The sequence below is a fragment of the Micromonospora sp. NPDC005171 genome, assembly GCF_040608575.1.
Lineage (GTDB): Bacteria > Actinomycetota > Actinomycetes > Mycobacteriales > Micromonosporaceae > Micromonospora.
The window spans coordinates 1-57,030 of the sequence record NZ_JBEXIM010000035.1 but is presented as its reverse complement, the minus strand read 5'-3'; the positions used below and the strand labels follow the sequence as shown (position 1 = coordinate 57,030).

The 57,030-nt window shown below is 69.9% G+C and carries 49 protein-coding genes and 3 pseudogenes (1 of these 52 only partly in view); 33 read left to right on the top strand and 19 right to left on the bottom strand.

Going from position 1 to position 57,030, the window contains the following annotated elements:
• Window positions 1-2,921: the 3' portion of a DUF87 domain-containing protein gene (locus tag ABZU74_RS27715; protein ID WP_355429681.1), read on the top strand. 316 nt of this gene lie to the left of the window's left edge; the window shows 2,921 of its 3,237 coding nt (coding positions 317-3,237); its start codon lies off the left edge, out of view; it ends in the stop codon at window positions 2,919-2,921.
• A 9-nt stretch (window positions 2,922-2,930) separates the two neighbouring features.
• Entirely contained in the window at window positions 2,931-3,263 is a 333-nt protein-coding gene (locus ABZU74_RS27710; RefSeq protein WP_355429678.1) for a putative quinol monooxygenase, read from the top strand.
• Between the two features lie 32 nt (window positions 3,264-3,295).
• Here the strand turns inward: ABZU74_RS27710 and pdxY are convergent, their stop codons facing one another.
• The 3 genes from pdxY to ABZU74_RS27695 form a co-directional block, all read right to left on the bottom strand.
• On the bottom strand, window positions 3,296-4,147 hold the full coding sequence (pdxY, locus tag ABZU74_RS27705; protein WP_355429676.1) for a pyridoxal kinase PdxY: 852 nt from the start codon (window positions 4,145-4,147) through the stop codon (window positions 3,296-3,298).
• A 174-nt stretch (window positions 4,148-4,321) separates the two neighbouring features.
• On the bottom strand, window positions 4,322-5,116 hold the full coding sequence (locus tag ABZU74_RS27700; protein ID WP_355429673.1) for a serine protease: 795 nt from the start codon (window positions 5,114-5,116) through the stop codon (window positions 4,322-4,324).
• A gap of 177 nt (window positions 5,117-5,293) precedes the next feature.
• Window positions 5,294-6,310 (bottom strand): LacI family DNA-binding transcriptional regulator, encoded by a 1,017-nt coding sequence (locus ABZU74_RS27695; RefSeq protein ID WP_355429671.1) that lies wholly within the window; start codon window positions 6,308-6,310, stop codon window positions 5,294-5,296.
• A gap of 255 nt (window positions 6,311-6,565) precedes the next feature.
• On the opposite strand from ABZU74_RS27695, the gene ABZU74_RS27690 reads away from it, so the two are divergent.
• The 13 genes from ABZU74_RS27690 to ABZU74_RS27630 all read left to right on the top strand — a co-directional run bounded on the left by ABZU74_RS27690 (window position 6,566) and on the right by ABZU74_RS27630 (window position 22,168).
• The gene (locus ABZU74_RS27690) at window positions 6,566-8,914 is read left to right on the top strand and encodes an AbfB domain-containing protein (protein ID WP_355429668.1); all 2,349 of its coding nucleotides are present in this window, start codon (window positions 6,566-6,568) and stop codon (window positions 8,912-8,914) included.
• A gap of 489 nt (window positions 8,915-9,403) precedes the next feature.
• Complete coding sequence (locus ABZU74_RS27685) at window positions 9,404-10,696, top strand: cytochrome P450 (RefSeq protein WP_355429665.1); 1,293 nt, start codon at window positions 9,404-9,406, stop codon at window positions 10,694-10,696.
• Window positions 10,697-10,947: 251 nt separating this feature from the next.
• Window positions 10,948-11,430 (top strand): helix-turn-helix transcriptional regulator, encoded by a 483-nt coding sequence (locus tag ABZU74_RS27680; RefSeq protein WP_355429662.1) that lies wholly within the window; start codon window positions 10,948-10,950, stop codon window positions 11,428-11,430.
• Between the two features lie 253 nt (window positions 11,431-11,683).
• Window positions 11,684-14,086 (top strand): nitrate- and nitrite sensing domain-containing protein, encoded by a 2,403-nt coding sequence (locus ABZU74_RS27675; RefSeq protein WP_355429659.1) that lies wholly within the window; start codon window positions 11,684-11,686, stop codon window positions 14,084-14,086.
• A gap of 16 nt (window positions 14,087-14,102) precedes the next feature.
• Complete coding sequence (locus ABZU74_RS27670) at window positions 14,103-14,507, top strand: roadblock/LC7 domain-containing protein (RefSeq protein WP_030490280.1); 405 nt, start codon at window positions 14,103-14,105, stop codon at window positions 14,505-14,507.
• A gap of 52 nt (window positions 14,508-14,559) precedes the next feature.
• Complete coding sequence (locus ABZU74_RS27665; protein ID WP_355429657.1) at window positions 14,560-15,753, top strand: ABC transporter substrate-binding protein; 1,194 nt, start codon at window positions 14,560-14,562, stop codon at window positions 15,751-15,753.
• The gene (locus tag ABZU74_RS27660; protein ID WP_355429655.1) at window positions 15,750-16,646 is read left to right on the top strand and encodes a branched-chain amino acid ABC transporter permease; all 897 of its coding nucleotides are present in this window, start codon (window positions 15,750-15,752) and stop codon (window positions 16,644-16,646) included. The genes ABZU74_RS27665 and ABZU74_RS27660 overlap by 4 nt, the downstream gene beginning before the upstream one ends.
• The gene (locus tag ABZU74_RS27655; protein ID WP_355429652.1) at window positions 16,643-17,653 is read left to right on the top strand and encodes a branched-chain amino acid ABC transporter permease; all 1,011 of its coding nucleotides are present in this window, start codon (window positions 16,643-16,645) and stop codon (window positions 17,651-17,653) included. The genes ABZU74_RS27660 and ABZU74_RS27655 overlap by 4 nt, the downstream gene beginning before the upstream one ends.
• On the top strand, window positions 17,650-18,393 hold the full coding sequence (locus tag ABZU74_RS27650; protein ID WP_355429649.1) for an ABC transporter ATP-binding protein: 744 nt from the start codon (window positions 17,650-17,652) through the stop codon (window positions 18,391-18,393). The genes ABZU74_RS27655 and ABZU74_RS27650 overlap by 4 nt, the downstream gene beginning before the upstream one ends.
• Complete coding sequence (locus ABZU74_RS27645) at window positions 18,393-19,163, top strand: ABC transporter ATP-binding protein (RefSeq protein ID WP_355429647.1); 771 nt, start codon at window positions 18,393-18,395, stop codon at window positions 19,161-19,163. The genes ABZU74_RS27650 and ABZU74_RS27645 overlap by 1 nt, the downstream gene beginning before the upstream one ends.
• Window positions 19,164-19,196: 33 nt before the next feature.
• Entirely contained in the window at window positions 19,197-20,000 is an 804-nt protein-coding gene (locus ABZU74_RS27640) for a methyltransferase domain-containing protein (protein WP_355429645.1), read from the top strand.
• A 363-nt stretch (window positions 20,001-20,363) separates the two neighbouring features.
• On the top strand, window positions 20,364-21,344 hold the full coding sequence (locus ABZU74_RS27635; protein WP_355429642.1) for an ATP-binding cassette domain-containing protein: 981 nt from the start codon (window positions 20,364-20,366) through the stop codon (window positions 21,342-21,344).
• A complete protein-coding gene (locus ABZU74_RS27630) occupies window positions 21,341-22,168 on the top strand; it encodes an ABC transporter permease (RefSeq protein WP_091406877.1) in 828 nt (275 codons plus the stop codon). The genes ABZU74_RS27635 and ABZU74_RS27630 overlap by 4 nt, the downstream gene beginning before the upstream one ends.
• Before the next feature lie 100 nt (window positions 22,169-22,268).
• Here ABZU74_RS27630 and ABZU74_RS27625 read toward each other — a convergent pair whose 3' ends face one another.
• Together ABZU74_RS27625 and ABZU74_RS27620 are read right to left on the bottom strand one after the other, a co-directional pair.
• Entirely contained in the window at window positions 22,269-22,913 is a 645-nt protein-coding gene (locus ABZU74_RS27625) for a dihydrofolate reductase family protein (RefSeq protein WP_355429639.1), read from the bottom strand.
• Between the two features lie 202 nt (window positions 22,914-23,115).
• Window positions 23,116-26,295, bottom strand: coding sequence for a BTAD domain-containing putative transcriptional regulator (locus tag ABZU74_RS27620; protein ID WP_355429636.1), 3,180 nt, complete (start codon window positions 26,293-26,295; stop codon window positions 23,116-23,118).
• A 113-nt stretch (window positions 26,296-26,408) separates the two neighbouring features.
• On the opposite strand from ABZU74_RS27620, the gene ABZU74_RS27615 reads away from it, so the two are divergent.
• The 6 genes from ABZU74_RS27615 to ABZU74_RS27590 all read left to right on the top strand — a co-directional run bounded on the left by ABZU74_RS27615 (window position 26,409) and on the right by ABZU74_RS27590 (window position 33,390).
• Window positions 26,409-27,242: an ABC transporter ATP-binding protein gene (locus ABZU74_RS27615; protein ID WP_355429634.1), complete on the top strand. Its 834-nt coding sequence runs from the start codon at window positions 26,409-26,411 to the stop codon at window positions 27,240-27,242.
• A gap of 35 nt (window positions 27,243-27,277) precedes the next feature.
• Window positions 27,278-28,261 carry an iron-siderophore ABC transporter substrate-binding protein gene (locus ABZU74_RS27610; RefSeq protein ID WP_355429631.1) on the top strand — a complete coding sequence of 328 codons (984 nt, stop codon included), beginning with the start codon at window positions 27,278-27,280 and terminating at the stop codon, window positions 28,259-28,261.
• Window positions 28,262-28,266: 5 nt separating this feature from the next.
• Window positions 28,267-30,366: an iron ABC transporter permease gene (locus tag ABZU74_RS27605; protein WP_355429695.1), complete on the top strand. Its 2,100-nt coding sequence runs from the start codon at window positions 28,267-28,269 to the stop codon at window positions 30,364-30,366.
• 27 nt (window positions 30,367-30,393) lie between these two features.
• Window positions 30,394-31,293, top strand: coding sequence for a siderophore-interacting protein (locus ABZU74_RS27600; RefSeq protein WP_355429629.1), 900 nt, complete (start codon window positions 30,394-30,396; stop codon window positions 31,291-31,293).
• A gap of 119 nt (window positions 31,294-31,412) precedes the next feature.
• Entirely contained in the window at window positions 31,413-32,873 is a 1,461-nt protein-coding gene (locus tag ABZU74_RS27595) for an SDR family NAD(P)-dependent oxidoreductase (RefSeq protein ID WP_355429626.1), read from the top strand.
• Window positions 32,874-32,913: 40 nt separating this feature from the next.
• On the top strand, window positions 32,914-33,390 hold the full coding sequence (locus tag ABZU74_RS27590; protein ID WP_355429624.1) for a heme-degrading domain-containing protein: 477 nt from the start codon (window positions 32,914-32,916) through the stop codon (window positions 33,388-33,390).
• Window positions 33,391-33,450: 60 nt separating this feature from the next.
• Here ABZU74_RS27590 and ABZU74_RS27585 read toward each other — a convergent pair whose 3' ends face one another.
• Window positions 33,451-34,827, bottom strand: a complete 1,377-nt coding sequence (locus ABZU74_RS27585; protein ID WP_355429621.1) for an FAD-dependent oxidoreductase — start codon at window positions 34,825-34,827, stop codon at window positions 33,451-33,453.
• Window positions 34,828-35,064: 237 nt separating this feature from the next.
• Here ABZU74_RS27585 and ABZU74_RS27580 point away from each other — a divergent pair, with 237 nt between their 5' ends.
• Both ABZU74_RS27580 and ABZU74_RS27575 read left to right on the top strand, forming a co-directional pair.
• Entirely contained in the window at window positions 35,065-36,447 is a 1,383-nt protein-coding gene (locus tag ABZU74_RS27580) for a serine hydrolase (protein WP_355429618.1), read from the top strand.
• 85 nt (window positions 36,448-36,532) lie between these two features.
• Window positions 36,533-37,861, top strand: coding sequence for an alpha/beta hydrolase (locus tag ABZU74_RS27575; protein ID WP_355429615.1), 1,329 nt, complete (start codon window positions 36,533-36,535; stop codon window positions 37,859-37,861).
• A 65-nt stretch (window positions 37,862-37,926) separates the two neighbouring features.
• Here ABZU74_RS27575 and ABZU74_RS27570 read toward each other — a convergent pair whose 3' ends face one another.
• The gene (locus ABZU74_RS27570) at window positions 37,927-39,147 is read right to left on the bottom strand and encodes an MFS transporter (RefSeq protein WP_355429612.1); all 1,221 of its coding nucleotides are present in this window, start codon (window positions 39,145-39,147) and stop codon (window positions 37,927-37,929) included.
• 161 nt (window positions 39,148-39,308) lie between these two features.
• Window positions 39,309-39,723, bottom strand: a pseudogene (gene tnpA, locus ABZU74_RS27565) (IS200/IS605 family transposase).
• Between tnpA and ABZU74_RS27560 the strand changes: the two are divergent.
• Together ABZU74_RS27560 and ABZU74_RS27555 are read left to right on the top strand one after the other, a co-directional pair.
• Window positions 39,722-40,948, top strand: coding sequence for a transposase (locus ABZU74_RS27560; protein WP_355429609.1), 1,227 nt, complete (start codon window positions 39,722-39,724; stop codon window positions 40,946-40,948). The pseudogene tnpA and the gene ABZU74_RS27560 overlap by 2 nt on opposite strands.
• A gap of 87 nt (window positions 40,949-41,035) precedes the next feature.
• Window positions 41,036-41,818 (top strand): ROK family protein, encoded by a 783-nt coding sequence (locus ABZU74_RS27555; RefSeq protein WP_355429606.1) that lies wholly within the window; start codon window positions 41,036-41,038, stop codon window positions 41,816-41,818.
• A 72-nt stretch (window positions 41,819-41,890) separates the two neighbouring features.
• On the opposite strand, the gene ABZU74_RS27550 is transcribed toward ABZU74_RS27555, so the two are convergent.
• Window positions 41,891-42,274 carry a MerR family transcriptional regulator gene (locus ABZU74_RS27550; protein ID WP_355429603.1) on the bottom strand — a complete coding sequence of 128 codons (384 nt, stop codon included), beginning with the start codon at window positions 42,272-42,274 and terminating at the stop codon, window positions 41,891-41,893.
• 112 nt (window positions 42,275-42,386) lie between these two features.
• Between ABZU74_RS27550 and ABZU74_RS27545 the strand changes: the two genes are divergently transcribed.
• Window positions 42,387-43,091: an SDR family oxidoreductase gene (locus ABZU74_RS27545; RefSeq protein ID WP_355429600.1), complete on the top strand. Its 705-nt coding sequence runs from the start codon at window positions 42,387-42,389 to the stop codon at window positions 43,089-43,091.
• A gap of 1 nt (window position 43,092) precedes the next feature.
• Here the strand turns inward: ABZU74_RS27545 and ABZU74_RS27540 are convergent, their stop codons facing one another.
• Together ABZU74_RS27540 and ABZU74_RS27535 are read right to left on the bottom strand one after the other, a co-directional pair.
• Entirely contained in the window at window positions 43,093-43,263 is a 171-nt protein-coding gene (locus ABZU74_RS27540; RefSeq protein WP_355429597.1) for a hypothetical protein, read from the bottom strand.
• Window positions 43,260-44,510: an Ig-like domain-containing protein gene (locus ABZU74_RS27535; RefSeq protein ID WP_355429594.1), complete on the bottom strand. Its 1,251-nt coding sequence runs from the start codon at window positions 44,508-44,510 to the stop codon at window positions 43,260-43,262. Before ABZU74_RS27535 ends, ABZU74_RS27540 begins: the two co-directional genes overlap by 4 nt.
• Window positions 44,511-44,973: 463 nt before the next feature.
• On the opposite strand from ABZU74_RS27535, the gene ABZU74_RS27530 reads away from it, so the two are divergent.
• Both ABZU74_RS27530 and ABZU74_RS27525 read left to right on the top strand, forming a co-directional pair.
• A complete protein-coding gene (locus tag ABZU74_RS27530) occupies window positions 44,974-45,252 on the top strand; it encodes a hypothetical protein (RefSeq protein ID WP_355429591.1) in 279 nt (92 codons plus the stop codon).
• A 287-nt stretch (window positions 45,253-45,539) separates the two neighbouring features.
• Window positions 45,540-46,612: pseudogene (locus ABZU74_RS27525) on the top strand (DUF1996 domain-containing protein).
• Between the two features lie 133 nt (window positions 46,613-46,745).
• Here ABZU74_RS27525 and ABZU74_RS27520 read toward each other — a convergent pair.
• From ABZU74_RS27520 to ABZU74_RS27505, 4 genes are read right to left on the bottom strand one after another with little or no spacing between them, the layout of a single operon-like run.
• The gene (locus tag ABZU74_RS27520) at window positions 46,746-46,919 is read right to left on the bottom strand and encodes a hypothetical protein (RefSeq protein WP_355429588.1); all 174 of its coding nucleotides are present in this window, start codon (window positions 46,917-46,919) and stop codon (window positions 46,746-46,748) included.
• Window positions 46,916-47,134 carry a hypothetical protein gene (locus ABZU74_RS27515; protein WP_355429586.1) on the bottom strand — a complete coding sequence of 73 codons (219 nt, stop codon included), beginning with the start codon at window positions 47,132-47,134 and terminating at the stop codon, window positions 46,916-46,918. The genes ABZU74_RS27520 and ABZU74_RS27515 overlap by 4 nt, the downstream gene beginning before the upstream one ends.
• On the bottom strand, window positions 47,131-47,310 hold the full coding sequence (locus ABZU74_RS27510; protein WP_355429583.1) for a hypothetical protein: 180 nt from the start codon (window positions 47,308-47,310) through the stop codon (window positions 47,131-47,133). Before ABZU74_RS27510 ends, ABZU74_RS27515 begins: the two co-directional genes overlap by 4 nt.
• On the bottom strand, window positions 47,307-47,483 hold the full coding sequence (locus ABZU74_RS27505) for a hypothetical protein (protein ID WP_355429580.1): 177 nt from the start codon (window positions 47,481-47,483) through the stop codon (window positions 47,307-47,309). The genes ABZU74_RS27510 and ABZU74_RS27505 overlap by 4 nt, the downstream gene beginning before the upstream one ends.
• Before the next feature lie 234 nt (window positions 47,484-47,717).
• On the opposite strand from ABZU74_RS27505, the gene ABZU74_RS27500 reads away from it, so the two are divergent.
• On the top strand, window positions 47,718-48,845 hold the full coding sequence (locus ABZU74_RS27500) for a helix-turn-helix transcriptional regulator (RefSeq protein ID WP_355429577.1): 1,128 nt from the start codon (window positions 47,718-47,720) through the stop codon (window positions 48,843-48,845).
• On the top strand, window positions 48,842-49,420 hold the full coding sequence (locus tag ABZU74_RS27495) for an HD domain-containing protein (protein ID WP_355429574.1): 579 nt from the start codon (window positions 48,842-48,844) through the stop codon (window positions 49,418-49,420). Before ABZU74_RS27500 ends, ABZU74_RS27495 begins: the two co-directional genes overlap by 4 nt.
• A 178-nt stretch (window positions 49,421-49,598) precedes the next feature.
• Here ABZU74_RS27495 and ABZU74_RS27490 read toward each other — a convergent pair whose 3' ends face one another.
• Entirely contained in the window at window positions 49,599-49,997 is a 399-nt protein-coding gene (locus ABZU74_RS27490) for a hypothetical protein (RefSeq protein ID WP_355429571.1), read from the bottom strand.
• 93 nt (window positions 49,998-50,090) lie between these two features.
• Between ABZU74_RS27490 and ABZU74_RS27485 the strand changes: the two genes are divergently transcribed.
• Window positions 50,091-50,417, top strand: a complete 327-nt coding sequence (locus tag ABZU74_RS27485) for a hypothetical protein (RefSeq protein WP_355429568.1) — start codon at window positions 50,091-50,093, stop codon at window positions 50,415-50,417.
• 939 nt (window positions 50,418-51,356) lie between these two features.
• Window positions 51,357-53,117: a hypothetical protein gene (locus ABZU74_RS27480; protein WP_355429565.1), complete on the top strand. Its 1,761-nt coding sequence runs from the start codon at window positions 51,357-51,359 to the stop codon at window positions 53,115-53,117.
• Window positions 53,118-53,131: 14 nt separating this feature from the next.
• Here ABZU74_RS27480 and ABZU74_RS27475 read toward each other — a convergent pair whose 3' ends face one another.
• A complete protein-coding gene (locus ABZU74_RS27475; protein ID WP_355429562.1) occupies window positions 53,132-53,752 on the bottom strand; it encodes a hypothetical protein in 621 nt (206 codons plus the stop codon).
• Entirely contained in the window at window positions 53,737-54,627 is an 891-nt protein-coding gene (locus ABZU74_RS27470) for a nucleotidyltransferase (RefSeq protein ID WP_355429559.1), read from the bottom strand. Before ABZU74_RS27470 ends, ABZU74_RS27475 begins: the two co-directional genes overlap by 16 nt.
• 76 nt (window positions 54,628-54,703) lie before the next feature.
• Here ABZU74_RS27470 and ABZU74_RS27465 point away from each other — a divergent pair, with 76 nt between their 5' ends.
• Window positions 54,704-55,213 (top strand): tyrosine-type recombinase/integrase, encoded by a 510-nt coding sequence (locus ABZU74_RS27465; protein WP_355429556.1) that lies wholly within the window; start codon window positions 54,704-54,706, stop codon window positions 55,211-55,213.
• A 1,033-nt stretch (window positions 55,214-56,246) separates the two neighbouring features.
• Here ABZU74_RS27465 and ABZU74_RS27460 read toward each other — a convergent pair.
• A pseudogene (locus ABZU74_RS27460) lies at window positions 56,247-57,030 on the bottom strand (hypothetical protein); the annotation flags it as partial.

Sequence of the window (57,030 nt, the reverse complement as noted above, 5' to 3'; positions counted from 1 at the left end):
TGGCCCTGGTGGAGGGGATGGGCCGCGCCCACGTCGGCTGGGGCACCCAGCTGAAGACCTTTCTGCGTCGGCTCACCCCCCAGCTGGGCCTGCCGATGGAGGTCCGCGACGCGGTCGCCGGCGCCCGCCCGGTGACCCGCGCGCAGCTGGACACCTTCATCCGGGCCCTGCGCGAGCGTGATCGGGAGGTCGGGCGGGACGCCCAGGACACCGCTCGGGCGCTCGTTCTGCACGGGGCCATCGACTTCGAGGCGCAGGACGTCGGTTACGCCCACCTGATCTCCGAACCGGGCGACCCGGCCGAGCGGGCGGCGTGGGGGTTGAGCGCCGCGATCCGCACCCCGCAGCAGGTGGTGCAGGACATCTCCCGGCTGATGGCGCTGACCCTGGATCCCACTGTCATCGCCGTGGACCAGCTCGACACACTGTTCGCACAGACCAGCACCTCACTGCTCAACCACCACCAGGGGCTGGAGGACGGCCAGGCCAAGGTGCTCGGCCCGATCGCCGACGGCCTGCTCAAGCTCCGCGACATCACCCGCCGCACGCTTGTCGTCGTCTCGTGCCTGCCGGACACGTGGGTGCTGATGACCCGCACCGCGCCCACTCCGGTCGCCGACCGTTTCCGTATGTCGACCCTGCCGGACCGGATACCCACCCCGGAGATCGGGCAGGCGATCGTGGCGAAGCGCCTCGCCGCCGCGTTCGCCGGTCCGCGCTTCGTGCCACCGCACCCCACCTGGCCGATCGCCCCCGCCGCCTTCGCCGACGCACCCACCCTGACGCCACGCGCCCTGCTCCGCCGGGTGGACCGCCACATCACCTGGTGCCGTGACAGCGACGAGGTGGTCGAGCTCGACCGGCTGATCGACGGCGCCGAGTCGACGCCGACGGTGAACACCGTCCGTGGCGCTGCCGCCGACCCGGCGACCGACGAGCGCCGCCTGCACGAGTTGGACGCACGCTTCGCCGAACTGGTCGAGGCCGCGGACGTGTCGGCCGCCGTCGACCCGGCGGGCGAGGACGAGCACATGCCGCCGCTGCTCGCCGCCGGCCTGGCCGCCTGGATCGCCGAGCAGGCGCCGACCGGCGCCACCTACAAGTACGATCCGCCGCCCGGGCGCAAGCCCGCGCTGCACGGGCGGCTGATCGAGGTGCTCGACGAGGCAACCGAGAACGAGGCGCACTGGTGCTTCCGGGCCATCGCGCACCCGAATGCCGTCGCCGTCACCGCCCGGGTCAAGGCCGCGTGCACCCTGGCCGGGCTGGACCGGGACCTGCCCCAACGGCGGCTGATCCTGCTGCGCAACGGTCCGTGGCCGACCGGGAAGCGTACGACCGAGGTGTTGACCGGCTTCGACGCGGCCGGCGGCCTGCGGTGTGCCGTGCCCGAGGCGGACCTGCGGGTCTTCGCGGCGCTGCGGGTGATGGCGGCCGAGCCGTCCACGGCCTTGCAGGAGTGGCTGGTGGCCCGCCGTCCGGCCAGCGGCACCGAACTGTTCCGCACGGTCCTGCCCGGGCCCGAGGGGACGCACGGCGGTGCTCCGCCGCCGACGCCCGACGACGACGAGCCACCGTCGGGTGGCCCCGGTCCCGACCCGACGACCGTGCCGGCCGTCGACGTTCCCGCTGACGCGTCGACCGGGCCGGTACCCGCTGACCCGGCCGACCTCGTGGTCGGCGAGGGCGCTCGGGTCGTCGGGCTGGGGCGGACCGTCGACGGCGGTCACCAGTTCACGGTTCCCCTGGAGTCGCTGCGCCGCCACGCCGTGGTGTTCGCCGGGTCCGGCTCGGGCAAGACCGTGCTCATCCGCCGGCTGGTCGAGGAGTGCGCCCGCGAGGGGGTCTCCGCGATCGTGCTCGACCCCAACAACGACCTCGCCCGGCTCGGCGACGCGTGGCCCGAACCACCGAGCGGCTGGGGCCCCGGTGACGCCGAACGCGCCACCGACTACCTCGCGCACACCGAGGTGGTGGTGTGGACGCCCCGGGTCACCGCCGGTCGGCCGCTGAGCTTCCAGCCGCTGCCCGACTTCACCTCCCTGCGGGACTGGCCCGACGAGTTCGACCAGGCCGTCCGCTCCGCTGTGGAGGCGCTCGCGCCCCGGGCCGGCGTGGACCGCTCAGGCCGACTCGCCCAGCAGGGCAAGGCGGTCCTCACCGAGGCCCTGCAGGCGTACGCGCGAAGCGGGATGGTGGGCCTGCCCGGCTTCACCGAGTTCCTCACCGACCTGCCCGAGGGGGTCAGTCGGCTGGCCCGCGCCGGGAAGCTCGCCGAGGAGTTGGCCGAGGCGCTCAAGGCGGCGATGGTCACCGATCCGCTCTTCGGCGGGGTCGGCGCGCCGGCCGACCCGGGGCTGCTGCTGACGCCGTCGGCGGGGCGGCGGGCCCGGGTGTCGGTGATCAGTTTCATCGGCCTCACCTCCGACCAGGAGCGGCAGAGCTTCGTCAACCAGTTGCAGATGGCGCTGTTCGCGTGGATCAAGCGGCACCCGGCCGGTGACCGGCCGCTGGGTGGGTTGTTCGTGATGGACGAGGCGCAGACGCTCGCGCCGTCGACCGGCACCACGGCCTGCACCGCCAGTTCGATAGCGCTGGCCTCGCAGGCCCGCAAGTACGGGCTCGGGTTGGTCTTCGCCACCCAGGCGCCGAAGGGTCTGCACAACCAGATCTCCGGCAACGCGACGACGCAGTTCTTCGGGCTGCTCAACGCGCCGGCGCAGATCGACGCGGCCCGGCAGCTCGCCGAGGCCAAGGGCGGTCGGCTGCCGGACATCGGCCTGCTCAACAGCGGTGAGTTCTACGCCGCCGGGGAGGGGTTCTCGTTCGTCAAGGTCCGCACGCCGCTGTGCCTGACGCACCACCCGAAGGCGCCGTTGACCCCCGAGGAGGTCGTCGCCCGCGCCCGCCCGGCTGGGTAGCCTGGTGCCATGATCTTCATTACCGCCAAGTTCCGGGTCCGCGCCGAGCACGCCGACCGGTGGCCGCAGATCGCCGCCGAGTTCACCGAGGCGACCCGGGCGGAGCCGGGCTGCCTGTGGTTCGACTGGTCCCGCAGCCTGGACGATCCCACTGAGTACGTGCTGGTCGAGGCGTTCCGCGACGACCAGGCGGGAGCGGCCCACGTCCAGTCCGCGCATTTCCGCGCCGCCCAGGAGACCCTGCCGCCGCACCTGGCCGAGACGCCGCGCATCGTGAACGCCACAGTGCCGCAGGAGGACTGGTCGCTGCTCGGCGAGATGGCCGTCCCCGAGGGCCGCTGACCGTCGCCGGTCTGCGGTCTCGCCGCCCGCCGTCAGCGCAGCCGGCGGGCGGTGAAACGGGCCGGCGGGTCGGCGATCACGTCCTGCGCCGCGATCAGCTGGATCTCCCGGGTGCCCGCCGCGAGAGTCGCCTCGAGCACGGCGTAGACGGAGGCGATGGTGCGTTCCAGCGCGGTCGCGGGTGAGCCGGTCGTGCACAGGTGCGCGAGGTACAGCGCCGCGGTGACGTCGCCCCCACCGTTCGGGTTGATCGGCAGCAGCGGCGTGGTCACCGCCCAGGCGCCATCGTCGGAGACCGCCAGCACCTCCAGCGAATCCGGCGGCAGGTCGCCGTGGAGCACGCTGGTCACCAGGACGTGCCGTGGCCCGGTCGCGCGCACCACGTCGACCGCGTCGAGCACCTCGGCCAGCGAGTTGGTCGTACGGCCGGCGAGGAAGTCCAGCTCGAAGTGGTTCGGCGTGATGATGTCCGCACGGGGGACCACGGTGTCCCGAAGGTACTCCGGGATTCCCGGCCGGACGAACATCCCCCGACCAGCGTCGCCCATGACCGGGTCGCAGCAGTACACGGCGGCCGGGTTGGCCGCCTTCACCGTCGCCACCGCGTCCAGGATCACCGCGCCCACGGCCGGGTCGCCCTGGTAGCCGGAGAGCACCGCGTCGGCGCTGCCGAGGACCCCACGGTCCCCGATGCCCGCGATCACCTCCGCCACGTCCGCCGCCGGGATCACCGGGCCCCGCCAGGCGCCGTACCCGGTGTGGTTGGAGAAGTGCACCGTCAGGACCGGCCAGACCTCGTGCCCGAGGCGTTGCAGCGGAAAGGCCGCCGCCGAGTTGCCGACGTGACCGTAGGCGACCGACGACTGGATGGACAGGATCTTCACCGGCCCATCATCGCCGCTGCCGCCGCCGCCGCAGGGACGGCCCGCCGTTTCTGTCGGGTGGCCCACTCGGCAGCCGCCGTCGCGGTCCGGTGGCCACCCCCGCCCGCCCTCGTCAAGACGGCACGAACGGGCGGCCCGGACCGTGTCGTCCGGGCCGCCCGAGCTGGCGTACGGTCAGCCGCCGAGGCTGGCCGCGGCGGAGGCGATGGACGAGGCGAAGTAGCTCACCTGGGTGTAGACGCCCGGGTAGTTGGGCCGGGCGCAGCCGTTGCCCCAGCTGACGATGCCGACCTGGATCCAGGCGTTGTTGGCGTCGCGGCGGAACATCGGGCCACCCGAGTCACCCTGGCAGGTGTCCGTGCCACCGCTGGCGTAGCCGGCGCAGATCTCCTCGGCCGGGATGAGGTCCCCGCCGTAGTTGGCGTTGCAGACGGAGTCGCTGACAAACGGCACTGTCGCCTTGAGCAGGTACCGCTGCTGGCCGCCGCCCTCACGCGCGGCGCCCCAGCCGGCGACGGTGAAGGTGCCGCTGTCGTACGCGGTGGTGGTGGTGATCGGCAGCGTGCTCAGCCCGGTGACCGGGCTGGCCAACCGGATCAGCGCCCAGTCCCGGCCGGCACCGTTGTAGCCGGGAGCACGGTAGACGTAGTTGGACCGGACGGTGATCCGGCTGGACGACTGGAGGTCGACCGTCCCGAGCGTCGCGGTGATGCTGGTGTTGGTGCCGGTCGAGCCCACGCAGTGTGCCGCGGTGAGCACCAGCCGGGGGCTGTACAGAGCCCCGCCGCAGCCCATCGAGAGGCGCACCATGAACGGGAACTCGCCCTGAGCGGCGCGGGTGCCGCCGACGACGGTCGGCGTCACGGGGCTGTCGGCCGCGGCGGCCGGCGCGGTGAGGGTGAGGCTGGCCGCGGTCACCGCGGTCAACGCGGTGGCCAGCAGGCCAGTGAGGGTACGCCAGCGAACCATGCATTCCTCCGCATCAGGATGGCACGCCTCGTGAGCGCACCGCAGTCGAGATAGCGGTCATCATATTGAGGTTTATGGATCTAGCGGGTCATCCTCTCTGGGTCGTACCACCGGCGTTATGGATCTCGCGCGGCGCGGCGCGACGCGGCGGCGCGACGCGGGCGGGGCGACAGGTGGTCAGACGTCCGGCGTGCCGGTGCTCTGCCGGCGGAGGAGCCGGAACGGTGTCTGCACGGTCAGCGGCCCGGCGACCTCCGCGCCCTCGATGCGAGCGATGAGACGCCGTACCGCGAGACGGCCGATCTCCCTCTTGTCCGGGGCGATCGTGGTGAGGGTCGGGGTGGTGAACCGCCCCTCCTCGATGTCGTCGATCCCGACCACCGCGACATCCTCGGGCACCCGGTGACCGGCCTCGGCCAGCGCTCGCAGCGCGCCGATGGCGACCAGGTCGTTGTATCCGAAGACCGCGTCCGGCGGGTCACCGAGGGCGAGCAGGTCACGCATGGCCCGCATGCCGTCGAGTCGACCGAACGCGTCGGTGCGGGCGACCAACCGCGGTCGGTACGGCAGGCCGGCCGCCGCCAGGGCCTCCCGGTAACCCCGGACCCGCAGGTGGGCCGACTGCCGGTCACCGCCCGGGGTGGCGCCGATGAACGCTATCCGGCGGCGACCGATCGCCACGAGATGCCGGATCGCGGCGTGGCTGGCGGCCACGTTGTCGATGGCGATGTGGTCGTGCGGCACGTCGTAGACCCCCTCGCCGATGAACACGAGCGGGCTACCGGCAGTCCGGGCCAGCACCTCCTCCCGGCCGATGCGCACCGGGCTGAGGATCAGGCCGTCGATGATTCGCTGCCGGGAGCCGTCGAGGAGCGCCAGTTCCGCCCCCCGGTCCGCGGCGGTGTTCTCCATGACGAGCGTGTAGCCGAGCGCGGCGGCCTCGGAGATGGCGATCTCGGCGAGTTCGGCGAAGTAGGGGTTGGTCAGTTCCGGGACGGCCAGGGCGATCAGGCCGGTACGGCCCCGACGGAGGTGCCGGGCGCCGAGGTTGGGGCTGTAGCCGAGTTCGTCGATCGCCTGCTGCACCCGCTGTCGGGTCCGCTCGCCCACCGGCCGGTATCCGTTCACCACGTTCGAGACCGTGGCCAGCGAGACACCGGCGCGCTTGGCGATGTCCTTCAGGTTGACGCCCATCCCCAACCTCTCGCGACGTGGACCGGCCGGCTGGCCGGGCATTGATGAACAAGCATTGACGGGACCCCCAGCGCGGCTCTATAACGTTAAACAGGTGCTGATGGATGTCAATATGCCGGTCACCGCCGGCGGGTGGAAGTCCCACCGACATCCGTCGCTGACGCCCGTCCCCCCTCGATGACCACCCGATGCCCACCACCCACGCGCTTCGGGCCTGGCTGCACCGCCCGCGGCAACTCGTCCCCCGGAGACGGCATGACACGTCACGTCCCCATCCGCCCCGCCCTGCCACTGCTACTCGTTCTGGCCCTGGTCGCCGGCGTGCTCGCCGCGCCCGCGGCGTACGCCGCACCGGCCAAGACGCCGCCACTGACCACCCCCTGGACCAGCCAGGCCCTGACCGGCACACCACTGCCCGAGTATCCGCGGCCCCAGATGACGCGGCCGGACTGGCTCAACCTCAACGGCGAGTGGCAGCTACGCCAGTCGACGACCGACGACGCCCCGCAGTTCGGCACCAACCTGCCCGAGCGGGTCAACGTGCCGTTCCCGGTGGAGAGCGCCCTGTCCGGCATCCAACGGGCCGCCAACGACAACCGCAACTACCTGTTCTACCGACGCACCGTCACCATCCCGGCGAACTGGTCGGGCCGGCGGACCCTGCTGCACTTCGGCGCCGTCGACTGGCAGAGCACCGTCTGGGTCAACGGTGTCCGGGTCGGCGCACACACCGGCGGCTACGACGCCTTCACCTTCGACGTGACTCCCCAACTCACCACCGGGACGAACGAGATCGTCGTCAAGGTCTGGGATCCCACCGACACCCGGCAGAACGGCAGCCTGCCCGCCATCGGCAAACAGACCAAGACGCCCGGGGGGATCTTCTACACCCCCAGCTCCGGCATCTGGCAGACGGTGTGGTTGGAGCCGGTGCCCGCAGCCTCGATCAGCAGCGTGGACGTCTACCCGAACCTGAGCAACAACACACTGCGGGTCCGGGTCTTCACCCGAGGTGACGTGAGCGGCCACAGCGTGCTCGCCGAGGCACTGAACGGCGCCACAGTGGTCGGCTCGGCCACCGGCGGCTTCACCGACTTCAGCGTGCCGGTGCCCAACGCCCGCCGCTGGTCACCCGACGACCCGTTCCTCTACAACCTGCGGGTCCACCTGCGCAACGCCAGCGGCGCCACAGTGGACCGGACCACGCACTACTTCGGCATGCGGGAGATCACCACCGGCCTGGTCAACGGGGTGCTGCGCCCCAAGCTCAACGGCCAGTTCGTGTTCCAGGTCGGCACCCTCGACCAGGGCTTCTGGCCGGACGGGCTGTACACCGCGCCGACCGACGCCGCCCTCGCCTTCGACCTGCAGAAGCACAAGGACCTGGGCTTCAACATGGTGCGCAAGCACATCAAGGTCGAGCCGCAACGCTGGTTCTACCACGCCGACCGGCTCGGCCTGCTGGTCTGGCAGGACATCCCGTCGCTGACCGCGCAGGACGTCGACCCCACCGACGCCCAGCAGGCGCAGTTCGAGGCGGAGGCGCGCGAGATCGTCGACGAACACCGCAGCTCACCCGCCGTGATCGCGTACACGCCCTACAACGAGGGCTGGGGCGAGCGGTCCCTGGCCGACACCCGGCGGGTCGCGCAGAACATCAAGAACCAGGACCCGACCCGTCTGGTCAACCCGCACAGCGGCCACAACTGCTGCCAGTCACTCGGCAACCCCGGCAACGGCGACATCGACGACTGGCACGTCTACCTCGGACCGGACTCCCCCGTGCCGTCGAGCAGCCGGATCGCGGTGCTCGGTGAATTCGGCGGACTGGGCCTGCACACCCCCGGCCACGAATACAGCCCCAACGGCCAGTTCTTCGCCTACGAGTGGCAGCCCAACTCGACAGTGCTCACCGACCGGTACGTGGGGCTGGTGCAGGGCACCCAGAACCTGATGCTCGGCAAGGGGCTCAGCGCCTCGATCTACACCGAGATCACCGACCTGGAGGGCGAGCTGAACGGCTTCCTCACCTACGACCGGCAGGTGATCAAAATGGACCAGGCGCGGGTACGCGCCGTCAACACCGCCCTGATCAACGCCTCGAAGACCATCGGTGGTTCGGCGCCCGTCGCCCTGCCGGTCAACACCCGGCGGTCGTTGCAGGTGACCACTCCCGGCTTCACCAACCGCTACCTCCGCCACCAGGACGGTCTGGCCTACACGGAGGTGGTCGACGCCGCGAGCTCAAGCCTGCTCAAGGCCGACGCCACGTACACCATCCGGCCGGGTCTGGCCGGTGCCGGTTGCTACTCGTTCGAGTCGGTCAACTTTCCCGGGCAGTACCTGCGCCACCAGAACTCCCGGGTCCGCAACTCGCCGGACGACGGCTCCGCGCTGCTGCGCGCCGACGCCACCTGGTGCGCCCGTACCGGGCTGACCGGCACCGGCGTGTCGCTGGAGTCGTACAACTTCCGAGGTAAGTACCTGCGGCACTACAACTCGGAGGTCTGGCTCAGCAACGGCACCGGCGGCGACGCGTACAACACGCCGACCTTGTGGACCGCCGACAGCACCTGGAACATCGCCGCGCCGTGGGCGCCGTGACCGCCGCGCGCTGACCGCGCCGTCACCACACGACGCGCGGGGGGTTCCGGCCTGGGCTGGAACCCCCCGCGCCGTTGTCACCGGGCCGGCTCCTTCCGTCAGCGCCGACTCGTTCCGTCGGCGTCGGCTGCTTCCGTCAGCGCCCGCTGCTTCCGTCGGCGTCGGTGACCGGGCTGCGGCGTCACTCGTCGTGCCGGAGGTCGTTTCCCCGGTCATGAGGGAGAAGCGGCGAGTCGATTCCACCGTCCAACCGGGTCGACTTTCACGGCAAGGGCCGAGCCGCAACTTGCATTCAGCCAGGCTCGCTCGGCTGTTGCAGCACGCAATTAAGCGACCAATAAATAGATGAAACCCAATCTTGACTTTGTGTGGCCGGCCAGCGCACCGTAAAGAGCCAGAGGCGAATGCGCGCCATTATCGGCCCGGCTGAAGTGGATCGCCAAATGGGGGCGCTGCCGGTTTCTCGCCGCGTGCATCAGGAGGCTTTTCATGCGGTTAAGTCCGTACGCCGGGGTCTATCTCACCGATCCGGCAAGCATGTGGCGGCGCATTCTCGACGACCCGGCAGGGGTGCACTACGCCGAGGATCTGGGCCTGTGGTTGATCAGCCGGCACACACACGTCCGGCGGGCTCTCGCCGACGCCACGACATTCGCCAACGCCCTCACCCTCGCCCCGGTGTACGAGGTGTGTCCACCGGCACTGAACGTGATCATGCAGATCGACGCGCCTCCCACGACGGCCGCTGCGGACCCACCCACGCACCCGCGCACCCGCCGGGCCCTCCGCGCCACCTTCGCGAACACCGCCGAGCGGGTCGAGGCTGAGTACGGGGCGATCGTCCGGCGCCGGGTCGACCAGTTGGTGTCCCGCCTCGCCGCCCGCCAGGGCGACCAGGTCGACCTGATCCCGGAGTTCGCCACCGAGCTTCCCCTGCTGGTGGTCCTGGACATCCTCGGGGTGCCCGACGCCGACATCAGCCGGATCCGGAGTTGGGCGGACGGCCAGATCGCCCTCATCTGGGGGCAGCCGGACCCGGCCGAGCAGGTACGCCTGGCGCAGGGCCTGCTGGAGTTCTGGCACTACTGCGAAGATCTGGTCCGCCAGCGGGTGGACAGTGGACATCGGGGAGACGACTTCATCAGCCGCGCGCTGGCCTTCCGGGACGACGACGACACCGTGCTGACGGTGCCCGAGGTGGCGAGCCTGGCCTTCAATCTCCTGGTCGCGGGCCACGAGACCACCGCCGGGTTACTCGCGCACGCCCTCGACCAGGCCCTGTCCGCTCCCCGGCGTTGGCCGGCGATCACCGCGGACCCGGGGCTCGTCCCCGCCTTCGTGAGCGAGACGCTCCGGTTCGCGCCCGCCATCGACGGCTGGCTCCGAGTGACCACCCGGGACGTCACGGTGGGGGCGGTGACGATCCCCGCCGGGGCGCGTTGCCTGCTGTTGATCGGGGCGGCGAACCGGGACCCCGAGGCGTTCCATGACCCGGACCGGTTCGACCCGCACCGGGCCGACGTGAGCAATCACCTGTCGTTCGGCCACGGTCCGCATTTCTGCATCGGTGCGGGATTGGCGCGACTTGAGGCCGGGATCGCTCTCAGCCGGCTCGCCGAAGCCATTCCCGGCCTACGGTTGTCACCGGAGCAACATCGCTCGTACAAGCCCAATGTCGCGTTTCGTGCGCACCGCACACTCCTCGCGATAATCGATGTCCCGGCGTCCACGGACGTGCCGGCGGCACGCGGTGGGGCGACGGCCGAAGTGCACGCCGCCTGAGAGAACGCGAGCGCCAGCTGTGCTGACCTGCGGACGGGCGGAGGGTGGGGTGGGGCTGCGTGACCCGGCGCACCTGGGTGCCGGCACCGGGCGGCGCGCACCTTTTCCGCTTTCCCCGACGATCCATGCCGGTGAACGTCTTCACACCCATCCCGTCCTGGGTTAAGAATTGCCCTCTGTGAATGTTCGGCTCATCGGCAGATCTCGATCTGGCGTCCGCCGCTGAATGTCCGTTCCACGAAGGTGAGCGCATGGAGCACACGTCCCCGTCGAGCTCGGCTCACTCTGCGGCAAGTCACCGGTTCCGATGGGAGTTGCGCAACTGTCGCGTCCAACGGGGCCTGACCCAACGGGCCCTGGCGGATCTGGTGCGGTTCAGCCGGGAGACGGTCGCGGCGGTCGAGTCAGGTCGCCGGTTCGGCAGTCACGAGTTCGCGCTGCGCTGCGATGACGTGCTCGGCACCGGCGGCCGGCTGGCCGAGCTGTGGCCGCAGGTCGCGGCCGAGCAGTTGGCCGCCGACGGTCGCCGGGGCCCGCGCGCACCGGAACCGGCGCGGCTGGATCGGCAGGTGCCGCGTCAGCGTGGCCAGCGTGACGCGCGTGACCCGGGTGCCGTGGTGGACGCGATCGACGAGCTGCGGGAACTGATCGGCCAGGTGCTCAACGGCCAGCCCGAACCGGACGACCCGCAGCGGCGGCATCCGCCGGCCGGGCCCCTCGACCACCAGCGCTGACTCGACGAATCCGGCACGACCCCGGGGCGTCACCGGTCGCTGACTTTGGGTACAGATGCTGGTACGGGCAGTTTGTACCACGGCCAGGTCTGGTCTACGAGCGCGGCTTCCGGCCGAATGGGACTTGCATTCGGCAACGTGCGTATAGACCGTCATCGACGAGTCGTGGGAGTCAATCTTGGCGTCGAGCACCCGGTCCCACGCGGCCAGACCCTACCCGACCCGCCGACGCGGCTGGAAGATAGCCGGCCGGATGCGCCTCATCGTCGCGGCCCCGCTCGTCGCCGTGATCGGCTTCGCCGGTCTCGCGCTGACCGAGAGCGCACGCCAGACGGCCCGTGCCAGCGACCTGCAGATCCTGGCGCAGGTCGGTGCCGAGGCCGGCGACCTGGCCTACCGGCTGCAACGCGAACGCATCGCCGCCGCCGACCTGCTCACCTATGCCCGACCGGAGCAGCAGGACGCCTTCGGCGCGGAGATGGCCGCCACCGATGACGCCGTCGCCCGCTACCGCGGGCAGCGGGATCGTCTGTCCACCGACGAGGACGCCAACCCGGCTCTGCTGCGGCGTATCGACGCGGCGCTGGACGGCCTCGCCCCGCTGCGCACGCAGGTGCGCACCGCCACGCACGCGTCGGTGTCGGCGATGACCTTCAGCTACCGCATCGCGATAGCCGATCTCATCAACTTCCGGGAGAACGTCTCCCACGGCGTGGTGGACGCCCAACTCGCCGACGGGATCCGGGCTTCGGCGGCGCTGTCGAAGACGGCCGAGGCCATCGGTCAGCAGCAGGTGGCCGTGCTGCGCGCCGTCGCGGGCGGGGAGCTGACCCCGGCCATGCAGCAGGACATCACCGCGGCCCGCACCAGCTACACCGAGTCGAGTCTGTCGTTCCTGGCCCTGGCCCCACCCGAGTGGAGCATCTGGTGGGAGCAGGCCGGCACCGGCAAGGAGGCGCTCGCGCTGCAACGGATGCAGGACGAGGTGTCCCGCGCCCAACCGGGGTCGCAGCTGCAACTGGAGACCGGCGCCTGGGTGGCCACCACCCAGACGCGCGCCGCCCGCCTGGCCGACCTGCGCGCCCGGGTCGACGGCGCGGTCCGCGACGACGTTCGCGCCGCCCACGCCGACCAGCGCCGCCGGGCCGTGGCCGAGGCGGCCAGCGTCCTCCTGGCCCTGATCCTGACCGCGTTGGTGACCTGGGCCGTGGCGCGGCAGATCACCCGACGGCTGCGCCGGCTACGGGACGCGGCCAACGCCGTGGCCTTCGAGCAGCTCCCCGCCGTGGTGGCCCAGCTGCAACAACCCGGCAGCGCCACCGTCGACCCACAGACGCTGGCCCGGCAGCAGTCCAGCTCCGCCCTCGAACCGTCAAGCGACGACGAGATCGGCGAACTGGGTCAGGCGTTCAGCGCCGTGCACCAGGCCGCCGTGCGGACCGCCGCCGAACAGGCCGTCATGCGCGCCAACACCGCCGACATCTTCATCCACCTGAGCCGCCGCGAACAGCGGCTCGTCGACGCCGTCCTGGCCCAGGTCGACCTGGTCGAGCGCGACGAGACCGACCCCGACCGGCTCGACCAGCTGTACACACTCGACAACCTGGCGACCCGGATGGGCCGGATCAACGCCAGCCTGCTGGTGCTCGGCGGCGTCGGGGTGGGTCGCGTACGCCAGCGCGACGTTCCGCTGCAACAGGTGCTCCAGGCCGCGCTGTCCCAGATCGAGCACTATGCGCGGGTCCGGCTCGGCATGATCGACGGGGATGTCGCCGTGGCGGCCAAGACCGTCGACGAGGTCGTGCACCTGCTCGCCGAACTCATGGACAACGCCACGACGTACTCACCGCCGGCAAGTGAGACGTGGGTGAGCGGCCGGAGCCTGGGTGACCGCGTCATCGTCCAGATCAGCGACGAGGGTGTGGGGCTGTCGGCGCAGCGGATGCAGCAACTCAACGAACTGCTGGCCCACCCACCGGCCATCGACGTGGCCGCCGTACGGGCGATGGGGCTGGTCGTCGTGGGCCAGCTCGCGGCCCGGCTGGGCGCCACCGTTCAACTGCGACGCGGCCCCCGGCGCGGCATCCTCGCCGAGGCGACATTCCCCGCGGCGATCATCCGGTCCCTGCCACCGGAGGAGTACCTGCTCGCACCCGGCCGGCTGTCGCGACGGGCAGCGCGGACGGCCAGCCCTCCGCCGCCGCCGTACCAGCCGCGCCCCGAACCCACAGCCGGACGCCCTGCGGGCGAACGGACCCTGCCGGCGGCGCCGGTGTTCCGGCCGGCTCCCCCACCCCCGGACCGGGGTGACGCGCCCACCGAGGAGCTTCTCATCTTCGAACAGGTCAACCACTGGTTCCAGGCCGACGTCGTCGACGGCCAGAACAGCCAGAACGGCCACCAGTGGGCCAGCCCCGCCGACGACGCCTGGCGTACGGCCGCCCAGGCGCACACCCCCGAGGTCACCACGACCACCAACTCCGGCCTGCCGAAACGGGAGCCGCAACGGCACCTCGTGCCCGGCGGTGTGACAGTGCCCCAGCAGCGGCAACGGTCCGAATACCGCGACCCGGCGCAGGTGGCGACGGCGATGGCCGCGTACGCGCGGGGCGTGGCGAACCGACGGCGTACCCCGATCAACCTCGGCAACAAATGACGCGACAGGAGAGCACGTGACCGACCAACAGGATCTCGGCTGGCTGCTGGACAACTTCGCCGCGCGCGCTACCGAGGTCAGCCACGCGATCGCCATTTCCAGCGACGGCCTGATGGTGGCCGCCACCCGCGACCTGCCACCGGACCGGGCCGACCAGTTGGCCGCCACCGGTAGCGGGCTGGTCAGCCTGTTGCGGGGGGCGGCGGCCTTCTTCGACGCCGGCGCGGTGATCTCCAATGTCACACAGCTCGAGGGCGGGTTCATGTTCTCGATGGCCTTCAACGACGGCGCCTCGCTGCTGGTGCTCGCCGCCCCCGAGTGCGACGTGGGCAAGGTCTCCTACGAGATGACCGAGCTGGCCAACCGGATCGGGGACGCGCTGACCCCCGCTGCCCGCGCGGCGCTCGCCCGCAGCCGCTGACCACCCGGCGCCCCCACGCCGGAGACCCCTTCCCCTTCCTCTGGAGTTAGACATGCCTCTCACCACGCCTTGGCGCAGCCGTGCCCTCACCGCCGCGCTGCTCGCGGCCGTGCTGACCACCAGCACGGCCTGCGGCGACGACGCTCCGGGCACGAGCGCCGGCGGCTCGATAAAGATCGGTCTGCTCGCGTCGCTGTCCGGGACCTACCAGGCGGTCGGTACGGAGATCCGCGACGGCTTCCAGCTCTACCTGGACACCCACGACGGCAAGTTGGGCGGCCGGCAGGTCGACCTGATCGTCGCGGACGAGGGCAACGGCGCCCAGACCGCGGTCCCGGCCGCGACCAAGCTGCTCAAGCAGGACCGGGTGTCCGCTCTCACCGGCATCGTCGGTGGCGGCTCGGTCGCCGGAGTCACCCCGGTGCTCAACGAGACCAAGGTGCCACTGGTCGGCTCCAACGGCCGGCCGGAGCTCAAGGACGTCTCCCGGGTCTGGCACACCTCGTACCTCTCCGACGAGCCCGGGGCGGCGATCGCCCAGCACGTCCGCGACAACGTGAAGGGTTCCGTCTACGCGATCGGCCCGGACTACCAGGGCGGTTGGGACGAGCTGCGTGGTTTCACCGACGCGTTCGGGAAGATCGGCGGGAAGCTGGCAAACGCCGACGGCAAGACGACCTTCACCCCGTTCCCGGCCACCACCAACTTCCTCCCGTACTTCGCCCGCATCAAGGCCTCCGGCGCGGCGGCCGTCTACACCTTCTACGCCGGCAGCGCCGCCGTCGACTTCGTCAAGCAGTACGCGCAGTCCGAGATCAAGGACATCCCGCTGTACGCGGCCGGGTTCCTCACCGAGGGCGGCGTGCTCAACGCGCAGGGCGAGGCTGCCCGGGACATCTACTCGGTGCTCAACTACTCGCCCGACCTCGACAACGCGGAGAACCGGGCGTTCGTGGCCGCGTGGAAGGCGAAGCACGACGGTTCACCGACGACCTACGCGCTCGCCTCGTACGACGCGGCGGCGGTGCTGGACCGGGCGATCGGCGCCGCCGGAAGCAACCCGACCCCCGAGGCCATCAACACGGCCATCGGTCAACTCGGCCAGATCGCCAGCCCGCGCGGCACCTGGCAGTTCTCCACCACCACGCACTCCCCCGTGCAGAAGTGGTACCTGCGCCAGGTCCGCCAGGACGGCCGGGCGCTGTCGAACACCGTCGTCGGCGACCTCGCGACCGTCGGCCGGTGATAGCGGTGGCGGCCGGCACGAGCCGGATCGACCCGTACCTGATCCCGGCGTTGGACGGAGTCGCCTACGGGCTGCTGGTGTTCGTCGCCGCGTCGGGCCTGGTCTTCTGTTTCGGCGTCGCCAACATCCTCAACCTGGCGCACGGCCTGCTCTACGCGATCGGCGGGTACACCGCCGCGGCGCTGCTCGACGGCGGCTGGGCGAGCCTGGCGTTGGCGTTGGCGGTCGGTGTGCTGGCCGCCGCCGCAGCGGGGGTGCTCCTGGCCGGCCTGCTCACACCGGTCGCCACCGGCAATCACCTGAGTCAGGCGTTGCTGACCTTCGGGGTGGCGCTGGCCGGCGGCAGCCTGCTCGTCGCCGGTTTCGGACCCGACGACCCGCAGGTCCAGGTGCCCGCCGCCCTGGAGGGGTCGGTGGTGGTCGCCGGCCACCGCTACGCCGCGTACCGGTTGGTGTTCATCGTCGTCGCGGCGGTGCTCGCGGCCGCGCTCTATCTGGTGGTGCGACGCACCAGGGCCGGGATGCTGGTCCGGGCGGCCGTCGACGACCCGGAGATGGTCGCCTGCCTGGGCGTGAGTCCGGCCCGGATCCGGGCCGGTGTGCTCGCCGCCGCCGGTGCGCTGGCCGGCGCGGCCGGGGTCCTCGGCGCGCCCATCATCGGCCCCGGCACGGGCACCGCCGACACCGTGCTGCTGCTCTCCCTGGTGGTCGTCGTCCTCGGTGGGCTCGGATCGATGGCGGGCACCCTGCTGGCCGCGCTCGCGATCGGCGAGATCCAGACGCTGGGAGTGGCGCTGCTGCCGTCCGCCGCGCCGTTCCTGCTGTTCGCCGCCATGGCGGCCGTGCTGGCCGTGCGGGCGCGCGGCCTGGCGGGCAGGTGGCGGGCGGCATGAGCGGCGCGGTGATCCGGCGTGCCCGGGGCGGCATCGCGGCGCTGGTCCTGGTCGGCCTGGTCGTGGCGCCCTGGGTGGTCGACGACTACACCACGGCGATCCTCGCCCGGACGCTGGCGCTGGCCCTGGTCGGGGTGAGCGTCGCCCTGCTCACCGGCGTCGCCGGCATGCCCACCCTCGGGCAGACCGCACCCTACGCGGCGGGCGCCTACGCCTGCGCCGTGGTCGGCAGCCGAATCTCCGACGTCGGCGTGGTGCACCTCGTCGTCGCGGCGGGCGCCGGAGCGCTGCTGGCCGCGCTCACCGTGCCGCTCGTCGTGCACGCCCGAGGGGTGATCGTCCTGATGATCACCTTGGCCATCGGCGAACTCGTCGTCACCGTCCTCGGCCGGTGGCGATCGGTGACCGGCGGCACGGACGGGTTGGCCGGCATCCCCGCGGTCCGCCCGTTCTGGGGGCTGCCGTCGCTCGCCAGCGATCAGGCCCGTTACCTGTACGCCCTGGTCGTGGTGGCCACGCTGGTCGGCGCGGTGCTGATGCTGCTGCGTACCCGGGCCGGGCTGGTGCTGCGGGCCGGGCGCGACGACGAGACGCGGCTGCGGGCCAGTGGCCACCGGGTGGCGCTGCACCTGTCCGGCGCGCACATCGCCGCCGGGGCGATAGCCGGTGCCGCCGGCTCGGTCCTGGTCGTCGCCCAGCAGTACATCTCCCCGGCCGATTTCGGCTTCGACACGTCCGCGCTGCTGCTGCTCGGTGTCGTCATCGGTGGCACCACCTCGGTGGGCGGTGCCCTGGTGGGCGCGGCGTTGGTCATCGCCGTGCGGGACTGGCTGTTCGGGGTGCTGCCCGGCCACGCGCCACTGGTGCTCGGCGCGCTGTTCGTGGCGACGGTCTACCTGCTACCCACCGGCGTCAACCGGGCCCGGGGACGGCTACGTCCACCGGGCACGCCGCCGGACCAGCCAGCCACCCAGGAGCAGGCCACCGTTGCGGAGCTGCACCGATGACCGGCCTGCTCGACGCCCAGGATGTCACAGTGCGGTACGGCTCGCTCGCCGCGCTCGACGGTGTGGACCTGTGCGTCCACGACGGCCAGCGGCACGCCTTGATCGGCCCGAACGGGGCCGGCAAGACGACGCTGCTCAACGTGATCGGCGGGTCCACGACACCGCAGCGCGGCACGGTGCGGTTCGACGGACGGGAGGTCGGTCGGCTCGGGCCGGCGGCCCGGGCGCGGCGCGGCATCAACCGCATCCACCAACGACCGGCTGTCTTTGCGACGCTCACCGCGACGGAGAACGTCGTGGTGGCGGCGCTGCCCCGGGTCATTCCCCGCCGCCGGTGGTGGCCGGGCCGGCGCAGAAGCGCCGCGCGGCAGCTGGCGGGTCACCTGCTGGAGCAGATGGGGCTCACCGCCGTCGCGGCGGTGCCCGCCGGGCACCTCGCGCACGGGCAACGACGCCAGTTGGAGATCGCGATGGCCCTGGCCGGTCGCCCCCGCCTGCTGCTCCTCGACGAACCGGCGGCCGGGCTGTCCGCCATCGAGGTCGGCCGGCTGGTCGAGTTGCTCCAGGCGCTGCCCAGGGCGGTCGCCGTGTTGCTGGTCGAGCACCGACTGGACCTGGTGTACGCCCTTTCCGACACGGTCACCGTGCTGCGCGACGGTCAGACGTTGGCCGCCGGCACACCGGACGAGATCCGTACCTCGCCGCTGGTGCGGCAGGCCTACGCCGACGGGGTGGCCTGATGCTCACTGTGGATCGTCTCTGCGCCGGCTACGGCGGGGGAATCGTCCTGCACGAGGTCAGCCTGCGGGTGCGCCCGGGCAGCATCCAGGCCGTGGTGGGCCGCAACGGGGCGGGCAAGAGCACGCTCGTGCACACCATCGCCGGGCTGGTTCGGGCGTCCAGCGGTCGCATCGAGATCGGCGGCGTGCACGTCGCCGGCCGGCAACCGCATCGCATCGCCCAGTCGGGCGTCGGTCTCGTCCCGCAGGGCCGACGGGTCTTCTCCCGGTTGACAGTGGCCGAGCACCTGCACCTGGCGGCGGCGCCGTGGCGGGCCCGCACCTCCGGCGGCGAGGGCTGGACGGTCGACCGGACCCTGGAACTGCTGCCGAGGCTGGCGGTGCGGCTGCGACACCGTGGCTGCGAACTCTCCGGCGGGGAGCAGCAGATGCTGGCGATAGCCCGTGCTCTGCTCGGCCAACCCCGGGTGCTGCTGCTCGACGAACCGTGTGAGGGCCTCTCGCCCGACCTGGCGGCGCGGGTCCGCGAGCTGGTCAACGGTCTCGCCGCCGACGGCCTGACCGTGCTGCTGGTGGAGCAGCAACTCCAGCACGCCATCGAGATCGCCGACCGGGTGGCGGTGCTGGAGTACGGCCGGGTGGTCTATGACCGGCCGACCGCTGAGGCCCGCCGCGATCCGGCCCCACTGGCGGCGATGTTGAGCGTCGCCGCCGTCGCCCCGCGCCCGGCCAACCGACCGACGCCTCGGCTCTGGGCCGACACCCCGTAGTCAACCCGACCCTTCTCGGAGAGGTGGACACCGATGACAACCAATACCAGCGACGACACGTACACGTTCGACAACGGCGCACCGGACGCCGTTCCCCAGATGCAGGCGCTGGAGTCCTTCCTGGATCCGATCACGACTCGTCGGCTGGCCGGCCCGGTGCTGCGACCGGGCGCGACCTGCTGGGAGGTCGGGGCGGGTGGCGGCTCGATGGCCCGGCGGATCGCCCGCGCGGTCGGCGACGACGGGCACGTGCTGGCCACCGACATCGACCCCACCCACCTGGTGGCCGCGGGCAACCTGCAGGTACGCCAGCACGACGTGCGCACCGAACCGCCACCCGGGGACGCGTTCGACCTGATCCACGCCCGGCTGGTGCTGCTGCACCTCCCCGATCGACGACGGGTCCTGCGTACCCTCACCGGCGCGCTGGCACCCGGCGGGTGGCTGGTGGTCGAGGAGTTCGACTGCACCGCGCCGCAGCGGGTGCTGACCGCGCCCACCGACGACGCCGCGAAGCTCTTCGCGCAGGTCATGGACGCCATGATGGGTGTCCTGGAGGATCACGGCGCCGACCTGGGGTGGGCGCAGGACGTGCACACCGAGATGGCCCTCGCCGGTCTGACCGACCTGGACACCATCACCCACTCGCAGAGCTGGGCCGGCGGGTCGAGCGGAACGTCGCTCTACGAGACCAACTCCCGTCAGTTGGAACCGGACCTGCTGGCGGCGGGGTTGTCGACCAACCAACTGAACGCCTTCCGGCGGCTGCTCCGTGACCCCGGGTTCGCCGTCATGTCGTACCACTTCGTCTCCACGCGGGGCCGCCTACCGAGCTGAGCAGGCGGGCCACCGCGCGAAGCGCGGTCACGCCGTCCGTACCTCTCCGGCCGCAGCACCCCCCTCTGCGGGCCGGACAGCTCCGCGACGGCCTCGACCGCACCGGCCGGGCTCCCCGCGAGGGAGCCCGGCCGGCCTGTGCGTTGGGTCAGTCGAGAGCCCCTGAGCATCGGCCCGCCCCGCAGGACTTGATCGGCTCGGTTTTGCTGATCTCGAGGTAACGCGCGCGTCCGGACGCCGCGTTTTCACGACAGTCGGCACTGACCAAGATCATCAGACGCGTCCTCGGCGAGGCAGCGCCCATGTCAGCGGGTGTCGGTGCCGTGTCAGGGCGGTGTCAGCGGGCCCGCGCAGACTGTTCGCATGACAGCTGACCTGGTGATCGAGGCCGAGGGCCTCGTGAAGACATTCGGGAAGACGAGGGCGCTGCAGGGCGTGGACCTCGCCGTACCCCGCGGGACGGTGCTCGGGGTGCTCGGCCCCAACGGCGCCGGCAAGACCACCGCCGTGCGGATCCTCTCCACCCTGCTCACCCCCGACGCCGGCACCGCCCGAATCAGCGGTTTCGACGTGGTACGGGACGCCGAGCGCGTTCGGCAGAGCATCGGTCTCACCGGCCAGTACGCCTCGGTCGACGAGGACCTGACCGGGCGGCAGAACCTGGAGCTGTTCGGCACCCTGCTGGAGCTGGGGCGCACCGGCGCCCGCCGGCGGGCCGCCGAACTGCTCGACTGGTTCGACCTGACCGATGCCGCGAACCGGCCGGCCAAGACCTACTCCGGTGGCATGCGGCGGCGGCTGGACCTGGCCGCCAGCCTGGTCGGCTCCCCCGACGTGATCTTCCTGGACGAGCCGACCACCGGGCTCGACCCGGCCAAGCGTGAGGACATGTGGGACGTGGTCCGCTCGCTTGTCGACAACGGCTCGACGGTGCTGCTCACCACCCAGTACCTGGAGGAGGCCGACGCGCTCGCCGACGCGATCACGGTGATCGACCACGGCCGGGTCATCGCGCACGACACCCCCGAAGGGCTCAAGCGGGTGGTCGGCGGGCAGACCCTGGAGGTCCGCCCCTCCGACCCGGCGCAACTGCCCCGCACCGCGGAGATCCTGACCCAGGTCGGCTCCGGCGGGCAGGCCGACGAGATCCGCAAGGGCGTGCTCGCGGTGCCGGTCACCGACGACACGGCCCTGACCGCGAGCGTCGCACGGTTCGCCGCGGCCGGCATCGCGGTCACCGAACTGTCCCTGCACCTGCCGAGCCTCGACGAGGTGTTCTTCACCCTCACCGGGCGTACCGCGTCCGTTGACGACACCACCCGCCCCTCGGAGGTCGCGGTATGAGCACTCTGACCGACACAGCGCCCACGAGAAGTCGCGCGCTCTCGAACTCCGCGCCGAACCCCCGGCCGTTCCGGCTGGTCCGGCACTCGTTGGCGCTCGCCAAGCGCAGCCTCATCAAGACCTGGCGTACGCCCGAGGCGCTCATCGACGTCACCCTGCAGCCAGTGCTGTTCCTCATCATCTTCGTGTACGTCTTCGGCGGCGCCGTCGCCGGATCGACCCACGACTACCTGCAGTTCCTGCTGCCCGGCATCCTGGCGCAGACGATCGCGACCGGCGCCATCGCGATCGGTGTCAACCTCAACACCGACATCGCCAAGGGCATCTTCGACCGGTTCCGGTCGTTGCCGATCCCCCGCTCCGCACCACTTGTCGGCGCGGTCCTCGGCGACGTGGTCCGGTACGTGATCGTCACCGTGTCGACCCTCGCGATCGGCTACGTGATGGGTTTCCGGATCGACACCGACCCGTTCCGGGCGATCGCCGGGTGTCTGCTCGCGGTGCTGTTCGCGCTCTGCCTGAGCTGGCTGCCGGTGCTCGTGTCGATGAAGGTGCGCACCGCCGGCGCCGTGCAGGGTGTGATGTTCGCGCTGATCATGCCGCTGAGCTTCGCGTCCAACGTGTTCGTCGGCGCCGACACCCTGCCGGGCTGGATGCAGGCGTTCGTGGACGTCAACCCGATGACCCACCTGGTGGCGTCGGTACGCGGGCTGTTCCTGGGCACCCCACTCGGTAACCACGTCTGGTGGACCCTCGCCTGGTGCGCCGGCTTCGTGGCGGTGTTCATGCCGCTGGCGCTGCGCGCGTACCGCAAGAAGATCTGACCTGGTCACGGCGCCGGCACCTCGACCAGCCGGCGCCGTGGCCGAATGGCGGTCCGGAGGATGCACCGCCGACGGTCCGGGCCCGTGGCGCGGGCCGCGCTCAGTCGTCGCGCCCGACACCTCGATCGGGCGCGGCCATGTCTCCCGTGCCGGGCGTGCCGTCGGCAATCCCGTACCGCAGGTAGACGGTGCCCTTCGAACTGGCCACCGGCGGTTCGAGGAGCGTGACGTTCGTGGGCACCGCACCTCCGTCGAACACCTTCTTTCCGACGCCGAGCACGATCGGGTGCACCCAGAGGTCGAGTCGGTCGAAGAGTTGTTCGCGCAGGAGGGTCTGCACCAGGTTCAGGCTCCCGACGACCTTGACGTGCTGGTGCCGGTCGCGGATCTCGCGCACGGCGCCGGCCAGATCCGGGCCGAGCTGCGTGGACCCGGCCCAGGAAAGGTCGGGCGTGCCCCGGGAGGCCACGTACTTCGGGATGCGGTTGAAGAGCGTGGCGATGGCGTTGTCCTCGCCGCCCTCCTGGTGGGGCCAGTAGGCGGCGAAGATGTCGTAGGTCCGCCGGCCGAGCAGCAGGGCGTCCGTGCCCTCGTACGCGGCGGCGACCTGCTGCCCGGCCACCTCGTCGAGCAGGGGCGCCTGCCAACCGCCGAACGTGAACCCTTCCGGATCCTCATCGGGGCCGCCGGGCGACTGCCCGACCAGGTCGAGGGTGGCGAACAGTTCGATGTGGATGAGGCCCATGACTGCTCCCGACGAGTTGGTTGGCTCGGCCGGACGGTGGAACGGCAGCCCACCGGCAGACCAGGCCGGGACACCGCACCGGCACTTTCCGCCCACCATAGACCAGGATTCGCGCCCAGCCCCCGCTATGAAACACGTCTCCAGCCTGCCCGCCCCGAAGAATCGACAGGTGCACCCCCCGGCACCAGGTGTGGCCGCGGTGCTAGGCGAGCAGGTCGTCCATCAGCTCACGGATCCGGCTGACGGCCACGGCGGGTGGCCGCTCGCGCCACGCGGCCAGCAACGGCTCACGCTGCTCCTCGTTCCCGAGGATGGCGTTGAGCCGTTCGCCGTTCTCGAAGGGGAAGAACATCTCGATCTGAGTGCCGATCCGCTTCGCGAGTACGGCCAGTTCGCGGGCGGTGTCGACGTCACCCCGGTACGCCGCGAACTCCGCGCCGCCCGACGCCCACGCCCCGATCACCGGCAGGTCCCGTGAGGTCAGCGCATCCTCGCGGGCGAGCGACAGCATCGCGGAGGCCTGGACCGTGGCATCGTTGCCCGACACCCGCCCGACCTGGGCCACCCGCAGGTAGATGATCGCCGCCGTGGCCCGGAGCATCACGCGCGGCTGTGGCTGCGGCCCCACCCAGCCGGCGAGGACACGCGTCACCTCGTCGGCGTGGGCGAGCGCCTCGTCGTACCGCTCACGCTGCCAGGCGAGGTGCGCCAGGCCGAGCAGCGCCTGCGCGGCGTCTATCTGCTCGGCCTGGCCCAGCGCAGCCGTCTCGCCCAGTCGCCGCTCCGCCTCCGCGTCGCCGGTCAGGGCGAGCTGCACGTCCAGCCGTACCCGGATCGACCGCGCGTCCTGCGTGGCGCCGACCAACTCCATGTGCCGGACGCTGCGGGTCAGCCACTCGGCCGACCGGGCATCCCCGCCCGGGACCAGGAACTGCCCGACCGCACCCGCCGCCATCGCCATGCCCCAGTGGTCGCCGGCGGCCTCGAAGCGGTGGTAAGCCTGCTCGGCGTCGCTGATCGACGCTTCCGGCAGGCCGCCGTTCTCCCGTACCGCCGCGCGCGCGAACAACCCCAGCCCCTGCACGTACGGGTCCGGGTGCGCGACCATCTCGGTCGCGCTCTTCAGGCTCTGCTCCAGATCGGACGCGTCGAAGCCGGGCAGCGCCGACGCCAGTGCGGTCAGCCGGGACGACACCTCGCCGGGGCGTTCGGTCTGGAGCGTCCGCAGCGCCCGTCGGGCGAGCACGGCGGGCCGCAGATCGGCGCTGACGCCGGCGTTGACGCTGATCACCACGCACGTCCAGGCCAGCCGGTCGGCGTTCGGCAGTGGTCGGCCGCTGGCCGCGCCCCGCAGGATCGCCGACCGTAGCCGTCGCTGCGGATCGTCGATGTGCAGCAGCCCACGCGCCCAGGCGAGGACCTCCAGGTGCAGGCCCCGCACCGACCAGAGGTGGAACAGCGCGGTGGCGACGTCGACGGCGGCGGGCTCGTCGTCGGCTGCCATTGCCCACCGCAGGCCCGCGACCAGGTTGTCCTGCTCGGCGGCGCAACGGTGCAGCGCCTCGACCTGGCCGGGGCCGATGAAGCGGGCGGCCAGCGCAACGGCCTGCTCCCGCGCCCAGCTGACCAGGCCGGCCATGGCCTGGTCCCGGGCGCCGGCCGCGTCCAGCCGGGCCTCGCCGTACTCACGGACCGTTTCGAGCATGCGGTAGCGGGGCGGGCCGTCCCCCTCGACCAGTGTCAACAGGGACTGCTCCACGAGGGTCGCCAGGCCGCGACGGACGTCCGAGGCCTGCGCGACGGCGGCGGCGAGGTCAGCGGTGAACGGCGCGGGGATGACAGCGACCCGCTGCAGCAGGTCGCGGTCGTCCTCGGCGAGCAGTTCCCTGCTCCAGTCGACGAGCGCCCAGAGGCTCGCGTGCCGCTCGGGCAGGCCGCGCAGGGCGTCGTCGAGCAGCGCGAACCGGTCGGTCAGCCCGGCGAGCACGTCGTCGATCGGCATGTGCCGCAGTCGCGCGGCGGCCAGTTCGAGGGCCAACGGCAGGTTGTCGAGCCGGTGGCACAGGGCGAGCGCCCGCTCGGTGTCCCAGGTCGGCACGGCGCCACCGGCCCGTGCCCGGGACTCGACAAGCGCGAGCGCGTCGGCGTCCGGCAACGCGGTCAGCCGGTGCACCAGCTCGCCGACCAGGCCCAGCGGGGCGCGGCTCGTCGCGAGCACCGCGACCTCCGGCGAGGCCGCCGCGACCAGGTCCGCGACGACGACGGCCACCGCGCCGAGCACGTGCTCGCAGTTGTCCAGCACCACAAGCCCGTCCAGGTCCGGCGCCACGGCGCGCAGCCGCTCCTCGGGGCTGAGGACCCGCCGCTCCAGACCCAGGTTGCCGCCGGTCGCCGTGGTGTCCGCACCGCCGAGCGCGGCGAGCACAGTGGGCAGCACCTCGTCGGGCGAGCGCAGGCCAGCGAGTTCGATCACGCGTACCGCCTGCCCACCCGCTGCCGTACGCCTGGCCACCTCGGCGGCGAGCCGGGTCTTGCCCGCCCCGCCGGTCGCCACGATCGTCACCACGGGTGTCTCGGCGAGCGCGCCGGTGATGGCCTCGACGTCCCGCTCCCGCCCGACGAGGGCGGCCATGGGACGGCGCCACGCGGCGGGCAGCGTGATCCGCGCCGGTTGCCGGGGCGGCGCCGCGACGGGCGGGGCGGTGAGTTCACCGCGCAGCAACGCCAGGTGGACGGCAGTGATCACGGGTGACGGGTCGGTGCCGTACCGGTCGGCCAGGTCGGCGCGCAACCGCTCGACCACCTCCAGCGCCTCCGCCTCCCGCCCCTGAGCGGCCAGCACCCGGACGAGCAGGGCGGCGGACGGCTCGTCCGGCGGCGTACGCGCGACGAGCCGGCTCAGGTCGACCTCGTCGAACGGGCCCACGCCGGCGAGTGCCGCCTGCGCGCGCAGCGCGGCGACCTCCGCGAACAGGCGGGTGTCCTCGGCGCTGACCAGCTCCGGCACCTCGGGGAACAGGGCCCGCGCCTGATCGGCCAGGCCGCGGGCGGCACGGGGGTCACCGCACTGGAGCACGGTGCGCGCCTGGTCGACGAGGGCGCGCGCCTCGACCGCGTCGACGGCGATCTCCTCGGCGGGCAGCCGGTATCCGCCCGGCACCGCGACCACTGGCAACCCGAGACGGCGTACCCGGGACACGAGCGCCTGGACGGCGCCTGTCGCGTCGTCGGGTGGCGCGCCGTCCCAGACGGCGTCCACGAGCAGGTTCACGGAGACCGCCCGCCCCCGGGCGTCGACGAGCGCGCGGAGCACCGCCGCGAGCCGTTCACCCCGAACGGGCCGGCCGTCGACGGCGAGTGGGCCGAGGGTGGCGATCTGCACGGACCCAGCATCCCCCACGCGCGCACGGAGTCGACGACCACCGGCCCGCCAGGCTGGTCACGGCCCCGCGACCGGCTTGACAGGCCTTGATCTGGTTAGGTTAGCCTAACCTCATGCAGAACGAGTTGGCGTCGGTCAACGGAGAGCACAGCCTGTCCGGCGTCGACCTCCGTCTCGGCTATCACGGTGTGCCGGTGGTGCACGGTGCGGTGATCAACCTCCGCGCGGGTGCCGTGACCGCACTGGTGGGGCCCAACGGCAGCGGCAAGTCCACACTGCTGCGGGCCCTGGCCCGGTTGCACCCGATCGAGGCCGGAATCGTGCACCTCGCCGATGGCGTCACCGCCGCCAGCCTCGCGGCCCGGGAGTTCGCCCGGCGGGTCACCCTGCTCGCCCAGAGCCGGCCGGTGCCCAGCGGAGTCACCGTCCGCGACGTGGTCGGCTACGGCCGCCACCCCTACCGGGGGCGCTGGCGCAGCGAGGATCCGGACGGCCCCGCCGCCATCGCCCGCGCCATGGACGTCACCGGCGTCGCCGCGATGGCCGATCGTCCCGTCGACGAACTCTCCGGCGGCGAGTTGCAGCGGGTCTGGTTGGCCACCTGCCTCGCCCAGGACACTCCGGTTCTGCTCCTCGACGAGCCCACCACGTTTCTCGACCTGCGCTACCAGGTCGAGATCCTCGACCTGGTCCGCGACCTCGCGGACGGTCACGGCGTCGCCGTCGGCGTCGTGCTGCACGACCTCAACCAGGCAGCCGCCGTGGCGGACGAGGTGGTCCTGTTGCACCAGGGCCGGGTCCGCGCCACCGGCGCCCCGGCAACGGTGTTCACCGAGAACGCCCTCACCGAGACCTACGGGATCCGCATCGAGGTGACCGCCGACCCGGTCAGCGGACTTGTCACCACCCGCCCCGTCGGGCGGCACCAGATCCGCGCCCTGGTCTGAACAACACCCCTCATCCACAGCAGAGAAAGACCGTCATGACCCGTACCCGTTTCACAGCCCTTCTCGCCGTCGTGGCCGCGCTGACGCTCGGCGCCTGCGGCACCACCGAGAACGCCGCCGCCCCCGAGACCTCCGCCTCGGCGGCCAGCGGTCCGGTCACCCTCACCGACAGCCGGGGCAAGGAGATCACCCTCAAGGCGCCGGCGACCAAGGTCGTCGGGCTGGAGTGGGCCGAGGTCGAGATGCTGGTCAGCCTCGGCGTCATGCCCGTCGGTGTGGCCGACCCCAAGGGCTACGGCACCTGGGTCACCTCCGCGAAGCTCGACCCGGGCGTCAAGGACGTCGGCACTCGCGGCGAACCCAGCGTCGACTCGATCGTCGCCCTCCAGCCCGACCTCGTCGTGATGGAGGACGACCGGGGCGCCAACATGGTCAGTCAGCTGGAGAAGTTCGTGCCCGTCGTGGTCGCCAAGGGCAGTGACGCCACCGACAACCTCGGCCGGATGCGCACCGACCTCAACATGATCGCGAAGGCGGTCGGCAAGAGCACCGAGGCGGAGAAGCTGCTCGCCGACTTCGACGCGGCCATCGCCGACGGCAGGAAGAAGATCGCCGACGCGGGTGCCGCCGGTCGGCCGTTCGCCATCGCCGACGGATGGAAGGAGGGCAGCACCGTCAGCATCCGGATGTTCGGCAAGGGCGCGCTGGTCTCCCAGATCGGCATCCAGCTCGGCCTCACCAACGCCTGGACCGGCAAGACCGATGAGGCGTGGGGCCTCGGCCAGACCGACGTCGAGGGCATGACGGTCCTCAAGGATCCGACCATGCACCTCTTCTACAACGCCTCCGACGGCGATGACGTGTTCGCCGACGGTCTCGCCGGCAACGCCATCTGGAAGTCGCTGCCGTTCGTGCGGCAGGGCAACCTGCACAAGATGCCGAACGGCATCTGGACCTTCGGCGGTCCGCTCTCCGGCAAGCAGTACATCGACGAACTCGTCAAGACGTACGCGGTGTGAGCGTGCTGAACGCACCCCCACGCCCGGAGCCGGCCACCCGGCCGGCTCCGGGCGGCCGCCTGGCCGTGCCCCGCACCGCCGGTGTCTTCGTCGCCGCGATCCTGCTGCTGCTCGTGGTCGGCGCGGTGCACCTCACCCAGGGCACCTCGAACGTCGGCGCCCTCGACCTGCTGCGGCTCGCGACCGGCGCCGACGACGAGGCGGCCCGCGTCCTGATCGCCTCCCGGCTGCCCCGGCTGCTCGCCGGGCTGTCCGTCGGCGTGGCGCTGGGGTTCGCCGGGGCGGCGTTGCAGTCGATCGCCCGCAACCCGCTCGCCTCCCCCGACACCCTGGCGGTCAACGCGGGCGCGCACCTGGCCATCGTCGCCGTCGCCGCCTTCGGCGTGTCGCTGCCCGCGCTGCCCGCCGGCGGCCTCGCCTTCTGCGGCGGGCTGGCCGCCGCCGGCCTGGTGATGGCGATGTCCTCCGGTGGGCAGGCCGGTACCACCCGGCTGATCCTCGCCGGCTCGGCGACCGCGCTGGCGCTCGGATCGGTGACCACCCTGCTGCTGCTCCTGTTCGAGCAGGCCACCATCGGGCTGTTCGCCTGGGGGAACGGCTCGCTGGTGCAGAGCGACCTGACCGCGCTGACCGAACTCGCCCCGGTGATCGTCGGCGCCGCCATCGTGCTCGTGCTGCTCGGGCACCGCCTCGACATCCTCGCCCTCGGCGACGACACCGCCACCGTGCTCGGCCTCGACGTGCGGCGTACCCGGCTCACCGTCATGGTGCTGGCCGTGCTGCTCTCCGCCGCGGCCGTCACCCTCACCGGCCCGGTCGGCTTCGTCGGCCTGTGCGCCCCGGTGATCGTCCGGCTGCTCGCCCCCGTGGTGCCGGGTGTGCACCGGCACCGCATCCTGCTGCCGTTGTCCGGCATCGCCGGGGTCATCATCGTGCTCGGCTCCGACGTGCTGCTGCGGGCCGTGATGGGCGGGCAGGCAGGCGTCGACATCCCCACCGGCGTGGTCACCACGCTGTTCGGCGCGGCGATCCTCATCTGGCTGGCCCGCCGACACCGCGACGCGGGCCCCACCCGTCGTCCGCCCGGCGGGCACGCGGCCGTCCGCTCCGCCGCGTTCCACCGCGGCGTCGTCGCCGCCACCGCCGCGCTGACCGTCTGCGCCGTGGCGGTCGGCATGCTCGCCGGTGACACCTGGGTGCTGCTCGGTGACGTCGTCAACTGGGTCAACGGCAGCACCGGGCCGGCGTACACCTTTGTGCTGGACCAGCGGTGGCCGCGCGTCGCCGCGGCGGTCCTGGCCGGCGCGGCGCTCGCGGTCGCCGGCACCACGGTGCAGGCGGTCTGCCGCAATCCGCTGGCCGAACCCGGCATCCTCGGCATCACCGCCGGCGCCGGGCTCGGCGCCGTCACCCTGCTCACCTTCGTGCCGCTGGCCGGGGTGTGGGCCGTCTCCGGCGTCGCCGGGCTCGGCGCGATGCTGGCGTTCGCCCTGGTCTACGGGCTGGCCTGGCGCGGTGGACTGAGCTCCGACCGACTGGTGCTGATCGGCTTCGGCGCCTGGCAGGGCGGCATGGCGGTCATCACCTACCTGGTCGTGGCGTTCGATCCGTGGAACACCGGGAAGGCGCTGACCTGGCTGTCCGGCTCCACCTACGGTCGGATGCCCACCCAGGTGCTGCCGGTGCTGATCGCCCTGCTGGTGCTCACCCCGGCCATGGTCGCCGCCCGCCGGGAACTCGACCTGATGGCGCTCGACGACGACACCCCCCGGGTGCTGGGGGTCCGCCTGGAACGCACCCGGTTGGTCGCGCTCGGCGCAGCGGCGCTGCTCACCTCCACCGCCGTCTCGGCCGTCGGGGTCATCGGCTTCGTCGGCCTGGTCGCCCCGCACGCCGCGCGGGCGCTGGTCGGCGGGCGGCACTCCCGGGTGCTCCCGGTGGCCGCACTGCTCGGGGCGGCGCTGGTCAGCATCGCCGACACCCTCGGCCGGACGGTCATCGCTCCGGCCCAGATCCCCGCCGGCCTGGTCACCGCCATGATCGGCACCCCGTACTTCGTCTGGTTGCTGTGGCGGTCCCGCGCCGTGGCGAGCACCACCCGGTAGACGCCGGCCCGAGTCGAGAGAGGCACCATGACCGAGACCCTGCCCATCGCCCCGTGGCGCGTGTTCGCCGTCACCGTCCGCGCGGTACGCCGACTCAGCCCGTCCTTCACCCGGGTGACCTTCATCGGGGCGGACCTGGACCGCTTCGCCGACAACGGTTACGACCAGCGGATCAAACTGGCGCTGCCGCTGCCCGGCCGGCGTGGGGCGAACCTGCCCGACGGAGCCGACTGGTACGCGGCGTGGCGGGCCCTGCCGGAGCACCTGCGCAACCCGATCCGTACCTACACGGTGCGGGCGGTCCGACAGCACCTGGCCGAGGTCGACGTCGACCTGGTGCTGCACGGCGACAGTGGCCCGGCGACACGCTGGGCCCGACGGGCCAGCGTCGGCGACGAGATCGCCCTGGTCGGGCCGGACGCCGGCTATCACGGCAACCACGGCGGGGTCGAGTTTCGACAGTCGACCGGCGGCACTCTGCTGCTGGCCGGGGACGAGACCGCGGTGCCGGCGATCAGCGGCATCTGCGAGCGGCTGCCCCTCGACGCCCGGGGCACCGTCGTGCTGGAGGTGCCCGACGCCGCCGACGTGTTGCCGCTGGTGACGCCGCCCGGCGTCGAGGTCCGCTGGCTGGCCCGGGGCGCCGGCGGGTACGGCAGCCGGCTGGTGCCCGCCGTCGTCGCCGCGGCCGGCGAGCTGCTGGCCCCCGGCGCGTCGACGGCCGCCCCGCCCGTGCCGGACGTGGAGGTGGACACCGAGATCCTCTGGGAGGTGCCCGAGGAGATGGCCCCGGTGCCGCTCTACGCGTGGCTGGCCGGGGAGGCCGGCGTCATCCGTAACCTGCGCCGGCACCTGGTCGCCGAGCGGGGACTGGACCGGCGGGCGGTGGCCTTCATGGGCTACTGGCGTCTCGGCCACGCCGACTGACAGCACTGCCCGCAGGGCGGCGAGGTGCGTCGGAGGCGGTGAGGCGCGTACCGTTTCGGGTCGGACTTGGGGCGGGGCCGGCTGGAGCCGGCACGGGATACGGGACGAGACAACGACGCATGACGGTGGACAACATTACCGAAAACGGTCAAGAGGGTATTGACCGAAGCCGGCTGGAGGCCTGCCTCAGCGTCTTCGAGGCGTTGGAGGCGCTGCCCTCCGACCACCCCGACGTGGTGCAGGTACAGCGGGCCACCGCCCGCCTCTACAAGGTGATCAAGCAGCGGCGGCGGGAGGAACGGCGGGAGGCCATCCTCGCCGCCGACCGGGCGGTGACGGAGGCCACCGCCACCGGCGCTCCGGGGCGGATCGACGACGAGACGCAGGGCATTCCGCTCGCGTCCTCCGTCGCTGGCGAGACGGCCGGCTTCCTGCACAACCCGCGCGGCTGCTACGTCTGCAAGCAGCGCTACCGTGAGGTGGACGCCTTCTACCACCAGCTCTGCCCGTCCTGCGCGGCCCTCAACCGGGAGCGCCGCGACGCGCGTACCGACCTGACCGGCCGGCGCGCGCTGCTCACCGGCGGCCGGGCCAAGATCGGCATGTACATCGCGCTGCGCCTGCTGCGCGACGGCGCGCACACGACCGTGACGACGCGGTTCCCGCACGACGCGGTCCGCCGGTTCGCGGCGATGCCGGACAGCGGGGACTGGCTGCACCGGCTGCGCATCGTCGGGATCGACCTGCGCGACCCCGCCCAGGTGATCGCACTCGCCGACGACGTCAGCAGCCAGGGCCCGCTCGATATTTTGATCAACAACGCGGCGCAGACCGTCCGCCGCTCCCCCGGGGCGTACGCGCAGCTCATCGCCGCGGAGGCCGCGGCCCTGCCGGACGGCCCGCTGCCGGAGCTGATCACGTTCGCCAAGCCGGACGGGCAGGGCGGCCCGGTGGGCAGCCTGACCGCCGGGCCACAGTCGACCGCGCTCACCCCGCACGCGCTCACCGCGCTGGCACTCACCAGCGGCTCGGCCTCACCGGAACGGATCGCGGCGTCCACGGCCATCGACGCCGGAGGGCTCGTGCCCGACCTCGATTCGGTCAACAGCTGGGTCCAGCGGGTGCAGGAGGTGGACCCGGTCGAGCTGCTCGAAGTGCAGCTGTGCAACGTCACCGCGCCGTTCGTGCTGGTCAGCCGGTTGCGCCCGGTGATGGCCGCCGCGTCCGCCCGCCGCAAGTACGTGGTGAACGTGTCGGCGATGGAGGGCCAGTTCGGCCGTGGTTACAAGGGGCCGGGGCACCCGCACACCAACATGGCCAAGGCGGCGCTGAACATGCTGACCCGCACCAGCGCCGAGGAGATGTTGACCGACGGCATCCTGATGACAAGCGTCGACACCGGCTGGATCACCGACGAGCGCCCCCACCCGACGAAGATGCGACTGGCCGACGAGGGCTTCCACGCCCCACTGGACCTGGTCGACGGCGCCGCCCGGGTGTACGACCCGATCGTCCGCGGCGAGCAGGGTGAGGACCTGTACGGCTGTTTCCTGAAGGACTACGCGCCCTGCGCCTGGTGATCGCCCCGTTGATCGCCTCCGCACGATGAGGAGAAGAAAATTGTCAGCTGACCGTGAATCGTGGCCGACGCTGGACGAGCTGCTGCGCGAGGAGCACGAGCTGGAGCTCGCGGGCCTGTCCGAGACCGACGCGTACGAGCTGGGGATGCTGGCCGTCGCCGCGGCGACCGAGCAGCGGCTGCCGGTCTCGGTGGGGGTGTGGCGGGCCGGGCGGCAGCTGTTCCACTGTGGCCTGCCGGGGTCGACTGCGGACAACGACGCGTGGCTGCGCCGCAAGGGTCGGGTGGTGATGCGCTTCGAGCACTCCTCGCTCTACATGGCCCGGCTGTGCCAGGACAAGCAGGTGACGCTGACCGAGCGGTTCGGCCTGCCGGCCTCGCGGTACGCGGCGGCCGGCGGCGCGGTGCCGCTGCGGGTGCGCGGCACCGGTGTGGTGGGCTGGGTCGGCGTCTCCGGGCTGCCGCAGCTGGACGACCACCGCTTCGTGGTCGACATCCTCCGCAAGCTCCCCCGCTAGGGCCTGTTTCACAAGGGCGGTCCCGGCGGCCTCGCGACGAGGCCGCCGGGTCAGCCCTTCTCAGCGCGCGCGCCGGTTGGCGCGAAGGGCGCCCAGGAGCACGCCGGGCCGGGCGAGCGAGCGCGGGTGCTCGCGCATGGAGACGACGTCGTTGAACCGCCGCGCGGTCGGCACGTCCGTGACGGTCGCGGCGATGATCTGCCCGCTGGCCCAGCGGGACAGCCGGTAGCCGCGCGGGTAGGGCCCGTCGACGTGGGGCAACGCCAGGTCCGCCGAGGTCGACAGCGACCAGGCGGCGTCGACAACGACCTTCTGCAGCGCGAGGTAGTGGCGCGCGGGCGCCCGCAGATACGGGCCGGACCGGAGGTACGTCGACAGGCAGGCCGCGTGCAGGGCCGCCGCCGTCATGCCCTGCCCGTACACCGGGTTGAACGACGCGACGGCGTCGCCGACGCTGATCAGGCCGGCCGGGAAGCGCTTGAGCGCGTGAAAGTCGCGTCGCCGGCTGTCGGCGTGGTGGTAGGTCTGGACGTCACCGATCATCTCCTGGTCGGCGACCTCGCCGAACTCCGGTGGGAACTGCTCCCGTAGGCGGCGGACGAAGTCCGCCGCGGTGCGCCCCGGGCGGTCGTCGCCGTAACCGGCCATCATGGCCATCCACCTGCCGTCCTCGATGGCGAAGAACGCGGCCCCGGCCACGTCCAGCGCCATCCCCGGCGTGTTCAGGGCCAGCACGACAGTCGAGGCCGGGGTGGGATCCGGGCGGCGGAACAGGGCTGTCGCGTAGTTGAGGTGCACTGTCATGCGTCGGGTGACCGGCCGGTCCCAGTCGGCCCGCTCCAACCAGTCGGACAGTTTGCTGGACCGCCCCATGGCGTCCACCACGAGGTCAGCGCGCTCGACACCGGGCACCCCGCCGACCTCGGAGCGGACCCCAGCGACCACGGCGCCGTCGAACACGAGCCCGGTGGCGCGGGCGGTGATCGTCTTGACGTTGGGCAGTCGCAGCACCTGCTGGCGGATCAGGCCCTCCAGCAGAGGTCGGCTGCCCGCCAGACTGTCGGCGTCGTCGGGGACGACGACCTTGAGACGCCCGTCGAGGTAGTTGCGCCGGGCCGTGGGTGGCGCCTCGATCGCGCCGCGCGCCAGTGCCTCGTCGCGGAATCCGGGGAACAGCCGCTCCAGCTGGACGAGGCCGCCGGGCAGCAGCGCGTGCAGCTGGGTCCCCTGGGGTACGCCGGGGCGTGCGCCGGTGACCTGCGGGTCGTCCCGGTCGATGACGACGACGGTGTCGGCGTGGTCGGACAGCACCCGGGCGGCCAGCAGACCGGCGACACTGCCGCCGACCACGACTGCCGTTCCCATCGTCGGCGACGGCTGGTCAGGGGGTCGCGTCGCGTTCAGCTCTGCGAAGACCCGGGACGGGGAGAGGGACATCGTGCTCTCCAAGGGGGTAACGAGGTGTGTGCCCTCCCCGGGCACTGTCCGCGACCGTGCGCGGACAGACCGGTGGACGGGTCGTTCGACATGATGCTCGCCGATCGTCGCACAACCGCCCGAAAGCCAACCGGCTGTGTCCGCCAGATGACCACGTGTTGGCCGATGTGCCGGACGAGCTCGACGTTCGGGCGGGTCAGGTGGCGCGCCCGCGGGCCGACTGTCACCATCTCCGGCATGCCCGTTGCGCGTCGCACCCTGCTCGGGGCCGGCCTGGCCGCCGCGACCTCCGCCCTCACCGGTTGCGGCGCCAACGGCGCGCCGGACCCCGGTTCGGCCGGCCCCGGAGACGCGGTGACCGGCACGGACGCCGCCGGCAACCGGGTCGGGTTCGGTTCGGCGGGAAACCTCAGGTCACCGTCCGCCGTACCGGGCGCGCCGGTCCCCCCGAGCGGCGCCCCACCAGCCGGTCAGGCCCGCTACGCGCAGGATGTGACGGCCCTGCTCCGGCGACACCTGCCCGCCACACCGCAGACCGTCCAGCACAAGGGTTTCCCCGGTGCTGTCGCTCTCGTCCTGGTGGACGGAAAGATGACTGTGCACACCGCTGTCGGCGAGGCGCTGCGCTACGGCGCGGGCCCGAAGCTGCTGTCGGCGAACCAACGCGTCGCGATGCGCCCGGACTCCATCTTCGACCTCGCCTCGGTCACCAAGGTGTACACGGCCATTCTGCTGTTGCAGCAGGTCGACAAGGGGCAGGTCGACCTCGGCGCTCCGGTACGTGACTACCTGCCCGCCTTCACCGGCGCGGGCAAGGAGCAGATCACCGTCGACATGCTGCTCACCCACACCAGTGGCCTCCCCGTCGGCGCCAAGGTCACCGGCCTGCCCGACAACGCGGCCCGGTGGAACGCCGTGCTCACCACGCCGCTGGTCTCCGGCGCCGTGCCGGGGAAGACATTCCGCTATTCCAGCGTCGGGCTCATGGTCGCCGGCAAGATCGTCGAGAAGGTCACCGGCCAGCGGCTGGACCAGGCGCTCCGGACCAACCTCACCAGCCCACTCGGCCTGCGCGACACCGGCTTCAACGCCAACAGCTGGATGTCCACCACCTCGAAGGCCAGCCGGTTGGTCGCCACCGACGCCCGCTCGTCCCGGGGCCTGCTGCGTGGCACCGTCCACGACGACGTCGCCAACCACCTCGGCGGCATCGCTGGTCACGCCGGCATCTTCGCCTCCGCGGCGGACCTCGCGGCCATCGGTCAGCTGCTCCTCAACGAAGGCACCTACCAGGGCAAGCGGATCCTGGCCGCGGCGACCGTGCGTCGGATGCTCAGCAACCACAACGCCGGCAAACCCGCCATCGACCCCGAGCGACCCAACCGGACCTCGGCGCACGGCCTCGGGGTCGTCCTCAACCAGAGCTGGTTCATGGGGAGGCTCGCCTCGGCCCGGACCTTCGGCCACACCGGGTTCGCCGGCCCTTCATTCCTGGTCGCGCCGGACCGCAAACTCGTCCTGGCGCTGCTCACCAACCGCGCGCACCCCAACTGGAGCTGGTCGAACCCCGACCCGGTCCGCGCCGCGGTCGGCGACCTGCTCGCCACGAAGGTCAGCTGACCGGAAGGTGTGGACCATCGCGTCCCACCCTGACACGATACTTGCGCTAGTAGTGCAAATACTTCGTCGTCCAGGTGGAGGATCGATGCACACATCTCGCCGGAGGCTGCTCTCCGTGCTGGTCGGGGTCGCCCTCGCGGCCAGCCTGTCCGCCGTCGCCGTCCCACGCGCCGCCGAAGCCGCCGCCACACCGACATACCGTCCAGTGATCTTCGTGCACGGCAGCGCCGGATCGGCGGCGCAGTTCGAGTCCCAGGCCAAACGGCTGGCCAGCAACGGGTACCCGATCGACATCATCGAAGCCCACGAGTACGACTCCCCGAACATCGCGGCGATCCTGCCCCAGGTGTACGCGGGGCTCGACGCACGCATCTCCCGCCTGCTGGCGGCCACCGGCGCGGACCGGGTGGACCTGCTCGCGCACTCGCTGGGCACCTTCGTCACGCAGGGCTATCTCACCAGTTCGCCGGAGCGCGCCGCCCGGGTCGCGCACTACGTCAACCTGGACGGGCGCACCGCGACCTCCCCGCCCGGTGGTGTTCCCACGCTCGCGATCTGGGGCGAGGGCGACCCGGCCCGCGCCATCGTCGGCGCGACAAACGTGCACCTGCCGGACCAGTCGCACACCCAGACCGTGTCGTCGGCGGAGTCGTTCGGTGAGATCTTCGCCTTCCTCCAGGGCCGCGCGCCGCACACGACGCGGATCGTGCCCCAACTCTTCGGCGCCGCCCGGGTCTCGGGCCGCGCCGTGCTCTTTCCGAGCAACGTCAGTGTCGCCGGTGCGACTCTCGAGGTCTACCCGGTCAGCCCGCTGACCGGCAGTCGGCTGTCACACCGGCCCGCGCACCGGTCGTCGCTCGCTGGCGACGGCTCGTTCGGCCCACTCCCGGTGCTCGCCACGGCCCACTACGAGTTCGCCATCGTGCGCCCCGGCGCCGCGACGCACCACTTCTACTTCCAGCCGTTCCTCCGCTCGGACTCGTTCGTCCGCCTCGCGACCAGCGAGCCGGGTGAGGGCCTCAGCGCCCTGGTCGACACCAGCGACCGGCACACGGCACTCACGATCCAACGCCAGAAGGAGTGGTGGGGCGACCAGGGTGATGCCGGCGACCGCCTCTGGATCAACGGCAGGAACGTGCTGAACGCGGCGAACACCCCGCGCGCCAAGAGGACGATCGGCATCTTCGCCTTCGACGACGGCAGCGATGGCGTCACCGACCTGGCGACCCCGTTGCCGGAGTTCTTCAGTCAGACCTTCATCACCGGCATGGACGTCTTCATCCCGGCGGCGCCGGCACACTTCGGTCTGGTCCAGATCACCGTGGCGCAACGCGGCGGCGGCTACGAGGTGATCAACGTGCCCAACTGGAGATCGAGCACCGACCGGGTGACGGTGAGCGTCGACGACTTCTGACCGCGTCTCGCGGGCGGCCCGGCCACGTCGGATCGAGACGGTGGCCGGGACCGCTCGCGCCGTCGTCAGACGGTGACCGGGACCCGTTCGCGCGTTCGTCGCCCGACGGCGAAGCTGACCAGCCCCAGGATCAGTCCGACGACCGCCAGCGCGACGCCCACCCAGGCCGGCGCGAGGTAACCGAGGCCGGCGGCGATGGCCACGCTACCCAACGCGGCACCCAGGCTGTTCGCGATGTTCATCGCCGACTGGTTGAGCGCCGCACCCATCAGTTGCGCTCCCGGGGCGACGGTGATCAGGCGCGCCTGCAGGACCGGGCCGAGATAGAGGCTCGTCGCACCGACCAGGAACGCGCCCACGAACAGGCCGACAGGGGACGACGCCACGAGGCTGAACACGGCGATGCTCACGATCATCGCAACGAAGCCGATGACCATGCTCCGTTGGAGGTCGCGGTCCGCCAGCCAGCCGCCCAGGGCGTTGCCGACGGTCATCCCGAGACCCACCGCGACCAACGCCCACGGCACCGTCGCGGCGGAGAGGCCGGTGACGTCGGTGGTGACGGGCGCGATGTAGGTGTTCACCGCGAAGAAGCCAGCGAAACCGACCGCGCCGGTCGCGGCGACCAGCCAGACCTGCGAGGTCCGCAGCGCCCGCAACTCGGTGGCTGGCGAGCCGTCGACCGCCGCGGCGACCTCCGGCACGACCGCCAGCACCGCCAGCAGGGTGAGCACGAAGAAACCGGCGATGACCAGGTACGCGACCCGCCAGTCGGCGGCCTGCCCGAGCCGCGTGATGAGGGGTACGCCGACCAGGTTGCTCACGGTCAGACCACCGAGCACCGTGGCGAAACCACGGGCCTCGTTACCGGGGCCCATCAGGGTCGCCGCGAGCAGACCGGCCGCACCGAAGTACGCGCCGTGCGGCAGCGCCGCCGCGAACCGGGCCACCAGCACCAGGTCGAAGGTGGGGGCGATCGCGGATGCGACTGTGCCGACGGCGAACAGCACGAGCAGCCCGAGGACGAGCTTCTTGCGGGGCAGACGCGCGCTCAACGCGGCGATCAGCGGCGCGCCGACGACCACGCCGAGCGCGTACGCGGTGATCATCCAGCCCGCCCGGGCGACCGCGTCCGACGACGACTGCGCGTACTCGTGCGGGAGCAGGCCGCGGGCGATGTCGGGCAGCAGCCCCATCGCCACGAATTCGGTCAGGCCGACCGCGACGCCGCCCAGTGCCAGAGCACCGAGCGCCGCCAACCGTCGACCTCTACTCAACTCGATCACCGAAAAAATTTAGCAACAGCGTTGCGTAATAGGGTGGTGAGATGACTCGCGTCACTGCCGACGTCAGCTTGCTGCGCGGCTACCAAATGCGGGTTAGTGCGCCGCTTTTCAGGGCTGTGGTGGATGCCGGCGCGGGAGGGCTGTCAGGGCCCGAGCGCGTCCTAGATCGGCCGGTTCTGCTGCTCGATGTGCTGACGGAGCACGGTCAACGGTGCGCCGCCGACCGATCCGGCGAAGTACGAACCGGACCACAAGCGGTTGGCGCGGTAATAGTCATGGGCAAGGTCGGGGTACTTTTGGCGCATCCAACGGCTGAATTTCCCTTTGAGGCTGTTGAGCAGCTCAGAAAGCCACTTTGGGCGGGAAATCGACGAGCAGGTGCACGGGGTTGTTCTCGCCGTTGAACTCGACTAGCTCGGTCTCGAAGTCAGCGCACACTGCCAGCATGATGTCCTTGAGGCGGGTGAGTGAGGTGGAGGTCGGTGAACACTATGTGCCGGTGCTTCGCCACGAAGACTAAGTGAGATGCAGTGAAACGCAGTGTCTGCCACTGCGAACGTCTCCCGGACAGGCCATGGACCAATGGCAGACTGTGGTGGTGGAGCTTCGGTACAACTACCGTGTCTATCCGACGTTGGGTCAGCAGCAGGCGCTGGCGCGGGCGTTCGGGTGCGCGCGGGTGGTGTTCAACGATGGGCTGCGCGCACGTCAGCAGGCGCGGGAGGCTGGCCTGCCGTATCTGACGGACGCGGAACTGTCCCGACAGGTCACGGCGGCGAAACTCACCCCGGAGCGTGCGTGGCTGGGCGAGGTGTCGTCGGTGGTGTTGCAGCAGGCCCTCGCGGACCTGAACACCGCGTACCGCAACTTCTTCACCTCAGTTTCCGGCAAGCGTAAGGGCCGCACGGTGGCTGCACCTCGGTTCCGGTCCCGCAAGGACAACCGGCAGGCCATCCGGTTCACGGCCAACGCCCGGTTCAAGGTGCTGGACAACGGGCGGCTCCGGCTGCCGAAGATCGGCGACGTGCAGGTGCGCTGGTCGCGGACGCTGCCCGCCATGCCGACGTCGGTGACGGTGGTCCGGGACGCGGCGGGTCGGTACTTCGCGTCGTTTGTCGTGAAAACCACGGACGAGCCGCTGCCGGAGACGGACTCCGAGGTGGGTATCGACCTGGGACTGACGCACTTCGCGGTCATGTCCGACGGCACGAAGGTCACCGCGCCGAAGTTCCTGCGTCGTACGGCACGCAAGCTCAAGCGGTTGCAGCAGGACCTATCGCGCAAGCAGCGTGGCAGTCGCAACCATAAGAAGGCCGTTATGAACCTCGCCCGCGCCCATGCGCGGGTGGCCGACACCCGACGGGACTGGCAGCACAAGCTCTCGACATCGATCATCCGCGACAACCAAGCGGTGTACGTCGAAGACCTGTGCGTGGTCGGTCTCGGCAGGACCCGGCTGGCGAAGTCGGTGTACGACGCTGGATGGTCGTCGTTCACGAGCATGTTGGAGTACAAGGCCGCCCGGTACGGGCGCACCTTCGGCCGGGTTAACAGGTTCTTCCCGTCCACCCGGATGTGCTCGGACTGCGGCCGGATCACCGACACGATGGCGCTGAATGTTCGCGAGTGGGTCTGCCCGTGTGGCAGTCACCACGACCGGGATGTCAACGCCGCCAGGAACATCAGGGCCGCCGGACGGGCGGACCTCAACGACCGTGGAGCGCAGGTAAGACCGGCATCCCTGCCGGCACCGCGCAGCGAAGCGGTAACCCACCGGAAGCTTGCCCCTTCAGGGGTATAGCAGACCGGAATCTTCGCCTTCAGTGCGCAGAGGACGTCAAAACCAGGCACTGGTCATGGTGGCGGTGGGGCGTACCTTGCCGGCACCGTGCACCACTCGACGGTCAGCCCGCTGCCCTCGGACTTCACCCCGGAGCAGCTCCTCGGCGCCCTGAGCGTCGGCATCGACACGATGGCCGGCATCGGCGACCTGCGCACCCGGCTCACCGGGCTGGGCATCGGCATGATCGGTCCACTCGACCACGCCAACGGCCTGGTCCGGGACGCTCACGGCCTGCGGCACTGGCACGACGTACCGCTGCGCGAGCTCGCCGAGAAGCACCTCGGCCTCCCCGTCCACCTGGACAAGGACGTCACAGCGGGGATCACGGCGGAGGCCTGGCGGCACGGCGCGACGTTCGGCGACGCGGCCCTCATCATGGTCGAGTCCGGCATCGGCGGAGGCTTCTGGCTGGGCGGCACGGCCCACCGGGGGGCGCACACCAACGCGGGCGAGTTCGGCCACACCGTCGTCGACCTGACCGGACCCCTGTGCGTCTGCGGTCGGCACGGGTGCCTGGAGATCGTGCACCGCCACGCCGCTGAGGCCGGGGACATCGCACTCGCCGCCCGCGTGCTGGCCGTGGGCGTCGTCAACCTGCTCCAGACCCTCGACCTCGCCCACGTGGTGCTGGCGGGCGCGGACCTCCTCCGGCACCCGCAGACCTATCTCGCGGCGGTCACCGAGGCCGTCCAGGCCGACGCGCGACGGGCGGACTGGCTCAGCACGCGGGTGGCAGTGTCCAGCCTCGGCGCGGACGTGATCGCCGCGGGCGCCGCCATGCAGGTCCTCGACCAGCACTACGGCATCCCGGAACTCGCCCCGATCTGACCGCCGGCAGCCGCCGGGTACGGGCGGTCGCTGCGCACGGTCGGCGGTGACCGTGCCGCGCGCGTCGGGTCGTTACGGCACCAGGGCGTCGGATTCCACGTGGGCACATCCGCTGGTCGGGCTCTCGCTGGAGGCGATGACCGCGTCGAGCCGGTCCCGGGCGTCGCGGAGTTGCCTGATCTGCTCGTCGATGCGGGCACGTTCGGCGCGCAGCAGCGCCCGGGACTCCGGCGTGTTGACCTTCGCGTCGACGCAGGGCAGCAGGTCCAGGATGGTCCGGCTGGACAGCCCGGCCGCGTACAACGCCTGGATCAGGTGCACCCGCTCGACCGCGCTGTCGCCGTAGTGGCGTTGCCCGCCACCGCTGCGGTCGGCGGTCAGCAGGCCCTGCTCCTCGTAGTAGCGCAGCGCTCGGACCGACACCCCGGTCTTCTCGGCGAGTTCCCCGATCCGCATGGACCCCTCCCCCGGCCGGTGACGCCAGCCACACAGCCTTGTCCCTCACGTCAGCGTCAGGTTTTAGCGTAGCTCGCGTACCGCTCGTTCCCGAACCTGCCAGGAGGCAATCATGCGGATCTCCGGTTCCATCGCTCTGGTCACCGGCGCCAACCGCGGCATCGGCCGACACTTCGCCGGACAACTGGTGGAACGCGGAGCGGCCAAGGTGTACGCCACCGCCCGCCGCCCGGAGCAGATCGACATTCCCGGCGTCGAGAGGCTCCGGCTGGACATCACCGACCCCCGATCCGTCGAGGAGGCGGCCGCTGTCGCGTCCGACGTCACCCTGTTGGTCAACAACGCCGGGATCTCCACCTACACCAACCTGGTCAACGGGGACCTTGGCAAGATCCGGTCCGAGCTCGACACGCACTTCTGGGGGACCCTGAGCATGGTCCGGGTTTTCGCGCCGGTGCTCGGCGCGAACGGTGGAGGGGCGATCCTCAACGTCCTGTCGGCGCTGTCGTGGTTCTCCTACGACGGGGCCAACGCCTACGCGGTGGCGAAGGCAGCCGAGTGGAGCCTGACCAACGGGATTCGGCTGGAACTCGCCGGTCAGGGGACCCTGGTGACCGGCCTGCACCTGGGTGCCGCCGACACCGACATGATGGCCGGCTACGACGTCGACAAGATGGACCCCGCCGACGTCGTGCGCGCGGCCCTGGACGGCGTCGAGGCCGGCAGGGTCGAGGTCCTTGCCGACGAGTCGAGCACGTACGTCAAGGCGTCCCTGGCCAACGACCCGAGCGACTTCTACACCTCGACGGCGCGGTGAATCACTGGCAGACCCGCCACTCGCCGTCCTCCTTGACCAGCGCCATCCCCTGCGTGAACCTCGCACCTGTGGCTTCCTGGACCGCCTCGACCTGGACGGTCCCGGTGACCCGCCCGTTGTAGTTGTCGACGTTCACGCCGGTGATGAGCCCGCCGGGCGCCCGGTGGTTCACCCTCCAGAGGCGGACGGCCCCGGCGTCGGCACGCCGCCGGCTACCGCACGCGCGGGCGGCGCCGACGCCGGAGCCGGTCGAAGATCCGCGGGTACGGGTAGCGCGCTGCCCTTGACGAACTGGCCCCAACTGGTGTTCCAGGCCGTCCAGCCGTTGCCCGACTGGAGGCGGACCTCGGTGCCGGTGAAGGTGACCAGGTCACCGACCTGGGTGACGCCCATCAGCCAGTCGGCGTTGGCCGCCGAGATGTTCGTGCAGCCGTGCGAGACGTTGCGGTGCCCCTGATCGGACACCGACCAGGGTGCCCCGTGGATGAACTCGCCACCCCAGGTGAGCCGTTGCGCATCCTCGACGTTCACCACGTAGCCGCCGTTCGGCTCGCCCCGCGTGTCGAACGTGGTGTGCTGGTACTTCTCCATGATCACCATCTTGCCGCTGGACGTGGGGGTGCTGCGCTTGCCGAGGCTGACCGGGATCCTGCGGATCAGCCTGCCGTCGCGCAGCACGCGCATCTGCTTGGTGGCGTTGTCGACTTCGAGCGCCACCTGCCGTCCGATCCGGGACGTCGCGGTGCGGTCGGCGTCACCGATCTGGTTCTTGCCGATCGGCAGACCCTCCAGGCCGGCCCGGACACTGATGGTCGTCCCTGGCCGCCAGAAGTCGCGAGCCCGGTAGTAGACCTGGCTACCGTCGTCCACCCAGGACCAGACGCCCGGCTGGGCCGGCTTCGTGGTGACGAACAACCGACGTTGCACGTCGGCGCGGGCCGCCCTGGCGATGGGCGGATCGAAGCCGATGGTGACCGGCATGGCCGTGCCGTACGTCTGCTTGTCGGCGAAGTACAGGGTGCTGGTCACCTGCGGCTTCGTCGACGCCGCCGCTGTGGTGAAGGTGGTGGTGCGGGTGGTGGTCCGTCCGGAGTCGGCGGTGGCGGTCACCGCCGCTGTGTAGGTGCGCTGCGGCCGCAACGGAGCGGTCGGCACCCAGGACGAGCCGTCCTCGCGGGGCTCCGCCCGGACCAGCGTGCCGGTGTCGTCGACGAGGCGCACCGCGGTGATCTTTCCTCCCGTGACGAGCGGAACCACCTCGGCGCTGAGTGGCACGTTCCGGGAGAGGTCGGCGGGCGTGAGGGTCAGTTCGGGCGATGGCGCCACCTGCTGGGCGGGGCGCGCGGCGGGCTTCCGCTCGGTGGTGCACCCGCCGAGGACCAGCGGTGTCGCCGCGACGGTCACCGCCACGAGCGCCATGCGCCTTCGCAAACCCATCGAACGTCCCCCGGCTTCCGTGTGCTCCGTGGCGGCAATTCTCTCCGCGTCGGCGGCACCCTGCGCCGTTTCCGGAAATCACTCAACGAAGGTGGGAAGGTTCGGCACCGCACGCGGTCCGGGTCAGTTGGTCGCGCTTTCCCTTTCGTGACCCTCGGGGCATCGAAGCGTGATGCGGTGATGGAAGGCTGCCGACATGCCCGGAAGCCGACGTCCATGGATTCTGCTCCCGCTTCCCCTCCTCCTCCTGACCGCCTGCTCACCAGCGGAGGAGCCGATTGTCGCTCTCGCCGTCCAGGACGGCCGGCCGATCGGCGTTCTGGTCACCTGCGATGACCGTGACGCCGATATCCGCGTGTTCGAGAACGGCCCTGAAAGTGAACCGGGCGAACAGTCCCTGGTCAGGTGGCGCATCGGCGGCCCGCCCGCGAGCGAGGTCGTGGAGGTGGCCCTGTTGGGTCAGCCGCCGGAGGGGTGGGAGGTCGCCGAAGCTGTCGACAGCCCTGCGGCCGAGGTGGACGTCGAGCTGCTCACGGAATTTCGGGCCGGGGTCACCTACACCCTCGACGGGTCGAGCCGCCGCGAGGCCCTCTCGGTGGACTTCACCCTCGCGGATCTGCCACGGATCGGGCCGGACCAGGTGTTGGTGATGCCTCGCGGACACCACTCGACGACTGTCGTTTCGCGGGAGACCTTCCTGCGCGAGGCACGCGACCGCTGCTGACCCGGCACGGCCGACCACTGAAGAGAGTGGAGTGCCGCCGCAGTCGCCGATTACAGTTTTTGGAGAGTAATCAGAGATTTGAGATTGAGTCGACATCGCAACGGTTCCGCACAGCCGACCAGGCAATCGCTGAGCGCTATTTAAGGGAGAATTAATCGTTTCAGTGGGAAACGAGCAGGGGGCGGACTCGTATTCTTCGTGCTCGGAAGAAAGGTGCGCCCCCGTTGATAAATCTTCGATCCACCCCTCGACACCGTCGTAGCGTCCCCGCCCTGCTGCTGGTGAGCATGGCGCTCGCCGGCGGATGCAAGGAGGCGCCGGGCACTCCCGGTGGGTCCGGCCCGTCCAGCGACACCGGCATCGGCTCGCCCGGCCCGGACGCGCCGACGGCCACCGCCCCCGGCGACCCGTCGGCCACGCCGAGCGCCCCGGGCACCTCGGCCACCCCGTCCACGCCGGGTAAGCCAGGCACCCCGGCGACCAGCCCCGCCCCGCCCACCGCATCCGGCGGCTGGATCACCATCGACGCTGCCGCGCAGGCCGCCGCGACGAAGGCGTTCTTCGCGCGCAAGCCCAAGCCGGTGACCGGCAACCCCGTGAAGGTGCCCGAATTCAACGTCGGCTGCACGACCAGCCACCACAACAGCGACGACCCGATCGTGCTGCCCAAGCTGGTGGGCGGCTCGCACAACCACACGTTCTGGGGCAACAGGTCGACCGACGCCACCTCGACCGCCGAGTCGCTGCGGGCGTCGAAGGCGACCACCTGCAACTCGCCGGACGACCAGTCCGCCTACTGGTGCCGACGATGTACCAGAACGGCAAGGTCGTGGACCCGAAGGAGGTGACCGTCTACTACGGTTCCCGGCTGAAGGACCCGAGCAGGACCCAGCCCTTCCCGTTCGGCCTGCGAATGATCACCGGTAATGCCAAGAACCAGGTCGACACCCCGGACAAGCAGGGCAACCACTTCTGGTGCGCCGGCATCGGCGGCGAGGTCGGCCGCAGCGCCGACAAGACGTTCCCGGTCTGCGCCAAGACCGCGAACATCGTCCGGCAGATCACCTTCCCGGACTGCTGGGACGGCAAGCACCTGGACAGCCCCGACCACAAGGCGCACATGGCCAACGGGGACCACACCGGGGCGTGCCCGAAGAGCCACCCGGTGCCCGTCCCGTCGGTGTCCTTCGTGATCTCGTACCCGTTGAGCGCGAACACCGACGGCATCACCCTCGCATCCGGCACGTCGTTCTCGATGCACGCGGACTTCTTCAACGCGTGGAAGGACGAGGCGCTCGCGGCCCGGGTGCGCAACTGCCTCGACCAGGGCGTGAAGTGCAACTCGGCCGGTAACTTCTAGGGCGGTCGTCGATGTGAGCTGGCCCGCGGATCGTCGCGGGCCAGTGATCGAGACGTAGCGAGGTCTCCGGTGGACGGCTCAGCCACCGGGCGGAATTGAAGACCGGGGACCTCGCCTAGTCAGAGCCATGGCATCAGACGAGGCGCTGGATCCGCACCTTCGGGTGCACGTTTCTCAGGTGGCCGTGCTGGTGTTGGCGGACCTGTTCGTTCCAAACTTCCTGGTCGTAGTCCGGGTCCGGTGGGATCCACTTGTGCGAGCCGTCGCTGTAGTGGAACTTCTCGTCACCTACCCGCAGGATGCTCATCGGAGCCAGCCGAGGAAACGTCTGTGCAGCGCACCCGCCGGCACCCAGGTCAGGTCCTCCGAGGCTCGCACCAGCTGGGCACCCAGGTAGATGGCCAGGGATATCGGAGCGTCATCAAACTCGGCGCGTAGCTCGCGCTGCCGCGTGCGGCAGGGCCAGGGCAGGCCGCAGCCGCCGCAGCTCCAGATCGGCAGCACCGGGCCGTGCGTGGTCATGCGCCGTCTCCGAGCAGCGCCGCCGTCATCGACCGCGCCTGCCGGCTGGTCGCCCAGTCCACCTGCCAGCATAGGTACGGCGTGAGCCGCGACCACCACGCCCGGCAGCCGGCGCACAGGCCATTTTTGCCCGGCAGATGCGCGACCAGGATCCGCTGCTCCGCTTCGCTGCTCACTGCTCCTCCTCGGCGGGCCAGTGCGTCCGCTTGATGGGGATGCGGTGTCGGCTGCGGCAGTGCAACTCCGCCCCGCAGCGGCAGGTCCACCTCCACTTCGGCCACGACCACGCCGGGCGGTGTCGCCGCGCCAGGGTCATCGCGACGGCGATCAGGTACTGGTCGTAGGTCACTCGTCGCCATGGTGGTGTCCTGTCCCGCATCACTGGCTCCCTCCACCGGGCAGCACTTCACGGCCGACCCCGCAACGACGGGACCGGATCTGGAACGTTCGGTAACTGCGACGCTACGATCACGACGGCGCCGGTTGGACTCACCCGCAGTACGCGTGAGCAGGCCAGATGGGCTGCCGCAGCTTTTGGTTCCACGGCGGAACGTCGACCACGGGTCAACGTTGGGGGTGACGGATGACAGGTCGCGGACGATCAGCACCACATCGCGGCGCGGTGACCGGCTACCTGTTCAAGCTGATCCGGGAATCGATCCCGCTCACGCAGGAGCAGCTTGCCGTCGACCTGGACGTCGATCGGGTGACCGTGCAGAGCTGGGAATCCGGACGCCGGCCGTTCACCGCGGTACCGCTCGGGCAGGCGATCGCCGTCCGACGCCGGCTCGGACGGCTCGGCGCGAACACCCTCCTACTCGCAGCACTTGACGACGCCGCCGAGGCGGATCTCATCCTCGCCGCCGTCCTCAACGAACAGCCGGACCGCTGCGACCTCGCCGAACAGCAACTGGGCTGGTCCGTACTCACCCACCGCCTGACTCACTTGATCCTCTGGGCCGTCCTCGGGCAGACACCGACCTTCGCCAGATGGCTACCCATCACCCACCCCCGGCGGGGTCCAGTCGCCTCCGGGCCGACCCTGCCCGCCGACGAGCAACGTGCGTTCTTCGCTCACCTTCACGTCCTCGCCGATCGCGCCACAGCCGGACGGCATCGGAACGTGCTGCTGCACCGGCAAGCCTGCTTCCTTGCCGGCATGGACCCAACCAAATCGGCAGCAGGTTGGCTCACTCAGACCACCGCCCGAGCACACCGCACGACCACCTTTCACACCTGGTCACCGCTGTGGTCCGACGCTCGCTCCGTCGTCACGTCCCTCGCGAACCAGGGCGACCCGGAACCGTTACGGGACTTCATTGCTCGCGCACACCCGGATGACGCCTGCGAGCGAGCAGCCCTCAACTACTCGGCCTACTGGGTGGGCGAGATCCCGTACCGCCACCGCGACGACTCCTTCATGCCCAAAGCGCTCGCAGACTGGCACGGCTCAATCCTTCTTCGTCACCTGGTCCATCGCCTCGAACCCGGGCATCCCTTCGTCGACCTCAACATCCACAACGTCTGGGCTCTGCTGGCCGCACGACGCGGTCTCGCTCTCGACAACCCCGCCGCGACTCGGGCGCTGCTCGACCGCAGTGTCCCGCTCCTAGACAGTGACCGGATCTCCGCGCAGTCGCGGCAGGAACTAACGTCTATCGTCTACAGCCTGCGGGCGGACGGACTCACCGGCACAGGGACGGGCAGATGACCGACGATCACGACGCCGCCGGAGCGATGAACTTCATCTTCGAAGCTGGTGTCCTCAAACGCGCCGCCCGGACCGGATGGTGGTTCGCCGGCGTCAAGCAACCCGAGTCCATCGCCGAGCACTCCTTCCGAACGGCGCTCATCGGAATGATGCTCGCCGCCATGGAGGGCGCCGACCCAGCCCGAGTGTCGATGCTCTGCACCCTGCACGACACCCAGGAAACCCGAATCACCGACATCCCACACATCGCCAAGCGCTACCTCACCGCCGTACCCAACACCGCCGTCACCGCCGACCAGGTCGCCGACTGTCCCCCCGCCGTCGCCAACGTCATCACCGCCGCCGTCGCCGAATACGAAGCTGGCGAGACACTAGAAGCCGTCGTCGCCCGTGACGCTGACAAGCTGGAATGCCTCGTCCAAGCCGTCGAGTACCGCCACCAGGGCATCGACAACGTGCAGCGCTGGATCGACAGCTCACGAGCCGCCCTCAAGACCGCCAGCGCCCACCGCATTGCCGACGCCGCCCTCACCGGACAACCCCTCGCTTGGCTCACACCCCCACCGCAGCAGTAAGCGCTCAACACTTGGCGTTGCAATGCGAACGGTGATCGGCATACCACCGCCAACCGGACCGAAAGGCCGCTGACGTGCATGGGGACCTGCCGTCATTCGTCGTCGTTGGTCACCGCTGGTTCACCTCAAACGGCCTGTAGACGGCATGATCTTGGGTTCCCCGTCGCCGGTGACCCCGCTACTTCTTGAAGAGTCCGACGATGCTGACCACGGTTCCGACCACGAAGCTGAGGGTGGCCAGCTTCGCTTGACCGCCGGTCCAGAGCCCTACGGTCTTCTGGCGCCAACTGAGAGACCACCAGTCGCGCCCGAACTTCTGCCACTTGTGCTGTCGCAGGTGGCAACCCAAAATCAAGCCCGTCGAGTTGTTGCGGCAGAACTCCACGACACTGCCGCGCTTCCGGTTGATCGCCCCGCAGTACACCGGAGCTTGAAAGAGCACGAAGAGGAGCAGAAGCCCGAGGAGCACCGCGTAGACCGCTGGACCGAACTTTGCAGTGCCCAGAGACAGGAGAAGCGCCGCCAAGACTCCGTAACCCCAGTACTGCCACAGCTTCGACTTGTTACGCGCCGCCATGGTCACAAAGGGTACTGGCGTGAGCACCCAACGTGAACATCCTCCACCTGTCGATGATCCGACACCTACGACTTGAAAGCGGCCTGACCTTGCATGGGAGCGCCCGCAGCCGGAAAGGATGGAACGCTCCTGGTTGACCTGCTGTCCACTCCCGAGCAGGTCACCCGCGTTGTCCGGCTGTCGCTTGCTGCCGGGCTGGTCAACATGCGGATCGGCCGCTCGACCGAGGAGAGGCAGTGGGCCGCGGGCCGTATCGGGATCCCGGATACCTGGGCAGCGGGAACGTCGGTGTCCCTGCTGAAGCTGATCAGCTCCCTGGAGGGCACGCCGGCTGACCGGCTCATCGCCAACTGGGAGCACGACAACGGCGAGAGCTTCAACGCCGCCGAGTCCCAGCACCAGCCCGTCAACGCCTCCTAGCCACCCCGTCGGCCTTCGTCAGCACACCGTGGAGTGGGTGGGGCCTGCGCGGTCAAGCTGGAGCACCCCGCCGTCTGAACGACCTTGACCGGGCAGGCCCCACCTGCTCGGCTCCGCCCGGATGAAGGCCGGTGGGATGGCACCCACCATCCTGGAGTGCCTGAGTGCCCCGCCGGAGGCCCGCTCCTCACCAGTCGGTGATGGTGACCTGGCTCGATAAGCTGGAACCTATGGGGAAGGCTGATGACATCGAACCTGAGACAGTGAGTTTCGTCTTCACCGACGGGGAGGTCCTGACGTTTCCACGACCCCCTGAGCACTTCCGTACCAGCCAGCGCCTCGTCCTTAACGGCGGCCTCTCCGAGGCAACCCTTATGCTCGCCTGGGTGGCAGCGTCAGGCGTTGTGGGCAACGCGGCATACGACGCCGTCAAGCTGGGTCTCCGTTCCCTGCGGCTGCGTCTTAGCTGGGGAGACGAGGAAGACCAACGGCCCTACGTAGCACATATCGCCCAGTTGTCGGTGGCGGCGAAGCTCGATAGGCCAGAATCCGTTGAGGTCGCGAGCTGCACCCGTCAACGCGATCACTGGCTGGCAGTAGTCCTAGCCCCCGGGCGGACTTATCGAGTCCAAGTCCCGCTGCGTGACCCGCGGCCGACCGCCATTAGCGTTGACCTGGACTAAACCACCACTCCGATAGCCTCGGATCGCCCCGTAATTGGCGGCCCGGGGCTTACTCGTCTGTCGCGCCGCCGGCGGGCTGGAACCGCCGGGGTGCCGCCGGCGCTTGCGCCTGGGCGGCGGGGTCCCCGAGCGGCGACCCTCTGGGTCGCCCCTGGTCGGCGGCGCGAGCGGCCCGCGAGGCGGGCCGCCTTGATCTCGTATAGAAAGTTCTCACACGAAGTCGTAGAAGCGTTTCGTCCAGCGGAGGCCTTGACAGATGTCCAGCCAGCGAGTTATCAATCAGTTTATGTGGGGATTCCAGCCGCACTTCCGCACCTCAGTCCAAACCGCAACCCGGATGGCTTTTGAAGCAGTAGGTTTCACTAGCAAAGCGCACGTCATCTTGGTCGGGTTTCAGGTCGCCGGTGAACACGCTTTTCCTATCTGCATTGAGCCGGAGACTGGCCCGTACACTCCCACCGACCTCGCTCATGTTTCTCGAACTGTCGAGGAGCGCTACCTGAAGCACCCGGAGCACGAGATATGGAACAGCAATCCCCGAGTGCACGAACTACGACACGCTTCGCTGAAAAAGCAGATTCGGGCCGAGGTGGTCGCGGAGACCCTCAGCGCCCACGCTGCCAGTAGCGGAATCAGCTTCTTCGCCAGCATGCCGGGTCTAGTCGGTGACTACGAGGTGCATGTTGTTATTGGGGTAAATAACGTGGCATTGGATGCCGTCGCCAGGTTGCAAACCACGTTGCGTGACCGGATGCGGGTTGCCCCGTCCTTCGTCCACGCGCTCCTGGATGAGATCCTCTCTCGCGCCGCTGCTCAGCTCTATCAGCCGGATCCTGGCGCCGGCTTGAACGCGCTGGGTGCAGGGACTCCTGAAGTAGTACGAGGCGCCACAGAGCGCCTTGTCCGCTCGGCTTTGCTTTGTGCCGACTTCATGTTCGGCCAAGATACCGACTTGCTGTTGAACTCTTTATCGGCGTTGCCGTATGAAGGCCGTTCAGGTCTCGGCAACCTTCTCATCGTCAAGCCGGACTCCACTGCGGCCAATGTGATGCTGCGGCTCGAAGTTCCAGTGAGCCTCAGGAACACTCGCGCTGTTCGAAAACTGCTTGAGGCTTGCGGAGAGGACGTAGGCCTTCTCACGGGAGAATTAAGGGGCAGCTTCGGCGGAAGTGTCTATGCTTTGGGCAAAATACGAGATACCTACAACCCGGCCAGTGAGACTGCTTTCGTCGTCTCGATACTCGGGCGCGGTGCGTGGGACCTGTTGCACGACGGCCGCGTGTTGTTAAGTGTGCGCGACGGGGTATCCCGCCTGCCAGTGCAGACTCTTGACACAGAGATTTTGCGGGACGTCGCGGAGCGGATCCTCCCATCTGCCGACCTTGACCGACTTGTGGTACTGGCTAAGGCGGTGGAGCAAAACGACCACGGAGCGATGCTTGTGATTTCGAGCGACGCTGCAGCTGAGGCCAAACGGCTTTCGCCTCAGGCTTGGTCAATTGAGGCGACCGATCTAATGCCTTCCCTCGCCAGCCAGCTCACTGCCATGGATGGGGCGGTCCTCGTTGATCCACAGGGGCGGTGTCATGCCATTGGCGTAATCCTAGACGGTCATGCAGATAAGGCGGGCGATCCCGCCCGCGGGAGCCGGTACAACAACACAATTCGTTACATGGGCAGCGGACCTCCAGCATGTGTGATAATCGTCTATAGCGCTGATGGCACTGTGGATATTTTTCCGCGACTTATGCCTAGAGTTGGGCGCAAACAGGTGTCCAACGCCGTCGAGCGTTATCTACTGCTCGCTGCGGAGCGGCCACCGAATCTCGAGTGGGTAAGTGACGCTCGCGATGACTTGGAATCTCTTCGTTTTTATCTAAGTCAGAGTCAGTGTGACTCAATCAACACCGCTTTCGCCGCCGTGAACGAGTGGCGTCTCCAAGATCATGGGATGCAGCTCATCGAAGACGATTGGGTGCCTCATCCGGATATGAACGACAGCTACTGGCTAGACTGAGTCAGGGGTGGCACTTATCTCGGCCTAGCCGGCGTGCGTGTGAGTGACAGCGTTCCCTGCCTGCCTCGGAAGTTAAAGTACCGGCCACTAATCTTTCCGCTGGCACAGTCAATGGTTAGCTCTGCCGTACCGTCATGGTCGTTCATGTCGGCATCCGCGACGCCGGGCCTCGTCTGGTTGCGGTACGTGTAGGTTAAGCGCGCGTCGTTGTGGCCGTCTCTTCCCAGCCCAGCCGTAACCGAGTAGGACGCCGAGGAGGCGGGCTCTAGAACGTCGAATCGCACGGCAATTCGTGTCCAAGTCTGATCGATCCTTATTCGGACGGGAAGACTTAGGTTCTTGTATGAGGACACGAGGCGGCCCTCATAGATGCCGTCGATGACGGGAACTTCAATTACTCCAAGCCGATGAAACAAGCGCCATCGCCAAGCGAAAGAGTCCATGGAGCGATAGAGAATACCGTAGCAAGCGGCGACGGTTGGCGCGCTAATCAACCAACTGGGGCCGACGCCGAGATTGGAAGCCAACGCGTTGGCGGAAATCGCAAATAAAACTGCCGCCAGCGCGATCGACCCGAGAGCTGAGGTGCGATTCTCACTGCTGCTGTAGGCATGCACGCTTACAACACCTTCCATAGCGCTTCGAGAACTCGCTTGGCTGTGTATTCGTTGTGTTGGCCGGGATCGTCCACGAACAGATGGTGAATCTCATCTCCCGACATGCACTGGTTCGCGAGCTCCTCGGGCGACTTGCCAACAAGCCAACTCAACACGCTTGCCACGCGAGCTACGTCATCGTAAAGAAAGAGCCTATCCGGCACGTTGTAGACCATGCATTCGAGCAGGTATCCGGGCGCGGATCCTTGGGCTACTTGGCCAAGTTCGACGGCCCTCCGGCGCAGGCGTTTAATCTGTCGCACTGTTGGCTTGTAGCGATCGCCGCAACGTTCATTCTTTGCGCTTCCGTTGTCGATGTGTTCCTTCGGGTAATTCACAACCCGACCACCTTCAAGAGGCTGGATTGATATTCCCTCGATGTAAATCGCGGACCCATTGTTCGGGTAATGGATGAACTTTCGTTGTTGAAGGGCAGGAACTACGTCCGCGTCAACATATCCACTCGTCTTGTCGACGCGGATGCACTTGTTCTTCGAGTGCACGCGCCCCTCGCCGTAGTAATCAGCGAGAGCCTGACGGACCAGAGCCCGAAATTCCATGGCGCTTGTCGTGCCCGGGATTCGGTTGGCCTCGTATCGAACTCGATCGGCGATCGGAAGCTCAGAGATGTCTGGCATGAACGTGGACCTCAGCATTGCCACGATATCGACATCTGAGTCGCCCCGAGTGTTAGTAGTGTTCGCGTATGAGCCTTGCAGGAAGACGTCGTAGTCGAATTCTTCCAGTTCGTCCGATTGGCTTAGCGCGGCCTTGATAGATGCGTAAGTCCTTGCCGCTGAATCTTGGGCGCCCGGTGTCGTCCAGCTTCGTAGCTCAGGAGCGGAGACTGCCACGATTACTCCAGTTGGCTCGATGTCCCGACAACCTAGACCTACCCACCGACATTCCACTGCCCGTCACCGGACAGACGTGACGCGTCAGGTCAAGCTCGTCCGAGGGCGCCTGATCTTCGCGCCGCCCGAGGGTGGCGAGGTCCGCGACGTCCCACTGCCGGAGTCGGTATCCCGCCGACTCGCCGAGCACACCAAGCAGTACCCGCCGGTCGCCGTCACCCTGCCCTGGGGCACCTCCAGCGGCGAACCGCGGACCGTGACGCTCTACCTGACGACCCCGGCGGGAACGGCGCTGAGCCGAACCGGCTTCAACTCGGGCGTCTGGAAGCCCGCCATCCGCGCCACGGGCGTCCCCGACAACCGACACAACGGCATGCACGTGCTCCGGCACACTTACGCCTCGGTCCTGCTCGAGGCCGGCGAAAGCGTGAAGGCCCTCTCGGCGTACCTGGGGCACTCCGACCCCGGCTTCACCCTCCGGATCTACACGCACCTGCTGCCAGCAAGCGAGGACCGCACCCGCCGCGCGATCGACCACGCCTTCGCCGACGACCCGAAGACCCCCGACGGCCTGGAGACGGCATGATCATGGGAATCAAGGCCGTTCCGGGTGCTCCGCCGCAGGTCAGAGCGCCTACGGCGATCACTTGGCGTTGTATTGGTCACGGTGCCGGGCATAGGCATCCGAACTGGACGAGACATGCTTGGACCTGGACCGGCGCTAGTCATAGCTGGTGAACATTTGCCACCGTAGGCCTCCGTTAGACGGCCTGCGAACGGCATGATCTTGATGTTGGATCAAACCACCTGGCGCTCGACATCTTCGGTGGAACGCGGATGAATCCTGCCGCTGCCTGCTGTCAGGCGCCGATGTGTGGTGTTGTGCATGGCGGCTGCACTGCTCAGCGTCGTCGGCTGTCGGCCGTTGTTGTTGATTTCGCTGTCCCTGGCTGCTTCGCGGCGCTCGTTCCAGCACCCGGGGGTCCACCTGCGGGCTTTCTCCGAACGATGTCACGCCGATCCGACAGCATCGATGTACCTACGAGCACGCGAATCGCGCATGTGGGGCGACCTCTCCGGAGTTGCTCGACCGGCCGCATGTAGAACGCACCCATCGCAGGACTGTCGGCACTAACCCAGCCTCAGTGATATGCCAACCTCTCGACAATATCGGAACTAAGTTCAGACAAGGACTTCCGAGTTTCCGGATCATCGTCAACTCGCCTTTCAATCCGATACGGGAAATTATCCCAAGCTGCGAGGGCCTTAGCCGCCTCCGCGTAGCCGTCACGCAACCGGTCGAGCTGCGAGGACCCGCGGTCCAGCAAACTTCCCAACACTGCGGCGACGACCGTCGACGTCAGATCTAGACCAACCAGGATCACCCAGGAGCCGGCACCCGCCGGATGTTTTCACTGTCTCTGCACCCCCGGCAGATCGTGTTGAATCTAGGACGGCTGGTCACCCTTGGTACCAGCCATGCCGAGTCTTGCCATCCTGATACGGAGAACGATCACCCACGCCGACATGACGTCGCACATCAGCTGACGGATCACGTCGGCATGACACTCGACCTGACACGCCGGCATGACCGGCAGCCCGCAGCCGGCAGGGATTAGCTACGTGAAGGGCTGCACGGGAGTTAGTACGGTCCACTCCCCAGAGGTGTATCGAAGCGATGGAGTGCCGGGATAATCCGAGATCAGCCATAGGTGGGTTATCTCAGAAGGCAGGGTCGGATGACGGGGCGGAGGACCGATATCAGCTACAGCCATCAGCCACGCATGGACGCTCAGAGCGGACGCAGGCATGAACGGCACGACAACAGCCAAGTGACGTTCGCTGCGTGTCGATTGAGCCAGCTTTCGCCGCTCGCCCTTACAACGGTCTGAGGCGAGGAACCCTTCGGCCCACTCCGCCAACTGGTGGGGGTGTCCCAACGACCACCAAGCGACTTGGAGTCGAGCGGTTCCTGGAGCGATGGGCGCCGAACCTGCCGGGTGTGGATATGCCGCGACGAAGCCGAGAGCAGCAAGGCCGTCAGGGATCGCCGCTTGAACCGGTGAATCAGGATAGATCGTGACGCCTGGGGCGCTTGCCGCCTCCAAGCTCAGGAGGAATGGCGTAAGGACCTTCTTGGCCCACGGCGTAGGAGGGTGGGGGTACCTGCTGGTGCTTACCTCCCAGCCCAGTTTGCAAGGCCGCACATCGAGGTGATCGATGCGCTTGGCCTCCCAGCCAGCCTGGCTCTTGTCCCGGTCCTCAGTAACCTCGACGGCACCTACGGGGAGCGCTCCAAGCATGATGTCTGGGCCTGCCCCGTTTTGACGGACATCCGAGATCAGGGGACCTGGGGTCTCCGGGAGGATGTCCATCATCATGGAGAGCATGGGGAAGAAGCGG

Coding starts and splice junctions, on each gene's coding strand:
- ABZU74_RS27710 (WP_355429678.1), top strand. CDS start 2,931: ATGATCTTCATTACCGCCAAGTTCCGGGTCCGCGCCGAGCACGCCGAC.
- ABZU74_RS27700 (WP_355429673.1), bottom strand. CDS start 5,116: ATGGTTCGCTGGCGTACCCTCACTGGCCTGCTGGCCACCGCGTTGACC.
- ABZU74_RS27695 (WP_355429671.1), bottom strand. CDS start 6,310: ATGGGCGTCAACCTGAAGGACATCGCCAAGCGCGCCGGTGTCTCGCTG.
- ABZU74_RS27690 (WP_355429668.1), top strand. CDS start 6,566: ATGACACGTCACGTCCCCATCCGCCCCGCCCTGCCACTGCTACTCGTT.
- ABZU74_RS27685 (WP_355429665.1), top strand. CDS start 9,404: ATGCGGTTAAGTCCGTACGCCGGGGTCTATCTCACCGATCCGGCAAGC.
- ABZU74_RS27680 (WP_355429662.1), top strand. CDS start 10,948: ATGGAGCACACGTCCCCGTCGAGCTCGGCTCACTCTGCGGCAAGTCAC.
- ABZU74_RS27675 (WP_355429659.1), top strand. CDS start 11,684: ATGCGCCTCATCGTCGCGGCCCCGCTCGTCGCCGTGATCGGCTTCGCC.
- ABZU74_RS27665 (WP_355429657.1), top strand. CDS start 14,560: ATGCCTCTCACCACGCCTTGGCGCAGCCGTGCCCTCACCGCCGCGCTG.
- ABZU74_RS27655 (WP_355429652.1), top strand. CDS start 16,643: ATGAGCGGCGCGGTGATCCGGCGTGCCCGGGGCGGCATCGCGGCGCTG.
- ABZU74_RS27650 (WP_355429649.1), top strand. CDS start 17,650: ATGACCGGCCTGCTCGACGCCCAGGATGTCACAGTGCGGTACGGCTCG.
- ABZU74_RS27645 (WP_355429647.1), top strand. CDS start 18,393: ATGCTCACTGTGGATCGTCTCTGCGCCGGCTACGGCGGGGGAATCGTC.
- ABZU74_RS27640 (WP_355429645.1), top strand. CDS start 19,197: ATGACAACCAATACCAGCGACGACACGTACACGTTCGACAACGGCGCA.
- ABZU74_RS27635 (WP_355429642.1), top strand. CDS start 20,364: ATGACAGCTGACCTGGTGATCGAGGCCGAGGGCCTCGTGAAGACATTC.
- ABZU74_RS27630 (WP_091406877.1), top strand. CDS start 21,341: ATGAGCACTCTGACCGACACAGCGCCCACGAGAAGTCGCGCGCTCTCG.
- ABZU74_RS27625 (WP_355429639.1), bottom strand. CDS start 22,913: ATGGGCCTCATCCACATCGAACTGTTCGCCACCCTCGACCTGGTCGGG.
- ABZU74_RS27615 (WP_355429634.1), top strand. CDS start 26,409: ATGCAGAACGAGTTGGCGTCGGTCAACGGAGAGCACAGCCTGTCCGGC.
- ABZU74_RS27610 (WP_355429631.1), top strand. CDS start 27,278: ATGACCCGTACCCGTTTCACAGCCCTTCTCGCCGTCGTGGCCGCGCTG.
- ABZU74_RS27600 (WP_355429629.1), top strand. CDS start 30,394: ATGACCGAGACCCTGCCCATCGCCCCGTGGCGCGTGTTCGCCGTCACC.
- ABZU74_RS27595 (WP_355429626.1), top strand. CDS start 31,413: ATGACGGTGGACAACATTACCGAAAACGGTCAAGAGGGTATTGACCGA.
- ABZU74_RS27585 (WP_355429621.1), bottom strand. CDS start 34,827: ATGTCCCTCTCCCCGTCCCGGGTCTTCGCAGAGCTGAACGCGACGCGA.
- ABZU74_RS27580 (WP_355429618.1), top strand. CDS start 35,065: ATGCCCGTTGCGCGTCGCACCCTGCTCGGGGCCGGCCTGGCCGCCGCG.
- ABZU74_RS27575 (WP_355429615.1), top strand. CDS start 36,533: ATGCACACATCTCGCCGGAGGCTGCTCTCCGTGCTGGTCGGGGTCGCC.
- ABZU74_RS27560 (WP_355429609.1), top strand. CDS start 39,722: ATGGACCAATGGCAGACTGTGGTGGTGGAGCTTCGGTACAACTACCGT.
- ABZU74_RS27550 (WP_355429603.1), bottom strand. CDS start 42,274: ATGCGGATCGGGGAACTCGCCGAGAAGACCGGGGTGTCGGTCCGAGCG.
- ABZU74_RS27545 (WP_355429600.1), top strand. CDS start 42,387: ATGCGGATCTCCGGTTCCATCGCTCTGGTCACCGGCGCCAACCGCGGC.
- ABZU74_RS27535 (WP_355429594.1), bottom strand. CDS start 44,510: ATGGCGCTCGTGGCGGTGACCGTCGCGGCGACACCGCTGGTCCTCGGC.
- ABZU74_RS27520 (WP_355429588.1), bottom strand. CDS start 46,919: ATGAGCATCCTGCGGGTAGGTGACGAGAAGTTCCACTACAGCGACGGC.
- ABZU74_RS27515 (WP_355429586.1), bottom strand. CDS start 47,134: ATGACCACGCACGGCCCGGTGCTGCCGATCTGGAGCTGCGGCGGCTGC.
- ABZU74_RS27500 (WP_355429577.1), top strand. CDS start 47,718: ATGACAGGTCGCGGACGATCAGCACCACATCGCGGCGCGGTGACCGGC.
- ABZU74_RS27495 (WP_355429574.1), top strand. CDS start 48,842: ATGACCGACGATCACGACGCCGCCGGAGCGATGAACTTCATCTTCGAA.
- ABZU74_RS27490 (WP_355429571.1), bottom strand. CDS start 49,997: ATGGCGGCGCGTAACAAGTCGAAGCTGTGGCAGTACTGGGGTTACGGA.
- ABZU74_RS27485 (WP_355429568.1), top strand. CDS start 50,091: ATGGGAGCGCCCGCAGCCGGAAAGGATGGAACGCTCCTGGTTGACCTG.
- ABZU74_RS27480 (WP_355429565.1), top strand. CDS start 51,357: ATGTCCAGCCAGCGAGTTATCAATCAGTTTATGTGGGGATTCCAGCCG.
- ABZU74_RS27475 (WP_355429562.1), bottom strand. CDS start 53,752: ATGGAAGGTGTTGTAAGCGTGCATGCCTACAGCAGCAGTGAGAATCGC.